This is a genomic window from Ottowia sp. (assembly GCF_035444425.1).
Classification (GTDB): domain Bacteria; phylum Pseudomonadota; class Gammaproteobacteria; order Burkholderiales; family Burkholderiaceae_C; genus Ottowia.
The window spans coordinates 1-46,988 of the sequence record NZ_DAOMOQ010000026.1; the positions used below are offsets into that span (position 1 = coordinate 1).

At 67.9% G+C, this 46,988-nt stretch carries 41 protein-coding genes and 1 pseudogene; 26 read left to right on the forward strand and 16 right to left on the reverse strand.

The annotated features are described in order from the left end of the window. The 4 genes from PK606_RS10895 to PK606_RS10910 all read right to left on the reverse strand — a co-directional run. The coding region (locus PK606_RS10895) for an FAD-dependent oxidoreductase (protein WP_324563782.1) at positions 1-344 on the reverse strand (344 nt) is incomplete at its 3' end. 42 nt (positions 345-386) lie between these two features. Further along, positions 387-752 (reverse strand): succinate dehydrogenase, hydrophobic membrane anchor protein, encoded by a 366-nt coding sequence (gene sdhD, locus PK606_RS10900; protein ID WP_324563784.1) that lies wholly within the window; start codon positions 750-752, stop codon positions 387-389. Between the two features lie 27 nt (positions 753-779). Continuing rightward, a complete protein-coding gene (gene sdhC / locus PK606_RS10905) occupies positions 780-1,211 on the reverse strand; it encodes a succinate dehydrogenase, cytochrome b556 subunit (RefSeq protein ID WP_324563786.1) in 432 nt (143 codons plus the stop codon). 183 nt (positions 1,212-1,394) lie between these two features. Further along, positions 1,395-2,201, reverse strand: a complete 807-nt coding sequence (locus tag PK606_RS10910; protein ID WP_324563787.1) for a GntR family transcriptional regulator — start codon at positions 2,199-2,201, stop codon at positions 1,395-1,397. A gap of 201 nt (positions 2,202-2,402) precedes the next feature. Between PK606_RS10910 and PK606_RS10915 the strand changes: the two genes are divergently transcribed. From PK606_RS10915 to acnB, 4 genes are all read left to right on the forward strand, one after another. After that, the gene (locus tag PK606_RS10915) at positions 2,403-3,389 is read left to right on the forward strand and encodes a malate dehydrogenase (protein ID WP_324563790.1); all 987 of its coding nucleotides are present in this window, start codon (positions 2,403-2,405) and stop codon (positions 3,387-3,389) included. A gap of 139 nt (positions 3,390-3,528) precedes the next feature. Then, the gene (locus PK606_RS10920; protein ID WP_324563792.1) at positions 3,529-4,503 is read left to right on the forward strand and encodes an HpcH/HpaI aldolase/citrate lyase family protein; all 975 of its coding nucleotides are present in this window, start codon (positions 3,529-3,531) and stop codon (positions 4,501-4,503) included. Positions 4,504-4,560: 57 nt separating this feature from the next. Further along, complete coding sequence (locus PK606_RS10925) at positions 4,561-5,130, forward strand: hypothetical protein (protein ID WP_324563794.1); 570 nt, start codon at positions 4,561-4,563, stop codon at positions 5,128-5,130. Between the two features lie 103 nt (positions 5,131-5,233). Continuing rightward, the gene (acnB, locus tag PK606_RS10930) at positions 5,234-7,828 is read left to right on the forward strand and encodes a bifunctional aconitate hydratase 2/2-methylisocitrate dehydratase (RefSeq protein WP_324563797.1); all 2,595 of its coding nucleotides are present in this window, start codon (positions 5,234-5,236) and stop codon (positions 7,826-7,828) included. Positions 7,829-8,012: 184 nt separating this feature from the next. On the opposite strand, the gene PK606_RS10935 is transcribed toward acnB, so the two are convergent. From PK606_RS10935 to PK606_RS10945, 3 genes are all read right to left on the reverse strand, one after another. Further along, positions 8,013-9,701 (reverse strand): PhoH family protein, encoded by a 1,689-nt coding sequence (locus PK606_RS10935; protein WP_324563799.1) that lies wholly within the window; start codon positions 9,699-9,701, stop codon positions 8,013-8,015. A gap of 209 nt (positions 9,702-9,910) precedes the next feature. Further along, on the reverse strand, positions 9,911-10,387 hold the full coding sequence (locus PK606_RS10940) for a peroxiredoxin (RefSeq protein ID WP_324563801.1): 477 nt from the start codon (positions 10,385-10,387) through the stop codon (positions 9,911-9,913). Positions 10,388-10,516: 129 nt separating this feature from the next. Continuing rightward, a complete protein-coding gene (locus PK606_RS10945) occupies positions 10,517-10,912 on the reverse strand; it encodes an Mth938-like domain-containing protein (protein ID WP_324563804.1) in 396 nt (131 codons plus the stop codon). 92 nt (positions 10,913-11,004) lie between these two features. On the opposite strand from PK606_RS10945, the gene PK606_RS10950 reads away from it, so the two are divergent. The 6 genes from PK606_RS10950 (at position 11,005) to PK606_RS10975 (ending at position 17,354) form a co-directional block, all read left to right on the forward strand. Further along, positions 11,005-12,279, forward strand: a complete 1,275-nt coding sequence (locus PK606_RS10950; RefSeq protein ID WP_324563806.1) for a pyridoxal phosphate-dependent aminotransferase — start codon at positions 11,005-11,007, stop codon at positions 12,277-12,279. A 47-nt stretch (positions 12,280-12,326) separates the two neighbouring features. Further along, positions 12,327-13,700, forward strand: coding sequence for a homoserine dehydrogenase (locus tag PK606_RS10955; protein ID WP_324563810.1), 1,374 nt, complete (start codon positions 12,327-12,329; stop codon positions 13,698-13,700). A gap of 65 nt (positions 13,701-13,765) precedes the next feature. Next, positions 13,766-15,193 carry a threonine synthase gene (thrC, locus tag PK606_RS10960; protein ID WP_324563812.1) on the forward strand — a complete coding sequence of 476 codons (1,428 nt, stop codon included), beginning with the start codon at positions 13,766-13,768 and terminating at the stop codon, positions 15,191-15,193. A gap of 46 nt (positions 15,194-15,239) precedes the next feature. After that, positions 15,240-15,785, forward strand: a complete 546-nt coding sequence (gene mobB / locus PK606_RS10965; protein WP_324563865.1) for a molybdopterin-guanine dinucleotide biosynthesis protein B — start codon at positions 15,240-15,242, stop codon at positions 15,783-15,785. Further along, complete coding sequence (locus PK606_RS10970; RefSeq protein ID WP_324563813.1) at positions 15,778-17,103, forward strand: molybdopterin molybdotransferase MoeA; 1,326 nt, start codon at positions 15,778-15,780, stop codon at positions 17,101-17,103. Before mobB ends, PK606_RS10970 begins: the two co-directional genes overlap by 8 nt. Beyond that, positions 17,100-17,354: a MoaD/ThiS family protein gene (locus tag PK606_RS10975; protein ID WP_324563815.1), complete on the forward strand. Its 255-nt coding sequence runs from the start codon at positions 17,100-17,102 to the stop codon at positions 17,352-17,354. Before PK606_RS10970 ends, PK606_RS10975 begins: the two co-directional genes overlap by 4 nt. 16 nt (positions 17,355-17,370) lie before the next feature. On the opposite strand, the pseudogene PK606_RS10980 reads toward PK606_RS10975, so the two are convergent. Both PK606_RS10980 and PK606_RS10985 read right to left on the reverse strand, forming a co-directional pair. Next, positions 17,371-18,141 (reverse strand): annotated as a pseudogene (locus PK606_RS10980) (transporter substrate-binding domain-containing protein). Between the two features lie 294 nt (positions 18,142-18,435). Continuing rightward, positions 18,436-19,224 (reverse strand): SDR family oxidoreductase, encoded by a 789-nt coding sequence (locus tag PK606_RS10985; protein WP_324563817.1) that lies wholly within the window; start codon positions 19,222-19,224, stop codon positions 18,436-18,438. A 111-nt stretch (positions 19,225-19,335) separates the two neighbouring features. Here PK606_RS10985 and PK606_RS10990 point away from each other — a divergent pair, with 111 nt between their 5' ends. The 6 genes from PK606_RS10990 (at position 19,336) to PK606_RS11015 (ending at position 28,194) form a co-directional block, all read left to right on the forward strand. Then, positions 19,336-19,842: a molybdenum cofactor biosynthesis protein MoaE gene (locus PK606_RS10990; protein WP_324563819.1), complete on the forward strand. Its 507-nt coding sequence runs from the start codon at positions 19,336-19,338 to the stop codon at positions 19,840-19,842. Next, positions 19,839-20,381, forward strand: a complete 543-nt coding sequence (locus tag PK606_RS10995) for a thermonuclease family protein (protein ID WP_324563821.1) — start codon at positions 19,839-19,841, stop codon at positions 20,379-20,381. The genes PK606_RS10990 and PK606_RS10995 overlap by 4 nt, the downstream gene beginning before the upstream one ends. A gap of 195 nt (positions 20,382-20,576) precedes the next feature. Next, positions 20,577-23,192, forward strand: coding sequence for an ATP-dependent chaperone ClpB (gene clpB, locus PK606_RS11000; protein WP_324563823.1), 2,616 nt, complete (start codon positions 20,577-20,579; stop codon positions 23,190-23,192). Between the two features lie 106 nt (positions 23,193-23,298). Next, positions 23,299-24,711 (forward strand): coniferyl aldehyde dehydrogenase, encoded by a 1,413-nt coding sequence (locus PK606_RS11005; protein WP_324563825.1) that lies wholly within the window; start codon positions 23,299-23,301, stop codon positions 24,709-24,711. A gap of 39 nt (positions 24,712-24,750) precedes the next feature. Then, on the forward strand, positions 24,751-26,403 hold the full coding sequence (locus PK606_RS11010) for an FAD-binding dehydrogenase (RefSeq protein ID WP_324563828.1): 1,653 nt from the start codon (positions 24,751-24,753) through the stop codon (positions 26,401-26,403). A gap of 15 nt (positions 26,404-26,418) precedes the next feature. Then, the gene (locus PK606_RS11015; protein WP_324563829.1) at positions 26,419-28,194 is read left to right on the forward strand and encodes a thiamine pyrophosphate-binding protein; all 1,776 of its coding nucleotides are present in this window, start codon (positions 26,419-26,421) and stop codon (positions 28,192-28,194) included. A gap of 25 nt (positions 28,195-28,219) precedes the next feature. On the opposite strand, the gene PK606_RS11020 is transcribed toward PK606_RS11015, so the two are convergent. Then, positions 28,220-29,215, reverse strand: coding sequence for a cation diffusion facilitator family transporter (locus PK606_RS11020; RefSeq protein WP_324563831.1), 996 nt, complete (start codon positions 29,213-29,215; stop codon positions 28,220-28,222). A gap of 158 nt (positions 29,216-29,373) precedes the next feature. On the opposite strand from PK606_RS11020, the gene PK606_RS11025 reads away from it, so the two are divergent. Together PK606_RS11025 and PK606_RS11030 are read left to right on the forward strand one after the other, a co-directional pair. Further along, positions 29,374-30,612 (forward strand): MFS transporter, encoded by a 1,239-nt coding sequence (locus tag PK606_RS11025; protein WP_324563834.1) that lies wholly within the window; start codon positions 29,374-29,376, stop codon positions 30,610-30,612. Positions 30,613-30,632: 20 nt separating this feature from the next. Further along, positions 30,633-32,333 (forward strand): thiamine pyrophosphate-binding protein, encoded by a 1,701-nt coding sequence (locus tag PK606_RS11030; protein ID WP_324563836.1) that lies wholly within the window; start codon positions 30,633-30,635, stop codon positions 32,331-32,333. 76 nt (positions 32,334-32,409) lie between these two features. Here the strand turns inward: PK606_RS11030 and PK606_RS11035 are convergent, their stop codons facing one another. Next, positions 32,410-32,781, reverse strand: a complete 372-nt coding sequence (locus PK606_RS11035; RefSeq protein ID WP_324563838.1) for an SWIB/MDM2 domain-containing protein — start codon at positions 32,779-32,781, stop codon at positions 32,410-32,412. A gap of 354 nt (positions 32,782-33,135) precedes the next feature. Further along, positions 33,136-34,041: a DMT family transporter gene (locus tag PK606_RS11040; protein ID WP_324563867.1), complete on the reverse strand. Its 906-nt coding sequence runs from the start codon at positions 34,039-34,041 to the stop codon at positions 33,136-33,138. A gap of 104 nt (positions 34,042-34,145) precedes the next feature. Between PK606_RS11040 and PK606_RS11045 the strand changes: the two genes are divergently transcribed. Then, positions 34,146-34,481, forward strand: a complete 336-nt coding sequence (locus PK606_RS11045; RefSeq protein WP_324563840.1) for a hypothetical protein — start codon at positions 34,146-34,148, stop codon at positions 34,479-34,481. 160 nt (positions 34,482-34,641) lie between these two features. Further along, positions 34,642-35,970: an isocitrate lyase gene (gene aceA / locus PK606_RS11050; protein WP_324563842.1), complete on the forward strand. Its 1,329-nt coding sequence runs from the start codon at positions 34,642-34,644 to the stop codon at positions 35,968-35,970. Between the two features lie 395 nt (positions 35,971-36,365). Here aceA and PK606_RS11055 read toward each other — a convergent pair whose 3' ends face one another. From PK606_RS11055 to PK606_RS11070, 4 genes are all read right to left on the reverse strand, one after another. Then, positions 36,366-37,442 (reverse strand): formylglycine-generating enzyme family protein, encoded by a 1,077-nt coding sequence (locus PK606_RS11055; protein ID WP_324563844.1) that lies wholly within the window; start codon positions 37,440-37,442, stop codon positions 36,366-36,368. A 133-nt stretch (positions 37,443-37,575) separates the two neighbouring features. Beyond that, positions 37,576-38,646, reverse strand: coding sequence for a YkvI family membrane protein (locus tag PK606_RS11060; protein WP_324563846.1), 1,071 nt, complete (start codon positions 38,644-38,646; stop codon positions 37,576-37,578). A 216-nt stretch (positions 38,647-38,862) separates the two neighbouring features. After that, the gene (locus PK606_RS11065) at positions 38,863-39,738 is read right to left on the reverse strand and encodes a peptidoglycan DD-metalloendopeptidase family protein (RefSeq protein WP_324563848.1); all 876 of its coding nucleotides are present in this window, start codon (positions 39,736-39,738) and stop codon (positions 38,863-38,865) included. 92 nt (positions 39,739-39,830) lie between these two features. Then, positions 39,831-40,472, reverse strand: coding sequence for a GntR family transcriptional regulator (locus PK606_RS11070; RefSeq protein ID WP_324563850.1), 642 nt, complete (start codon positions 40,470-40,472; stop codon positions 39,831-39,833). Between the two features lie 263 nt (positions 40,473-40,735). Between PK606_RS11070 and scpA the strand changes: the two genes are divergently transcribed. The 6 genes from scpA to PK606_RS11100 all read left to right on the forward strand — a co-directional run. Further along, positions 40,736-42,892: a methylmalonyl-CoA mutase gene (gene scpA, locus PK606_RS11075; RefSeq protein ID WP_324563852.1), complete on the forward strand. Its 2,157-nt coding sequence runs from the start codon at positions 40,736-40,738 to the stop codon at positions 42,890-42,892. A gap of 41 nt (positions 42,893-42,933) precedes the next feature. Continuing rightward, complete coding sequence (locus PK606_RS11080) at positions 42,934-43,206, forward strand: YlcI/YnfO family protein (RefSeq protein WP_324563854.1); 273 nt, start codon at positions 42,934-42,936, stop codon at positions 43,204-43,206. Beyond that, positions 43,187-43,606 carry a type II toxin-antitoxin system VapC family toxin gene (locus tag PK606_RS11085; RefSeq protein WP_324563856.1) on the forward strand — a complete coding sequence of 140 codons (420 nt, stop codon included), beginning with the start codon at positions 43,187-43,189 and terminating at the stop codon, positions 43,604-43,606. The genes PK606_RS11080 and PK606_RS11085 overlap by 20 nt, the downstream gene beginning before the upstream one ends. Before the next feature lie 8 nt (positions 43,607-43,614). Next, complete coding sequence (gene meaB / locus PK606_RS11090; protein ID WP_324563858.1) at positions 43,615-44,628, forward strand: methylmalonyl Co-A mutase-associated GTPase MeaB; 1,014 nt, start codon at positions 43,615-43,617, stop codon at positions 44,626-44,628. Beyond that, positions 44,625-45,479 carry a BUD32 family EKC/KEOPS complex subunit gene (locus PK606_RS11095; RefSeq protein WP_324563861.1) on the forward strand — a complete coding sequence of 285 codons (855 nt, stop codon included), beginning with the start codon at positions 44,625-44,627 and terminating at the stop codon, positions 45,477-45,479. Before meaB ends, PK606_RS11095 begins: the two co-directional genes overlap by 4 nt. 10 nt (positions 45,480-45,489) lie before the next feature. Continuing rightward, positions 45,490-46,988 (forward strand): acyl-CoA carboxylase subunit beta (locus PK606_RS11100; RefSeq protein ID WP_324563863.1); only part of this gene is annotated, 1,499 nt, incomplete at its 3' end.

The window sequence follows — 46,988 nt, forward strand, 5'->3', positions numbered from 1 at the left end:
GGGTTGCGGTCGAACGGCATGCCCATGTGCTCGAGCTCGTACACCACCTTGGGTGCTTCCTGGCACATGAACTCGATCGCGTCCTGGTCGCCCAGCCAGTCGCTGCCCTTGATGGTGTCGTAGAAGTGGTAGTGCCAGTTGTCCTCGCTCATGTTGCCGAGCGAGGCGCCGACGCCGCCCTGCGCCGCCACCGTGTGCGAGCGGGTCGGGAAGACCTTTGACAGCACGGCGACGTTGAGGCCGGCGTGCGCCAGCTGCAGCGAGGCACGCATGCCGGAGCCGCCGGCGCCGACGATCACGACATCAAACTTGCGGACGGCGACTTTGTCTTTGGTATAGCTCATGGTTCTAAAAATCCAAGTCAGAAGGTTTGACGCCGTCGCCGCTCACAGGCGCCAGAGCACTTCGATCGCCCAGCCGGCGCAGCCGATCAGCCACACCACGGTGACCGCCTGCAGCGCCAGGCGCAGCCCGGCCGGCTTGCCGTAGTCGTACCAGATGCTGCACGCGCCGATCCAGGCGTGCCAGATCAGCGCCACGATGACGGAGAAGGTGAGAACCTTCATCCAGCGCGGCGCGAAGATGCCGGCCCAGGTGTCGTAGCCGATCGGCCCCTTGGTGAACAGCAGCGCGGCCAGCACCACCAGGGTGAACACCGCCATCAGCACCGCGCTGATGCGCTGCACCAGGAAATCCTTCCAGCCGTAGTGCGCGCCCACCACCAGACGCTTGTTGCCATAGGTTGTCGCCATGTCCTCGCTCCTCGCTTCTCTTCAATCTCAGTACAGGCCGAACAGCTTCGCGCCCAGGATCACCGTCAACAGCGCGCTCAGCACGATGACCGAAGCCGCCGACTGGCGGCCAAACGCCTTGGTGGTGCGGTGCGAGACGTCGAGAAACAGGTGACGCACGCCGGCGAACAGGTGCAGCAGATAGGCCCAGATCAGCGCCAGCACCACCAGCTTGATGAACCAGGCGGGGAAGATCCAGGCGCCGGTTGTGAATGCGGCGCTGAACTCGCCGAAGGAGATCTCCGACGACACCGACTTGTCGAACAGCCAGATGATGAAGGGCAGCAGCAGCACCATCAGCAGGCCGCTGATGCGGTGCATGCCGGACACCAGTGCCGCCAGCGGCCATCGAAAGCTCGGCAGATCACTGAACGCGTTGATGTTGCGGAATTCGGGCTTGGGCTTGGCTGCATCGCTCATGAGGGCACTCTCAGTGAAGGTGTGACGGTCTTGTGGTCTTGTAATTGTGTCGGCGGGTCACCGAAGGATTCTATTGCAACGCATCTTGCTGACTCGCGCATTGCGCCATGTCATGACTGCCAGCAGCACTTAGTGCTGCTGCGGGTGTTGCTGCAACTGCTGCTGCGGGACTCTGCATGGACTTCAGTTGAGCTGGTTGCTGTAGTGGTGCGTGTCGGTGCGGTACAGGCCGCGCCGCAGTTCCATCGGCACGTCGTTGTAGGTATAGGCCACGCGTTCGACGCTGAGCAGCGGTGTGGCTTCGGTGACCTCGAGCAGGGCGGCCTGCCCCGCGTCGGGCAGCACCGCGCGGATCTTCTCGTCGGCGCGCACCATGCGCACACCGAACTCGGCCTCGAACAGCGCATACATCGGTCCGTGGTACTGCGACAGGCGCTCCACGGTCAGGCCCCTGAACGGGCCGCCGGGTAGCCAGATATCCTCCAGGATGGTCGGCACGCCGGCGTAGCGCAGCAGGCGGCGCGCCTGCAGCACCGGATCGCCTGCGCGCAGTCCGAGCGCGCGCGCCACCTCGGCGTTGGCGCGCTGGCGCCGGCAGTCGACGAAGTCGCGCTGCGCCGGCCCTTCGCTGTCGACCGTGCCGCTGTCCGGCTGCAGCCGCAGGAAGCGGTACTGCACCTGCTGCTCGGCATGGGTGGCGACGAAGGTGCCGCGGCCCTGGCGGCGCACCAGCAGGTTCTCGGCCGCCAGTTCGTCCACCGCCTTGCGCACCGTGCCCTGGCTGACCTTGTAGCGCGCGGCGAGGTCGAATTCGCTCGGGATCACTTCGCCCGGCTTCCATTCACCTTGCTGCAGTCCCTGCAGGATCAGGGTCTTGATCTGCTGGTACAGCGGACTGAACGCCGGTGCCTGGCCGGGCGCGAAGGCGGTCAGGGCGGCGCCTGGCTGCTCGATGTCAGGTGAGGTGGAAGAGGGTGCGGCGGTGGCCATGGCAAGGGTTCTTTGTCACGCGCTGGAATGGGCTAATCATATCTTATATAAGACACAAGACAAATTGACGCTCAGGGTTTTCGCGGATACACTTGACACGGGCGCCGGGTGGCGTGCGCAGTGGCGGTAGTCGCACGTGCACGCGCTCGGTCGAGCCGCTGTTCCACCTGCCTGATAACACAACCATCCGGAGTTAATTCCATGAGCAAGAAGCCCGTTCGCGTCGCCGTCACCGGTGCCGCTGGCCAGATCGGCTACGCCCTGCTGTTTCGTATCGCCTCGGGCGAGATGCTGGGCAAGGACCAGCCGGTGATCCTGCAATTGCTGGAGATCCCCGACGAGAAGGCGCAGAAGGCGCTCAAGGGCGTGATGATGGAGCTCGAAGACTGCGCCTTCCCGCTGCTGGCCGGCATGGAGGCGCATGCCGATCCGAAGACCGCCTTCAAGGACACCGACTACGCGCTGCTGGTCGGCGCCCGTCCGCGCGGCCCCGGCATGGAGCGCGCCGACCTGCTGGCCGCCAACGCGCAGATCTTCACTGCGCAGGGCAAGGCGCTGAACGCGGTTGCCAGCCGCAACGTCAAGGTGCTGGTGGTCGGCAACCCGGCCAACACCAATGCCTACATCGCCATGAAGTCGGCCCCCGACCTGCCGGCCAGGAACTTTACCGCCATGCTGCGCCTGGACCACAACCGCGCGCTGAGCCAGCTGGCCGCCAAGACTGGCAAGGCTGTCAAGGACATCAAGAACCTCGCCGTGTGGGGCAACCACTCGCCCACCATGTACGCCGACTACCGCTTCGCCACCATCGATGGCGTTTGCGTCAAGGACATGATCAACGACGAGGACTGGAACGCCAACGTGTTCCTGCCCACGGTCGGCAAGCGCGGCGCCGCCATCATCGAGGCGCGTGGCCTGTCCTCGGCCGCATCGGCCGCCAATGCCGCCATCGACCACATGCACGATTGGGCGCTGGGCACCGGCGGCGAATGGGTCACCATGGGCATCCCGTCGCAGGGCTGGTACGGCATTCCGAAGGAAGTCATGTTCGGCTTTCCGGTCACCTGCGAGAACGGCGAGTACAAGGTGGTCGAGGGCCTGCCGATCGACGAGTTCAGCCAGCAGTGCATCAACAAGACGCTTGCCGAGCTGGAGGGCGAGAAGGAAGGCGTGCAGCACCTGCTGTGATGCACTCACCCGAGTCGCTTCGTGCCTGGCTGCCTGAGGGGGTACTCCGCCGGCAGCCGGGCAAAGCCCGCGCCACGGCGGTCGCTGGGCCGGCCTGCGCGGCGACCGTTCATGTTGGCGTCGACCGGATCTGCAGATCATGACCCACCCCCGCGACATCCTCCTCGGTGCCCAGGCCGCCGCCGGCATGCTGCCGGTGTGCGACCACTACAGCGGCGTCGAGGCGCGCATGCGCAAGAGCCTGCAGCTGCAGGCCGAGATGAGCGAGGAGTTCGGCACTTGCGTGTTCGATGTCACGCTCGACTGCGAGGACGGCGCGCCGGTGGGCGGCGAGGCCGAGCACGCGCTGCTGGTGACCGAACTGGTCATGTCGGCGCCGGATGGCGCGCGGGTCGGCGCACGGGTGCACCCGGTCGACCACCCGGCGTTCGAGGCCGACATGGACGTCATCGCGCGCGATGCCGGCCAGCGCCTCACGCACATCATGATTCCCAAGGTGGAATCGGTGGCGGACGTGGACCGGGCCGAGAAGGCGCTGCTGGCGGCCTACCCGCCCGGCCTGCCGCTGCAGGTGCTGATCGAGTCGCCCGGTGCCGTGCACCGTGCCTTCGACATCGCCGCGCATCCGCGCGTGCAGTCGCTCAGCTTCGGGCTGATGGATTTCGTCTCGGCCCACGCCGGCGCGATCCCGGCCGATGGGATGGGCATCGAGGGCCAGTTCACGCACCCGCTGGTGCTGCGCGCCAAGCTGGAGATCGCCTCGGCCGCGCACGCCTTCGGCAAGGTGCCCTCGCACTGCGTGGTGACCGAGTTCAAGGACGAGGCCGCCATGCGCACCGCAGCCCGGCGGGCGGCGCGCGAGTTCGGCTACACCCGCATGTGGAGCATCCATCCGGGCCAGATCCGCCCGATCCTGGAAGCGTTCTCGCCCAATGAGCAGCAGATCGAGACCGCCAGCGCCATCCTGCTGGCGGCGGCCGCAGCCGACTGGGCGCCGATCAGCTTCGAGGGCAGCCTGCACGACCGCGCCAGCTACCGCCATTTCTGGCAACTGCTCGAGCGCGCGCATGCGACCGGGCGGAACTTGCCGGCCGAAGTGGCCTCATGGTTCTGACATGCGCGGCGTGTCATCATCGCCATCCCTTAAATTCTTCACGGAAGTGAACGCAGCATGAAGTTTCTTGCCCTTCTCCCGATCGCCACGGCGCTGGTTCTCGCGGGTGGCCCGCTGCAGGCGCAGACGACGGCAACGAAGAAGCCGGCCGCAGCCAAGAAGGCACCGGCCAAGAAGCCGGTGGCCAAGGCCAAGACCACCAGGAAGCGCGTGGCGCCCAAGACCGCCCGTGCGGTCGAGGCGGTCACGCCGGTGCAGACGCCGACGCAGCGCCTGAGCGATGCCGAGGTGGCGATTTCCAAGCACATCCAGACCGGCAAGATCCAGTGCGAGCTGGGCGCCGATGTGACCGTCACCGCGGACGAACAGAACCTCGGGTTTTTCCACGTTGCCACCGGCAAGCAGCGCTACTACATGCATCCAGTGGAAAGCCGCACCGGGGCGATCCGTATGGAAGACAACCGTGCCGGCGCCATGTGGCTGCAGTTGGGCAACAAGTCGATGCTGCTGAACCAGAAGCTGGGCCAGCGCGTGGCCGACGAATGCGTCACGCCGACGCAGCGCGAATTTGCCGCGCAGATGCAGTCCAAGCCGCAGCCCAACCTGCTGGACGGCCCGAGCCGCTGAACGTCAGCCGGTCTCGGTGGCAACTTCGGCGCGTGCGAGCGCGCCGGGCGGGCAGTCTGCGGGTCGAGGAATTTGAATCATCAGTTACCAGGAGAGAAAAAAGATGTTGAACGCCTATAGAACCCATGCAGCCGAACGCGCCGCGCTGGGCATCCCGCCGCTGGCGCTGGACGCCAAGCAGACCGGCGAACTGATCGAGCTGATCAAGAACCCGCCCGCGGGCGAGGACACCGCCTTCCTGCTCGATCTGCTGACCCACCGCGTGCCGCCGGGTGTCGATGACGCCGCCAAGGTCAAGGCCTCGTTCCTCGCCGCCGTCGCGCACGGCGACATCAAGGTCGGGCTGATCAGCAAGGCCAAGGCGACCGAGCTGCTGGGCACCATGGTCGGCGGCTACAACGTGCATCCGCTGATCGAACTGCTGGACGACGCCGAAGTCGCCGGTGTCGCGGCCGAGGCGCTGAAGAAGACGTTGCTGATGTTCGACTTCTTCAACGACGTTGCTGCCAAGGCCAAGGCCGGCAATGCCCACGCCAAGGCGGTGATGCAGAGCTGGGCCGACGCCGAGTGGTTCACCAGCCGACCCGAGGTCGACAAGAAGATCACCGTCACCGTGTTCAAGGTGCCGGGCGAGACCAACACCGACGACCTGTCGCCGGCGCCCGATGCCTGGAGCCGCCCCGACATCCCGCTGCACTACCTGGCGATGCTGAAGAACACGCGGCCCGACGCCGCCTTCAAGCCCGAGGAGGACGGCAAGCGCGGCCCGATCCAGTTCATCGAGGACCTGAAGAAGAAAGGCCACCTGGTCGCCTACGTGGGCGACGTGGTGGGCACCGGCTCGAGCCGCAAATCGGCCACCAACAGCGTCATCTGGGCCACCGGCGAGGACATTCCCTTCGTGCCCAACAAGCGCTTCGGCGGCGTCACGCTGGGCGGCAAGATCGCGCCGATCTTCTTCAACACGCAGGAAGATTCGGGCGCACTGCCGATCGAGGTCGACGTGTCGAACTTCGAGATGGGCGACGTGCTCGACATCTATCCCTATGAGGGCAGGATCGAGAAAGGCGGCCAGAAGGTCGCCGACTTCGAGCTCAAGAGCGAGGTGCTGCTGGACGAGGTGCGCGCCGGCGGCCGCATCAACCTCATCATCGGCCGTGGCCTGACGGCCAAGGCACGCGAGGCGCTGGGCCTGCCGGTCTCCACCGCGTTCCGCCTGCCGCAGGCGCCCGTGGAGTCGAAGGCCGGCTTCACCCTGGCGCAGAAGATGGTCGGCCGTGCCTGCGGCCTGCCGGAAGGCCAGGGCATCCGTCCAGGCACCTATTGCGAGCCCAAGATGACCACCGTCGGCAGCCAGGACACCACCGGCCCGATGACGCGCGACGAGTTGAAGGACCTGGCCTGCCTGGGCTTCTCGGCCGACATGGTGATGCAGAGCTTCTGCCACACCGCCGCCTACCCGAAGCCCATCGATGCCAAGATGCACCGCGAGCTGCCGGCCTTCATCAGCGACCGCGGTGGCGTCGCGCTGCGCCCGGGCGACGGCGTGATCCACAGCTGGCTCAACCGCCTGCTGCTGCCCGACACCGTCGGCACGGGTGGCGACTCGCACACGCGCTTCCCGATCGGCATCAGCTTCCCGGCCGGCTCCGGCCTGGTCGCGTTTGCCGCCGCCACCGGCGTGATGCCGCTCGACATGCCTGAGTCGGTGCTGGTGCGCTTCAAGGGCGAGATGCAGCCCGGCGTGACGCTGCGCGACCTGGTGCATGCGATTCCGCTCTACGCCATCAAGCAGGGCCTGCTCACGGTGGCCAAGGCCGGCAAGAAGAACATCTTCTCGGGCCGCGTGCTGGAGATCGAAGGGCTGCCGCAGCTGAAGGTCGAGCAGGCATTCGAGCTGTCGGATGCGTCGGCCGAGCGCAGCGCCGCAGGCTGCACGATCAAGCTCGACAAGGAGCCGATCATCGAGTACCTGCAGTCCAACGTGGTGCTGATGAAGAACATGATCGCCAATGGCTATGCCGACGCCAAGACGCTGGCGCGCCGCATCGAGAAGGTCGAGCAGTGGCTGGCCAACCCGCAACTGCTGGAAGCCGATGCGGATGCCGAGTACGCCGCCGTGATCGAGATCGACATGAACGACATCAAGGAGCCGATCGTCTGCTGCCCGAACGACCCGGACGACGCCAAGTTCATGAGCGAGGTGTCGGGCACCAAGATCGACGAGGCCTTCATCGGCTCGTGCATGACCAACATCGGTCACTTCCGCGCCGCCGCCAAGCTGCTGGGCGGCCAGCGCGACATCCCGGTCAAGCTGTGGGTGGCGCCGCCGACCAAGATGGACCAGGACGAGCTGATGAAGGAAGGCCACTACGCCGCCTTCGGTACCGCCGGCGCGCGCACCGAGATGCCCGGCTGCAGCCTGTGCATGGGCAACCAGGCGCAGGTGCGCGAGGGCGCCACGGTGATGTCCACCAGCACGCGCAACTTCCCCAACCGCCTGGGCAAGAACACCAACGTGTTCCTGGGCTCAGCCGAACTGGCGGCCATCTGTGCCAAACTGGGTCGCATCCCGACGCTGGCCGAGTACCGCGCCGAGATGGGCATCATCGACGCCGACAAGGCCAGCGTGTACCGCTACATGAACTTCGACCAGATCGAGGAGTACGCGGACGTCGCCAAGGAAGTGACGCTCTGATCGGCTGGGCCGTCGTCCAATGAAAAACCGCCCTCGGGCGGTTTTTTTTGAGGTGTTGCAACGGAGAGCAGCCGGACGCCGAGGACGCAGAAACTACGCAAAGGACGCCAAAAAATTCAAGGAAAACCTTTGATGGTTTCCTCTTGCGACTTCTGCGAAACCTTTGCGTCCGACGGTTCTGTCTTTACAGCACCTCGCTGGCGAAATCGGCCAGCCGCGAGCGCTCGCCGCGCGCCAGCGTCACGTGGCCGCCGTGCGGCCAGCCCTTGAAGCGGTCCACGGCGTAGGTCATGCCGCTCGAGCCCTCGGTCAGGTAGGGCGTGTCGATCTGCGCCAGGTTGCCCATGCAGATGATCTTGGTACCCGGGCCGGCGCGGGTGATCAGCGTCTTCATCTGCTTGGGCGTCAGGTTCTGCGCCTCGTCGATGATGATCCACTTGTTCATGAAGGTGCGGCCGCGCATGAAGTTCATGCTCTTGATCTTGATGCGGCTGCGCATCAGCTCGTTGGTGGCGGCGCGGCCCCATTCGCCCGCGCCCGAGGCATCGCCCTTGGCCAGGAACTCCAGGTTGTCGTCCAGCGCGCCCATCCAGGGGCCCATCTTCTCCTCCTCGGTGCCGGGCAGGAAGCCGATGTCCTCGCCCACGCTGACGGTGGCGCGGGTCATGATGATCTCGGTGTAGCGGCGGTCGTCCAGCACCTGCGTCAGGCCCGAGGCCAGCGCCAGCAGCGTCTTGCCGGTGCCGGCCGTGCCGGCCAGGGTGACGAAGTCGACCTCGGGGTCCATCAGCAGGTTGAGGGCGAAGTTCTGCTCGCGGTTGCGCGCCGTCACGCCCCAGACGCCGTTCTTCAGGTGCGTGTAGTCCTTCAGCGTCTTCAGCACCGCCGTCTTGTCGCGGATCTCGGTCACGCGCGCGTACAGGCTGGGCTCGCCCGGGGCCTCGAAATAGACGAACTGGTTGATGTACAGGCTGGCCACCGCCGGGCCGCTGACGCGGTAGAAGGTGGAGCTGCCCGATTGCCAGCTCTCGATGGTCTTGCTCTGGCGGGTCCAGAAATCGGACGGCAGCTGCAGCACGCCGGAGTACAGCAGGTCGCCGTCCTCCAGCGTCTTGTCGTTCTGGTAGTCCTCGGCCGTCAGGCCCAGCGCGCGCGCCTTGACGCGCATGTTGATGTCCTTCGACACCAGCACCACCTCGCGCGGCGCATGCTGCTTCTCCAGCGCGGCGACCACGCCGAGGATCTGGTTGTCGGCCTTGCCGGGTGGCAGCGCCGCCGGCATGCTGACGTCGAGCGGCGTGGTCTGGAAATACAGCTTGCCGCCGGCGTGGACATGGCCGGTCGAGACCAACTCCAGCCCCTGGGTCATGTCGGCGCCCTTGACGCCGGCCAGCGCGTCCAGCATGCGGCTGGTCTGGCGGCCGTTGCGCGCCACCTCGGTCATGCCCTTCTTGTGCGCGTCCAGTTCCTCCAGCACGATCATCGGCAGGAAGATGTCGTGCTCCTCGAAGCGGAACAGCGCCATCGGATCATGCAGCAGCACGTTGGTGTCCAGCACGAACAGCCGGGTCGGACCGCCGGTCCGGGGCTTGCGCCGCGGCGCCGCCTGGGCGGCCGCCTGCACTTTGCCGTTGGTGGGCCGAGGCTCGCGTGCGCTGCGTGCTTCGCTCTCCTGCGGCGCGCGCCCGATGGGGGTCGGCCGTGCGTTCACCACGGCGGCCTCGGGTTCGATCGAGCGCGGCAGCACCGGCGGCTGGGTCAGGGCCGGCGTCTTGCTGGTCTGGGGACGGGCCTTGGCGCGGCGGGTGGACAAGTCGATGACCTCAGGCGAGAGCTGGGCGCCGCGCTTGGCGGGCGGGGGAGGCAGGGGCATGCGTGTGTCGGTGTGGTGAGAGTCAGTTACCCATCGCAGCCGTCAACGCCGAAGTTGACCATTTGCCCAACGAAAAAGCCGCCTTGTCGGCCAAGGCGGCTTTGTCAACTGGATCCAGGGCGAAACGGTTGCGACAACATCGCAGACTATTATGCATGAGCGGCGTGATGCCGGGCGAGGGCCGGCCCCGGCCGCCGGGGCCGCCCGGATCAGGCGGCTTTCTTCAGTACCTTGACGGCCTTGAGCACTTCCTCGACGTGGCCGGGCACCTTCAGGCCGCGCCATTCCTGCACCAGGACGCCTTCGGCATTGATCAGGAAGGTGCTGCGCTCGATGCCCTTGACCTTCTTGCCGTACATGATCTTGTTCTTGACCACACCGAACATGTGGCACATCTTTTCCTCGGTGTCGGCGATCAGTTCGAACGGCAGCTCGAGCTTGGCCTTGAAGTCGTCGTGCGACTTCATGTTGTCGCGACTGACGCCGAACACTTCGGCGCCGGCTTTGATGAAATCCTTGTACTTGTCGCGGAACTGCATCGCTTCGGTGGTGCAGCCGGGCGTGTTGTCCTTCGGGTAGAAGTACAGTACCAGGGCTTGGCCGAGGTGGCTGGTGTTGGTGACCTTGACGTCGCCGGTGGCCATTGCTTCGAATTCAGGGAGGGGTTTGTTGACGACAATGGCCATAGGAACTTCAATCTCCAGTCGGTTTCTTCAAGGGGCGGGGTGACACGGCAAGCATGTTACGCCTTGAACATGGGTGCTGGACTGCTGGAACCAGCGTCTTCGCCCATGTTGGCAACAGTTACCACCTCCTTATTTTAACCGATCCGGTGTCGACGCGCCGGTCTCGAGCAGCAAGGCCGCCACCACGCGGCGACCTTCTCCAGCCAGGATGTTGTAGGTGCGGCAGGCTGCCGGCGTGTCCATGGTCTCGATGCCGATGCCGGCTTCGACCAGCGCGCGGATCCAGGCCGGCTTCGGAAAACGCAGCCGCTCGCCGCTGCCGAACACCACCAGTTCCGGCGTTCCCTCGATCAGCGGCGCGAAGTGCGCCGGCGACAGCTCGTCGAACCCGCTGCACGCCCACGCGCTGCGCTCACCATCGCTGCGCAGCACCAGGCTGTGGCTCACGCGCTCGCCCAGCACCTCGATCCAGCCGGGGCCGTGGGCCGTGATTGCGGTGCCGAACTGGTCTGCCTGGAACTTCATGCGCTAATGCTGGAACTGGGTGCCGAGAGGGAAGATGTGTTCCAATTCTATGTTTGTCATGCGGCGGCTGCCGCGCCCGAGGTTTCTTTGCCATGAAGACGATCCACAAATCCGCCAAGCTGGCCAACGTGCTGTACGACGTGCGCGGGCCGATCGTGGATGCGGCCAAGCAGATGGAGGACGAAGGCCAGAAGATCATCAAGCTGAACATCGGCAACCTGGCGCCGTTCGGCTTCCAGCCGCCCGAGGAGATCGTGCAGGACATGATCCGCAACCTGCCCGATTCGGCCGGCTACTCCGACAGCAAGGGCATTTTCTCGGCGCGCAAGGCGGTGATGCACTACACCCAGGAGCAGGGCATCGCCGGCGTGACGATGGATGACATCTACTTGGGCAACGGCGCCAGCGACCTGATCGGCATGGCCACCAACGCACTGCTGTCCAACGGCGACGAGATGCTGGTGCCGGCGCCCGACTATCCGCTGTGGACCGCGGTCGCCAGCCTGTCCGGCGGCCGGCCGGTGCACTACCTGTGCGACGAGGACAACGGCTGGATGCCGAGCTTGGCCGACATCCGCGCCAAGATCACGCCGCGTACCAAGGCCATCGTCGTCATCAACCCCAACAACCCGACCGGTGCGCTGTATTCCGACGAACTGCTGCGCGGCATCGTCGAGATCGCGCGCGAGCACGGCCTGGTCATCATGGCCGACGAGGTCTACGACAAGGTGCTGTACGACGGTGTGCGGCACACGGCGCTGGCCAGCCTGTCGACCGACGTGCTGACGCTGACCTTCAACTCGCTGTCCAAGGCCTACCGCTCGTGCGGCTTCCGCGCCGGCTGGATGGTGATCTCGGGTGACAAGTCGGCGGCCAGGGACTACATCGAGGGCATCAACATGCTCGCGAACATCAAGCTGGGCAGCAACGTGCCGGGCCAGTACGCGATCCAGACCGCGCTGGGCGGCTACCAGAGCATCAACGACCTGGTCAGGAAGGGCGGCCGCCTGTGCCGCCAGCGCGACCTGGCCTACGAGCTGATCACCGCCATTCCGGGCGTGAGCTGCGTCAAGCCGCAGGCTGCGCTGTACATGTTCCCGCGCCTGGATCCGAAGCTGTACCCGATCGAGGACGACCGCCAGTTCTTCATGGAGGTGCTGCGCGCCACGCGCGTGATGCTGGTACAGGGCTCGGGCTTCAACTACCCGGACAACCAGCATTTCCGCATCGTGTTCCTGCCGCACGAGGACGATTTGCGCGAGGCCATCGGCCGGCTGGCGAAGTTCCTCGAGCAGTACCGCGCGCGCCATGCCCGGTCGGCCTCGGTGGTGCCGATCACGGCGGTCAAGGAAGCCGCGCGCGCCTGAGGTGGCGCGATACCCCGTTCACGTTCATTGATACAAGAACCGCAGACATGAAAGCGATCCAGGTCGGCCTGTTGGGCATTGGTACGGTCGGCGGCGGCACCTTCAACGTGCTGCGCCGCAACCAGGAGGAAATCAAGCGCCGCGCCGGGCGCGGGATCGAGATCAGCATGGTGGCCGACCTGAACGTCGAGCGCGCCCGCGAGATCGTCGGGCCGGACGTCAAGGTCGTCAGCGACGCGCGCGAGGTCATCGCCAACCCCGAGATCGAGATCGTGATCGAGCTGATCGGCGGCTACGGCATCGCCAAGACGCTGATGATGGAGGCGATCGCCGCCGGCAAACATGTGGTCACTGCCAACAAGGCGCTGCTGGCCGTGCACGGCACCGAGATCTTCGAGGCGGCGCACCAGCACGGCGTGATGGTTGCGTTCGAGGCCGCGGTGGCCGGCGGCATCCCGATCATCAAGGCGCTGCGCGAAGGCCTGACCGCCAACCGCATCCAGTGGATCGCCGGCATCATCAACGGCACTACCAATTTCATCCTGAGCGAGATGCGCGACAAGGGCCTGGATTTCGACGTGGTGCTGAGGCAGGCGCAGGCGCTGGGCTACGCCGAGGCCGACCCGACCTTCGACATCGAGGGTATCGATGCGGCGCACAAGGCGACCATCATGAGCGCCATCGCCTTCGGCATCCCGGTGCAGTTCGACAAGGCCTATGTCGAAGGCATCACGCGGCTGTCGGCGACCGACATCCGCTACGCCGAGCAGCTCGGCTACCGCATCAAGCTGCTGGGCTTCACCAAGCGGCGTGAAGGAACGGAGACGGCGGGTGGCCTGGCCGCCAGGGGCGTGGAGCTGCGCGTGCACCCGGCGCTGGTGCCGGCCAAGCGCCTGATCGCCAACGTCGAGGGCGCGATGAACGCGGTGGTGGTCAACGGCGATGCCGTTGGCACCACGCTGTACTACGGCAAGGGCGCCGGCAGCGAGCCGACGGCCAGTGCGGTGATCGCCGACCTGGTGGACGTCACGCGCCTGGCCACCAGCGACCCGCAGCACCGGGTGCCGCACCTGGCCTTCCAGCCGGGCGCCATGCGCGACGTCGGCGTGCTGCCGATGGAGCAGGTCATCACCAGCTACTACCTGCGTCTGAGCGTGCGCGACGAGGCCGGCGTGCTGTCGCAGGTGACGCGCATCCTGGCGGACGCCGACATCAGCATCAATGCCGTGCTGCAGCGCGAGGCCGACGACGTGGCCGGCACCGACGCCGGCGCCGGCGAACCGACGCCCGACCACACCGACCTGATCATCCTCACGCACGACACCAGCGAGGGCGCCATGAACAGTGCGCTGACCCAACTGCAGGCGCTGCCCAGCGTGCTGGCGCCGATCGTGCGCATCCGCAAGGAAGAGCTGGCCTAGGCGGGAGTGCGTGGCGAGCGCATCGCTGCGGTGCGCGGCCCGCGCCATGCTGCAGTGAATCGACCATGAACTACCTTTCCACCCGCGGCGGCGACACACCGCGCAAGTTCTGCGACATCCTGCTGGAAGGCCTGGCGCCGGACGGCGGCCTGTACCTGCCGGCGTCCTACCCGCAGCTCGGCGCCGATGAGCTGGCGCGGCTGCGCCGCGTCCATGCGGAACAGGGCTACGCCGCGCTGGCGTTCGAGATCCTGAGCTTGTTCATCGACGACATCCCGGCCGCCGACCTGCGGGCGCTGTGCGAGAAGACGTACACGGCCGAGACGTTCGGCACCCCGGAGATCGTGCCGCTCAAGAAGCTGAGCGATGGCTTCTATCTGGAAGCCTTGTCCAATGGCCCCACGCTGGCCTTCAAGGACATGGCGATGCAGTTGCTGGGCAACTTGTTCGAGTACGAACTGGCGCGCCGCGGCGAGCAGCTCAACATCCTGGGCGCCACCAGCGGCGACACCGGCAGCGCGGCCGAATACGCCATGCGCGGCAAGCAGGGCATCCGCGTCTTCATGCTCAGCCCGCACGGGCGCATGAGCGCGTTCCAGCAGGCGCAGATGTTCAGCCTGCAGGACGAGAACATCCACAACATCGCCATCGAGGGCGTGTTCGACGACTGCCAGGACATCGTCAAGGCGGTCAGCAACGATCTGGAATTCAAGCGCCGCTACAAGATCGGCACGGTCAACTCGATCAACTGGGCGCGGCTGCTGGCGCAGGTGGTGTACTACTTCGCCGGCTATTTCCAAGCTGCGCGCGGCAATGCGGAGAAGGTCAGCTTCACCGTGCCCAGCGGCAACTTCGGCAACGTTTGCGCCGGCCATGTGGCGCGCCAGATGGGGCTGCCGATCGAGCAACTGGTGGTGGCCACCAACGAGAACGACGTGCTCGACGAGTTCTTCCGCACCGGCGTCTACCGCGTGCGCGGCGCGGCGGACACGCACGAGACCAGCAGCCCGAGCATGGACATCAGCAAGGCCAGCAACTTCGAGCGCTTCGTGTTCGACCTGCTCGGCCGCGACGGAATGCGGACCAGGGCCTTGTTCCACAACGCACTGCAGCAACGCGGCCAGTTCGACCTCGGTGACGACCCGGCTTTCGAGCAGGCGCGCCAGCGTTTCGGCTTCGTCAGCGGCACCAGCACCCATGCCGACCGGCTGGCGACCATCCGCGAGGTGTACGAGAAGCACGGCGTGATGATCGACACCCACACCGCCGACGGCGTCAAGGTGGCGCGCGAGCACGTGCAGCCCGGCGTGCCGATGATCGTGCTCGAGACCGCGCTGCCGATCAAGTTCGCCGTCACCATTCGCGAGGCGCTGGGGCGCGACCCCGAGCGTCCGGCGAAATTCGAGGGCATCGAGGATCTGCCGCGCCGCGTGCGCGTGCTGCCGGCCGATGTCGCCCAGGTGAAGCAGCTGATCGTGCAGGAGTGCCCATGAGAACGGGTGGCTGCGAACCTGCCGGATGCGACGCGGAGGCATGGCGATGAAGGTGGTCGGCTTCGCCGGCTATTCCGGATCCGGCAAGACGCACCTGATCGAGCGCCTGATCCCCTTGCTCAAACAGCAGGGGCTGCGCGTTTCGGTGGTCAAGCATGCGCACCACCGCTTCGATATCGACCGGCCTGGCAAGGACACCTTCCGCCACCGCGAGGCCGGTGCGTTCGAGGTCGTGGTGGCTTCGGGCCGGCGGCTGGCGCTGATGCGCGAGTTCGAGCGTGAAACCCAGCTGTCGGTGCACCACCTGATCGCCGAGCTGTACGACGGCATCGACTGGGTGCTGGTCGAGGGCTTCAAGGACAGCGACCTGCTGAAGATCGAGGTCTGGCGCGCTGCGTCCAACAAGCCGGCGCGCTATCCTGATGACGAGTTCATCGTCGCCATCGCCACCGATTCGCCCGCTGCCATGCCGGAGCCGACCTTGCGTCCGGTACTGGATCTGAACGACGCCGACGCCGTGGCGCGCTGGCTGATCGACAATGGCGAGCGATTCCAATACCACGCCGAGAGATACCTGCAACACGATGTCTGACACCCCGCGCCGCCCGCCGCTAATGCCGCTCGACGAGGCGCTGGCCCGCCTGCTGGATCGGGCCGCCGCGCTGGGCCGCACCGAAGTCGTCAGCACTTTCGACGCCGATGGCCGCGTGCTGGCGCAGGACGCCGTGTCGGCGCTGCAGGTGCCGCCCAACGACAACTCGTCCATGGACGGTTATGCCGTGCGCGCGGCCGACGTGCCGGCGGCCGGCACCGTGCTGCCGGTCACGCAGCGCATTGCCGCCGGGCATGCCGGGGTTCCCTTGGTGCCGGGCAGCGCCGCGCGCATCTTCACCGGCGCGCCCATGCCCGCTGGTGCCGACGCGGTGGTGATGCAGGAAGACACCGAAGCGCTGGACGGCGGCGCGCAGGTGCGCATCACGGCGGTGCCGACGGCCGGGCAGTGGGTGCGCGCCGCGGGCGAGGACGTGACGCGCGGCGCCGTGATCCTGCGCTGCGGCGAGCGCCTGTCGCCGGCTTCGCTGGGCCTGGCGGCGGGCATCGGCCTGGCCGAGCTGCAGGTGGCGGCACGCCCGCGCGTGGCGCTGTTTTCCACCGGTGACGAACTCGTCATGCCGGGCGCCGTGCCGCCGGAGCAGATGAAGCCCAGCGCCATCTACAACAGCAACCGCTTCTTCCTGCGCGCGCTGCTGCTGCGCCTGGGCTGCGAGGTGAATGACCTCGGCATCGTGCCCGACGACCGCGCCGCCACGGTGGCGGCGCTGAGCGCGGCGGCGCAGGACAACGACCTGATCCTGACCAGCGGTGGCGTATCGGTCGGGGAAGAGGACCACATCAAGCCGGCCGTCGAGCAGCTGGGCACGCTGGACCTGTGGCAGATCGCCATGAAGCCCGGCAAGCCGTTCGCTTACGGCTCGATCGCTTCGCCATCGAGCCGACGCGATGCGCCGAACGTGGGCACCCCCCCTTTGCCCCCCCGCCAAGCGGGGGGGGAGCCTGGCCGCTCGACCGTCTGTCATTTCATGGGGCTGCCGGGCAATCCGGTGTCGAGCTTCGTCACCTTCCTGCTGCTGGTGCGGCCGTTCCTGCTGAAGCTGCAGGGTGCAACCCAGACCGAGGTGCCGGCGCTCCGCCTGCGCGCCGACTTCGACCTGTCACGGCCCGACCGGCGGCGCGAGTTTCTGCGCGCGCGCCGCAATGACCGGGGTGGTCTGGACCTGTTCACCAACCAGAGCAGCGGGGTGCTGACCTCGACGCACTGGGCCGACGGCCTGATCGATCACCCGGCAGGCAGCACCATCGTGGCCGGCGACCTGGTGCGCTTCATCCCGCTGTCGGAGCTGCTGGCGTGAAGCAGGTCACCGTGCGCTACTTCGCCTCGATCCGCGAGGCGCTGGACTGCGCCAGTGAGCGCGTGGTCACCAGCGCACCGACGCTGGCGGCCCTGCGTGACGAACTGATTGCGCGTGGTGGCGCGCATGGCGATGCGCTGGCGCGCGGCAAGGCGGTCCGCCTGGCGCTGAACCAGGACATGGCCGAGGAAGGCGCGTCCCTGCCCGACGGTGCCGAAGTGGCGTTCTTCCCGCCGGTGACGGGCGGTTGAGGCTGCTCAACCGCCGTCAGCGCAGCCACTTGTCGTCGATGGCCTTCAGCGTGCCGCGCTGGCCGAGCAGCTCCCATACGAAGTTCATCACGCGTTGATAGTCGGCATCATCGGCCGGCAGCATGAAGCCGAGCCAGTTGGTGGGCGTGAGCGGCGCATCGATGAAAGCCGCTGCCAGGCGCGGCTCCGTCCCGGCGTAGTGCAGCGCCTCATAGGTTTCGGTGATCATGACGTCGCCCTTGCCCTCGGCGATCAGGCCGGGAATCTCGGCGTTCTTGTCGTGCGTGCTGACCTGGGCGTTCTTCAGGTTCTGCAGCACGAAGGCCTCGTTGGTGCCGCCAGGGTTCTTGATGACGCGCACGCCGGGCTGGTTCAGGTCCTGCACGCTGTTGAACTTGGCCTTGTCGGCTGCACGCACCAGCGCCACCTTGCCGAAGGGCGCGTAGCCCGGCAGCATGGCCACCGTGCGGATGCGGGTCACGTTGCGCGTGATCCCGCCCACTGCCATGTCGAACTTGTTGGCCTGCAGGTCCTTGAGCAGGTTTTTACTGGGTCAATACAGGTTCGGCCAGCTGGTGGGCACGTATTCCACCTTGACGCCCAGTTCCCTGGCCATGGCGTCCACGGTGTCGATGTCGTGTCCCACGTAGCCGTCGCCCTCCTTCATGGCGAACGGTCGATAGTCGCCCGGCGTCCCAACGCGAAGCAGCTTGGTTTCCATGATCTTGTCGAGCCGATCGCCGGCCGAGGCAGTCGACGGCAGTACCAGCATGGCGGCCATCGTCATGATGGAGAGCACGGCGCTCAGCGAGCGCAAGCCGAAGGGGTTGGCCATGATCCTTTTCCTTGTGAAAGTTGGTATGTCGGACTGCCTCCGCGGCGAGACCGGGCCTCTGCTGCGGCACAGGCGTCGCCGATGACGAGCCAGCGTGGCGAACGCAGATCGATTCTACGAACGGCGGGCTTGGGGCCTGGCGAGTTCCTCCATTGGCGGCTTCCGCCGCTCGTGCGCTGCCACGCGGCCCGCAGAACCGATGGTGGAATCGGGAGCGGCGCGGCGAGCCTGTTTTATTCGCCCGGTTCACACCACCATCGGGGTCGTCGCCCCGTCCATCGCCACGATGGCGCCGTTGACGTAGCTTGCGCGCGCCGAGGCCAGGAACACCACCACGTCGGCAATCTCCTCGGGTGTGGCGATGCGGCCCATGGGCGCGCGTTGCGTGGCACGCTCGCGCGCCTGCTCGGGCGTGATGCCGGCCAGCTCGGCCTCGGCCTCCAATCCTTGCTGCAGCCGTTCAGTCAGCACCGGACCGGGATTCACGGCGTTGATGCGCAGACCGGCTGCGGCGTGCGCGTGCGCCAGGCCGGCAGTGGCCAGCATCAGCGCCGCATTGGCCGCGCCACCCGCCAGGTGCGTGGGCGAGGCTACCTTGCCGCCGGCGCCGATCACGTTGACGACCACGCCGCTGCCACGCGCCCGCATGGCTGGCAGCACGGCCTGCATGGCGTGTATGTAGGTGAAGAACTTGGCGTCCATCGCCGCGTGCCAGTTGACCGCTGTCAGCTCCGGCGCCGGAGTGCGGCGCGCGGCGCCGGCCGAGTTGACCAGCACATCGATCGGACCGAACTGGTCTGTCACTTCGCGCACCAGCCGCTCGGCCTGGGTCGGATCGGTCAGGTCCGCCGGCACCGCCAGCACGTGGGCGCCTGCCGCGCGCAGCGCGGCCGCGGCCGCATGCAGCACATCGGCGGTGCGCGCCGCCAGCGCCACGCGCGCACCCTCGGCCACGAAGGCCCGCGCGCAGGCCAGGCCGATGCCCTTGCTGGCGCCGGTGATCAGCACCAGCTTGTCCTCGAGTTGCAAATCCATCCGTCGTCTCCTTGGCTTGTCAGCCTGTCGGCTTCGCTGCGAGTATGGCGCGGCCGCACGCTGCCTGCCGTGGCGCAGACGGCGCTCATGCGCGCAGGGCAGAATGCCGCCATGAGCCAGCCGCGTGTTTCGATTCAGCCACAGGATTTCGACCTGAGCGCCGAGGTGGCCGCGCTGCGCGCCGGCGATGCGCGCGTGGGCGCCGTCTGCGCTTTCGTGGGCACCGTGCGGGATCGCCATCCGGCTGAGTTGGCCGCCGCCGGTGCGCCCGATGTGGCCAGCGTGGCATCGATGGAGCTGGAGCATTACCCTGGCATGACCGAGAAGGCCATCGAGGCCATGATCGATGAGGCCTGCCGTCGTTTCGATGTGTACCGGGTGCGCGTGATTCACCGGATCGGCCTGCTGCAACCCGAGGACCAGATCGTGCTGGTGGCCGTGACTTCGGCGCACCGCGGCGAGAGCTTCCAGGCCTGCGAGTTCCTGATGGACTACCTGAAGACCCAGGCGCCATTCTGGAAGAAGGAGGAAACCCCGGAGGGCGCGCGCTGGGTCGATGCGCGCGTGAGCGACGATGCCGCGCTGGCACGCTGGGGCATCGCGGCGACCAACGCGTGAGGCGGGCAGGCTGGCATCTGGTCGCGGCGGCGCTGGCGGCCCTGCTGCTGGCGCCCGGCACGGCGCAGGCGCAGGACGGGCAGCGGCCTGAACTCGGGCTGGCCTGGGCGGCACGCGTGACCCACGTGGTGGACGGCGACTCGATCTGGGTTCGGCCCGACGCGGGTGGCCGACGCGTGCGCCTGCGCCTGGACGGCATCGACGCACCCGAGATCTGCCAGAGCCTTGGCCCCGAGTCGCGCGCGGCGATGCAGGCGCTGGCGCTGGATCAGCGCGTGCAGGTCACCGTGTGGGCCTACGACCGCTACGGCCGCGCGGTGGCGACGGTGCTGCGCCAGAGCGACCAGGCCGACGTGGCGGCGCAACTGGTCAGCCAGGGCTGGGCCTGGAGCGAGGGCTACCGAGGCAGCCTGGGCCGCTACTGGCGCGAGGAGGCGACGGCCCGCCATGCCGATCGCGGCGTGTTCGCCGAGCGCTGGCCCGAGACGCCGTCGGAATTCCGGCGCCGCCACGGCCCCTGCCTGACGCCGGCACGCTGATCGGATCTGCGCCTCGGTGCCCGTGAACGGCGTAGCCGCGAATACCGCGTCACCCTGGTCGATTCGTCGCTAACAGCGCGCTCACCGCTGCGCGGGTGCCAGCCGACTGACGCCGCCGGCCGCTTGAAAACACCCACCGTGCCGGCATATGCTTTGACATCGGGCCATTGCGGCTCCTGACACCATCAACAAAGCATGAGACTCGACAAACTCACCACCAAGTTCCAGGAAGCCCTGGCCGACGCGCAGTCGCTGGCACTCGGCAATGACCACGCCTACATCCAGCCGGAACACCTGCTGGCCGCCATGCTGCGCCAGGAGGAAGGGCCGAAAGCGCTGCTGGCGCGCGCCGGCGTCAACACCGGCCGGCTGGCGCAGGAGATCGAGGCAGCCGTCAAGCGCCTGCCGCAGGTGCAGGGCCAGGAACAGGTGCAGCCGGGGCCCGACCTGATCCGCCTGCTGCAGGCGACCGAGAAGGAAAGCATCAAGCGCGGCGACCAGTTCGTGCCGAGCGAGATGTTCCTGCTGGCGCTCGCCGACGCCAAGGGCGAGGCCGCGCGCATCGCCAAGGAAGCCGGCCTGGCGCGCAAGAGCCTGGAAGCGGCGATCGACGCCGTGCGCGGCGGCCAGACCATGGATTCGGCCGAGGGCGAGAGCCAGCGCGAGGCGCTGAAGAAATACACGCTCGATTTGACCGAGCGCGCACGCCTGGGCAAGCTGGATCCGGTGATCGGCCGCGACGACGAGATTCGCCGCGCGATCCAGGTGCTGCAGCGGCGCAGCAAGAACAACCCGGTGCTGATCGGCGAGCCGGGCGTCGGCAAGACCGCCATCGTTGAAGGCCTGGCGCAGCGCATCGTCGCCGGCGAGGTGCCCGACACGCTGAAGAACAAGCAGGTGCTGGTGCTCGACATGGCGGGCCTGCTGGCCGGCGCCAAGTACCGCGGCGAGTTCGAGGAACGCCTGAAGGCGGTGCTGAAGGAAGTCGCGCACGAAGAGGGCCGCATCATCCTGTTCATCGACGAGCTGCACACCATGGTCGGCGCCGGCAAGGCCGAAGGGGCCATCGACGCCGGCAACATGCTGAAGCCCGCGCTGGCGCGCGGCGAGCTGCACTGCATCGGCGCCACCACGCTGGACGAATACCGCAAGTACATCGAGAAGGATGCGGCGCTGGAGCGGCGTTTCCAGAAGGTGCTGGTGGGCGAGCCGAGCGTGGAGGACACCATCGCCATCCTGCGCGGCCTGCAGGAGCGCTACGAGGCGCACCACGGTGTCGACATCACCGACCCGGCCATCGTGGCCGCGGCCGAGTTGAGCCAGCGCTACATCACCGACCGCTTCCTGCCCGACAAGGCGATCGACCTGATCGACGAGGCGGCGGCCAAAATCAAGATCGAGATCGACTCCAAGCCGGAGGTGATGGACCGGCTCGACCGCCGCATGATCCAGCTCAAGATCGAGCGCGAGGCGGTGAAGAAGGAGACCGACGAGGCCTCGCGCAAGCGCCTGCAGCTGATCGAGGAAGACCTGGCGGCGCTGGAGAAGGAATACGCCGACCTGGACGAAATCTGGAAGGCTGAGAAGGCCAGTGCCCAGGGCAGCGAGCAGATCCGCAAGGAGATCGAGCAGATCAAGTTTCAGATGCAGGAAGCCACCCGCAAGGGCGACTTCAACCAGGTGGCCGAGCTGCAGTACGGCAAGCTGCCGGCGCTGGAAAAGCAGCTGCACGAGGCGCAGACCAGCGAGCAGGATGCCGAAGCCCAGGGCAAGGGGCACAAGCTGCTGCGCACCGAGGTCGGCGCCGAGGAGATCGCCGAGGTGGTCTCGCGCGCGACCGGCATCCCGGTCAGCAAGATGATGACCGGCGAACGCGAGAAGCTGTTGCGCATGGAAGAGCGCCTGCATGAGCGTGTGGTGGGCCAGGACGAGGCGATTTCGGCCGTGGCCAACGCCATCCGCCGCTCGCGCTCGGGGCTTTCGGACCCGAACCGGCCGCTCGGCTCGTTCCTGTTCCTCGGCCCCACGGGCGTCGGCAAGACCGAGCTGACCAAGGCGCTGGCGGGCTTTTTGTTCGACAGCGAGGAGCACATGGTGCGCATCGACATGAGCGAGTTCATGGAAAAACACTCCGTGGCCCGCCTGATCGGCGCGCCACCCGGCTACGTCGGCTACGACGAAGGTGGCTACCTGACCGAAGCCGTGCGCCGCAAGCCCTACAGCGTGATCCTGTTCGACGAGGTCGAGAAGGCGCACCCCGACGTGTTCAACGTGCTGCTGCAGGTGCTCGACGACGGGCGGCTCACCGACGGCCAGGGCCGCACGGTGGACTTCAAGAACACGGTCATCATCATGACCAGCAACATCGGCTCGCCCATGATCCAGAGCATGGCCGGGCAGCCTTACGACGACATCAAGGACGCGGTGTTCGGCGAGTTGAAGAACCACTTCCGGCCCGAGTTCCTGAATCGGATCGACGAGATCGTGGTGTTCCATGGCCTGGATGCGGCGCAGATCGGCGCCATCGCGAGGATCCAGCTGAAGGTGCTGAGCGAGCGGCTGGCCAAGATGGATCTGCAGCTGAACGTGTCCGAGCAGGCGCTGGAGGAACTGGCCAAGGTCGGCTTTGACCCGGTGTTCGGCGCGCGGCCGCTGAAGCGTGCGATCCAGCAGCGCATCGAGAACCCGCTGTCGAAGGCGCTGCTGGAAGGGCAGTTCCCGCCCAAGTCGGTGATCGAGGTCAGTGTCGATCCGATCAAGGAGCCGGGGGTGTTCCAGTTCAGCGCCGGCACCGAAGCAGCCCTGGCCTGATCGGCTGCCTGGTCCTGTCACCCACATGAGACGCGCCCGCGACAAGTTGGGCGCGTTTTCTTTTGGCACACTGGGTTGCATGCATCCCGCCATCGGAGGCGTTGCCATGACTGTCCAAGATCTGTTCCAGGCGCAGCGCGCGCGCTCGCGCAGCGCCGAGCCGCCCAGCCTGGCCGAGCGACACGACCGGCTGGCGCGCCTGGCGCGTCTGCTGGACGAGCGGCAGGCCGAACTCAGTGGTGCCGTCCAGGCCGATTTCGGCATCCGCGGCCGGCGCCTGACCGAGATCTCCGACCTGTTCCTGCTGCGTGCCATGCTGGGCGACCTGCGGCGCAACCTGGCGCGCTGGTCGCGGCCGCGCCGGGTGCGCACGCCGCTGTACCTGATGCCCGGGCGTGGGCACATCAAGCGCCAGCCGCTCGGCGTGGTCGGCATCATCGGGCCCTGGAACTACCCGCTGCAGCTCACCCTGGGGCCGGCCGCCGCTGCGCTGGCGGCCGGCAACCGGGTGATGCTCAAACCCAGCGAGATCACGCCGCACACCTCGGCGCTGCTGGCCCAACTGGTGGCGGCGTATTTCGCACCCGATGAGTTCACGGTGGTGCAGGGCGGTGCGGAAGTGGCGGCCGAGTTTGCTGCGCTGCCGTTCGACCACCTGTTCTTCACCGGCTCCACCGCCGTCGGCCGCAAGGTGGCCGAGGCGGCGGCGCGCAACCTGACGCCAACCACGCTGGAGCTGGGCGGCAAGTCGCCCTGCATCGTCGATGCCTCGTGCACCGACCTGGAAGGCGCCGCGCTGAAGATCGCCCATGGCAAGCTGCTCAACGGCGGCCAGACCTGCATCGCACCCGACTACCTGCTGCTGCCGCGCGGGCGCGAGCAGGCCTTCGCGCAAGCCTACCGGGCGGCGGTGGCGCAGCTGTTTCCCCGTATCGACGGCAATCCGGACTACGCCGCCATCGTCACTGAACGGCATCATGCGCGTCTGCAGGCGCTGCTGGACGAAGCGCGCGCGGCCGGTGCGACGGTGGAGGACGTGGCGGCGCCGGTCACCTCGGGCACGGACGGCGACGCGCTACGACAGATGCCCCCCACACTGGTCTTCGGCGCCACGCCGCAGCTGCGGCTGATGCAGGAGGAGATCTTCGGCCCCATCCTGCCCGTGCTGCCCTGCGACTGCGCGCAGGACGCCGTGGCCCACATCAACGCCGGCGAGCGCCCGCTGGCGCTGTACTGGTTCGGCGACGACCACGCGGCGCGCGAGGCGGTGCTGCGCGGCAGCGTCAGCGGCGGCGTGACGGTGAACGACACCCTGCTGCACATCGCGCACGACGGCCTGCCGTTCGGCGGCGTCGGCGAAAGCGGGCTGGGCGCCTACCACGGTGAAACCGGTTTCCTGCGCTTCACGCACCAGAAGAGCGTGTTCGTGCAATCGCGCTGGGCGGCGGGGCGGCTGCTCTACCCACCCTATGGCACGCGCTTCGACCGGGTGATGGCATTCATCCGCCGCTTGCTGTAGTTCCATCAACCGGCCAGCGCCTGCGACGAGGATGCCCGTATGCAACACCACGAGGCTGACGTGCTCATCATCGGCGGCGGCCTGGCCGGCATCGTCTGCGCGCTGCAGCTGCTGGATACTGGCCGGCGCGTGCTGCTGCTGGACCGCGACACGCCAGGCAACTTCGGCGGCCTGGCGAGGGAGAGCTTCGGCGGCCTGCTGATGGTTGATACGCCGCTGCAAAGGCGGCAGAAGCTGCGCGATTCGCCCGAACTGGCGCTGCAGGACTGGCTTGCCTTCGGCGACTTCGATCCCGCCAGCAGCGAGCCGGGACACCCGTCTTACTGGCCGTGCCGCTGGGCCGAGCACTACGTCAACGATTCGCTCGAGCACCTGTATCACTGGCTCACCGGCCAGGGCGTGCGCTTCCTGCCGCTGCCGCTGTGGGTCGAACGCGGCATGGGGCCGGGCGCGAGCGGCGCTGCGCGCGGCAACTCGGTGCCGCGCTGGCATGTCGTCTGGGGCACGGGGCAGGGTCTGGTGGCGACGCTGCTGAGCGTGCTGGAGCGACATCCGAAGCGCGGTCGCCTCGCGCTGCACTTCGGCCACAAGGTCGAGGAGCTGCTGACGGCGGGCGGTGCCGTCATCGGCTGCCGCGGCGTGATCGAAGGTCGGGGCGAGGGTGGCAAGCAGGACTTCGAGGCCCATGCGCCGCAGGTCGTGATCGCCGCCGGCGGCATCAACGGTGGCGACCTGAGCGTGGCGCGCCAGCATTGGCATGCGGACTGGGGCGGCGAGGCGCCCGCCAGCCTGCTGAACGGCTCGCACCAGCACGCCGACGGCACGCTGCACCGCGCCACCCAGGCCGTCGGCGGGCAGCTGACGCACCTGCAGAACCAGTGGAACTACGCCGCAGGCATCGCGCACTGGCGGCCGCGCAAGCCGCTTCATGGCCTGTCGCTGGTGCCGCCGAAGTCGGCGCTGTGGCTGAACGCGCGCGGCGAGCGCATCGTGCCGCCGCTGGTGAGCGGCTTCGACACGCGCGATCTGGTGACGCGGATCTGCGCGCAGCCGGGCGGCACGTCGTGGCAGCTCATGAACCGCCGCATCGCGCTGAAGGAACTGGCGATCTCGGGCGCCGAGTTCAACCCCAGCATCCGCGACCGCAGCAAGCTGGGCTTCGTGCGCGACCTGCTGCTGGGCAACCGCTGGCTGCTGGACGAGGTGCTGGCGCACAGCACCGACGTGGTGACGGCGCGTACGCTAGATGAGCTGGCCGAGCGGATGAACACGCTGCAAGGCACGCCGGAGGTGCGTGCCGACACGCTGCGCGCCGTGGTGGCGCATTACGACGCCGAAGTGGCCAAGGGCGCCGCCAGTCAGGACGAGCAGCGCCGGCGCATCGCCGAGCTGCGCCAGTGGAAGGGCGACCGCCTGCGCACTTGCAAGGCGGCGCGCATCCTCGACGCCGGCGCCATGCCCCTGATCGCGATCCGTCTGTCCCTGATCAGCCGCAAGAGCCTGGGCGGCATCCGGACCGATCTTCGCAGCCGGGTGCTGGATGCCGGCGACCAGCCCATCGCCGGCCTCTACGCCATCGGCGAAGCAGCCGGCTTTGGCGGCGGCGGCATGAACGGGCTGCGCGGGCTCGAAGGGACTTTCCTCGGCGGCTGCATCTACTCGGCCCAGCGCGCGGCGCGGGCCATCGCCTGACCGGATACTCGAGCCATGAAGAAAACCGCCGCCCAACTCGCCGTGCACGCGCTCGAGCAACTCGGCATCACGCACACCTTCGGCATTCCCGGGGTGCACAACACTGAGCTGTACGACGAGGTCGCCAATTCGTCGCAGATCACGCCGCTGCTGGTCACGCACGAGGGCGGCGGCGCCTTCATGGCCGATGCCTTCAGCCGCATCAACTGGGGCGGCCTGGGCGCGCAAGGGGCGGGGCGGGCGATCGGTACGCTGCTGATCGTGCCCGCCGCCGGGCTGACGCACGCGGCCAGCGGCATCGGCGAGGCGTTTCTGGGTGGCATCCCGATGCTGGTGATCACCGGCGGCATCCGCACCGACACGCCGCAGCGCTTCAAGCTGCACGGCGTCGACCAGCTGGAGGTCGCCCGCGGTTTCACCAAGGCGGCGTTCCGCGTCATGAGCCTGGACCAGGTGGTGCCGACCATCTTCGAGGCCTATCGGCTGGCGACGAGCGGTTTCCCGGGGCCGGTGCTGGTCGAGATTCCGGTCAACCTGCAGCTGTTCTCCGGCAGCGTGAACGAGCCGCCCGCGTGGCAGGCGCCCGCGCTGTCGGCGGCGCCCGAGGCGACGGTGATCAGCCAGGCGGCCGAACTGCTGGCGCGCGCCAGGCAGGTCGGCATCTTCGCCGGCTGGGGCGCGCGCCACGCGCAGGCGCAGCTGATCGAGCTGGCCGAGTTGCTGAATGCGCCGGTCAGCACCACGCTGCAGGGGCTGGCGGTGTTTCCGGGCGACCATGGGCTGCACGCCGGCTTCGGCTTCAGCCGCTCGGCGGTGCCGGCGGCGCGCAACGCCTTCAGGCGCTGCGACGCGCTGCTGGCGGTGGGCACGCGCTTCTCGGAAATTCCGACCGGCAGCTTCGGCGCCCAGGTGCCGGCCGAGCTGGTGCACGTGGACATCGACCCCGAGGTGTTCAACGCCAACTACCCGGCGCGGGTGGCGATCGAAGGGGATGCGCAGGTGGTGCTGTCAGCCCTGCTGTCGGCGTTGCAGCAGCGGGCGCCTGAGCCTCCTGCCGCTGAGGCCAGGCAGGCGCTGCGGCAGCAGATCGCGCAGGACAAGGCCGCCTACCTGAAGGCGTGGCTCGACCACGACAGCGGCGATCGGGTCAACCCGGCGCGCTTCTTCGCCGCGCTGCGCGAGCAGATGCCAGCCGGCAGCATCACGGTGCTGGACGACGGCAACCACACCTTCCTGGCGGCCGAGCTTTATCCGCAGCCGCAGGGCAGCCAGCTGATCACGCCGACCGATTTCAACGCCATGGGCTACGCGGTGCCGGCCGGCATCGGGGCCAAGCTGGCGGCGCCCGATCGCGAGGTCGCGGTGATCGTCGGCGACGGCTGCTTTGCCATGACCTGCATGGAGATCATGACCGCCGCCGCCAACCGGCTCGGCGTGGTGTTCCACGTCTTCAAGGACGGTGCGCTGTCGCAGATCGCGCAGGCGCAGCAGCGCCCGTACCAGCGCCTGACCTGCACCGAACTCGGCCAGTCGATCGACCTGGCCGGCGTGGCCCAGGCCACCGGCGCCGCCTACGTGGCGCTGCCGGACAACGCCGGCGCGGCAGCGGCGATCGCGCAGGCACGCGAACTGGCGGCGCAGGGCCGGCCGGTGATCGTGGACGTGGCGATCGACTACGGCAAGCCCACGGCCTTCACGCTCGGCACCACGCAGACCAACTTCAGCGGCTTTCCGCTGGGCCAGAAGCTGCGCTTCGTCCGGCGGCTGGTGGCGCGCAAGTACTTCTCCTGAGCGGGCGCAGCCGGCGTTTCCGGGTTCAATCCGGCGCCGCGTCGCACATCGGCTGAATGGCTTCGGTCGACAGCTGCAGCGTCACGTGATCGATGTGATAGTGCGCCGTCAGATCCTGGCTCGCTTCGTGCAGCAGCGCGTCGCCGGCCTGGCCGGCGGGCACGATCAGGTGCGCCGACAGTGCCACCTGGGTCGTGCTCATGGCCCAGATGTGCGGGTCGTGCACGCGGGCCACGCCGGGCAGGGCCGCCAGGTAGGCGCGCACGGCGGCCGCGTCGACCTGCGCCGGCACACCGTCGAACAGCAGGTGCGTCGATTCGCGCAGCAGGCCCCAGGTGCCCCACACGATGACCAGCGCGATCACCAGGCTCATCACCGGGTCCAGCCAGCCCCAGCCCTGCCACAGGTAGAGCGCGCCGCCGACCACCACGCCGACCGACACCAGCGCGTCGGCCGCCATGTGCAGGAAGGCGCCCTGGATGTTGATGTCCGACTCGCGCCCGCGCATGAACAGCAGCGCCGTCGCGGTGTTGATGACGATGCCGATCGCCGCCACGGTGATGATGGTCCAGCCCTGCGTGGGCCGCGGATCGCCGAGGCGCTGGACCGCTTCCCAGCCGAGCGAACCCATCGCCACCAGCAGCAGCACGGCGTTGGCGAATGCCGCCAGGATCGAGGCGCGCTGCCAGCCATAGGTGTGGCGCGCGTCGGGCCGGATGCGCGCGGCCCAGGCGCCGCCCCAGGCCAGCACCAGGCCGGCGACGTCGCTCAGGTTGTGCGCGGCGTCGGCCAGCAGCGCCAGCGAGTTGACGCGCCAGCCGTAGAAGGCCTCGACGCCCACGAAGGCCAGGTTGAGCACGATGCCGACGGCGAATGCGCGGCTGAAGTCGCGCGGGGCGTGGGGGTGGCCATGCCCGTGGCCGTGTTCGTGGCCATGCTCGTGCGCCGACTCGCGCGGGTGCGAAGACGCCCCGGCGTGCGCACGGTGGGCGTCGGAATGAGAAGAGTGGAACGGCGTCATCGAGCACTCCAGATGCGAAGTATCTCCGCGCCGCGCGGCGGCGGCCACGCGGTGCTGCGTCTGCAACGTTCCGCGGCCGGAACCAGGGCCGGTTGCGCAGCCGCCGTGCCCGGCAAGGCGCCGACCGGGGACACTGCTTTCGTCTAGCATCGCGGCCTATGAACAGCACTGCCTCGTCCGCTTCCCTGGGCCCTCTCGAACCGCCGGCGCCGGTTCCGCTGCGCGACGACGCCCGCGTGATCGGGCTGGTGGGACTGGCGCACGCCAGCTCGCATTTCGCCCACCTGCTGCTGCCGGCGCTGTTCCCGATCTTCATGACCGAGTTCGATCTCAGCTTCGCGCAGCTGGGCTTCCTGAGCACGGTGTTCTTCGCCATCTCCGGCGCCGGGCAGGCGATGTCGGGTTTCCTGGTCGACAGGGTGGGCGCGCGGCCGGTGCTGTTCGCCTCCTTCGGGTGCTTCATCCTGGCCTGCCTGGCCGGCTATTTCGCCCAGGGCTACGGCGGGCTGATGCTGGTGGCGGTGTTTGCCGGGCTGGGCAATGCGCCGTTCCACCCGGTGGACTTCAGCATCCTCAACCAGCGCGTGTCGACCGCGCGGCTCGGCTACGCCTTCAGTGCGCACGGGCTCAGCGGCAACCTGGGCTGGGCGCTGACGCCGGTGTTCCTGCTGTTCTTCACCGCCTGGTCGGGCTGGCGCAGCGGCTACCTGGCAGCCGCCGTGATGTACCTGTGCATCCTGGCGGTGCTGGTGCGGCATCGCCAGCACCTGGTCACCGAGATCGTGCGCCGCCCGGAAGGCGTGTCGCGGCGCAGCGACGTGGCCTTCCTCAGGCTGCCGGTGGTGTGGTGGTGCTTCGCCTTCTTCCTGCTGTCGACCATGACGCTGGCGGTGGTGCAGAACTTCGCGCCATCGATCATGCAGGCCATGCACCAGGTCAGTTTCGAGGCGGCGACCACCATGCTGACGGCCTACATGCTGTGCGGCGCGGTCGGTGTCTTCGTCGGCGGCTTCGTGGCGGCACGCCTGCCGGACCAGAGCGACCGGGTGGTGGCCTGGGCGATGGGCATCGGCGCGCTGCTGCTGGCGCTGGCGGGCATCGGCTGGCTGGGCGGCTTCGGCTCGATGGCGGTGCTGTCGCTGACCGGCTTCGCCGTCGGCGTCGGCGGCCCGAGCCGCGACATGATGATCAAGCGCGCCACGCCCAAGGGCGCGACCGGCCGCGTGTACGGCACCGTCTATTCGGGGCTGGACATCGGCTTTGCCATCGCGCCGACGCTGTACGGCGTATTCATGGACCGCGGCATGTACGTCACTACGCTGATGGTCGCCGCGCTGCTGCTGCTGCTGTCGGTCGGCGCCGCGCTGGCCGTGGGCCAGCGCGCCGATCTTCGTTGAACCTGTTTTCTTGCTGATCCATGAGCCAACTTGCCGGACACCTGATCGTCGAATGCCTGATCGAGCAAGGCGTGCAACGCGCCTACGGCGTGCCGGGCGAGAGCTACCTGGCGGTGCTGGACGGCTTTCACGCCTACGCGGACCGGCTGCGCTTCATCAGTTGCCGGCAGGAGGGCGGTGCCGCCTTCATGGCCGAGGCCGAGGGCAAGCTGACGGGCCGGCCCGGCGTGCTGTTCGTCACGCGCGGGCCGGGCGCGACCAACGCCACCGTCGGCATCCACACGGCATTCCAGGACTCGACGCCGATGGTGGTGTTCATCGGCGATGTCGCCAGTGACATGCGCGATCGCGAGGCGTTCCAGGAGATCGATTTCCGCGTCTTCCTCGGCGCCAGCACGCAAGGGCTGGCCAAGCGCGTGGAGCGCATCGACGATGCGCGCCGCATCCCCGAATACATCGCCCGGGCGTTTGCCACCGCGATGAACGGCCGCCCCGGACCGGTGGTGCTGGTGCTGCCCGAGGACATGCTGATGCAGGCCGTCGACGCGCGCCCGCTGCCGCGCGTGGCGCCGGTGCAGTACCAGGGCGATGCACAGGCGGCGGCGGAGCTGCAGCGCCTGCTCACCGGCGCCGAGCGCCCGCTGGTGATCGCCGGCGGTCCCGGCTGGACCCCGGCCGCCGCGCAGGCCCTGCAGGACTTCGCCGAACGCTGGCGCCTGCCGGTCGGCAACGCGTTCCGGTTCCAGGACACCTTCGACAACCGCCATCCGCAGTACGCCGGCGACGTCGGCATCGCCATCAACCCGAGGCTGGCCGAGCGGGTGCGCGCGGCCGACCTGCTGCTGGTGGTGGGTCCGCGGCTGGGCGAGATGACCACCGGCGGGTACGCGCTGATTGAGGCGCCACGGCCGGCGCAGCGGCTGGTCCACATCCATCCCGACCCGGCCGAACTCGGCCGGGTCTACCAGGCCGACCTGGCGGTGTGCGCCAGCATGCCGGGTGCCGCCGCCATGCTGGCCGCGCTGCCGGCGTCGGCCGCCGTGCACTGGCAGGACTGGACCGCGGCCGCCCATGCCGACTACCTGGCCAACCTGCAGCCGCAGGCCTTGCCGGGACCGATCGACATGCCCGCCATCGTCGCCACGCTGGCGCGGCTGCTGCCGGAGGACGCCGTGGTGACCAACGGCGCCGGCAACTTCGCCAGCTGGGTGCACCGCTTCTGGCGCTACCGCGGCATCGCCCGGGGCCACAAGACGCAGCTGGCGCCGACCAATGGCGCCATGGGCTACGGCGTGCCGGCCGGCATCGCGGCGGCGATCGCCACCGGGCGCACGGTGTTCACCATCGCCGGTGACGGCGACTTCCTGATGAACGGGCAGGAACTGGCCACCGCCGTGCAGCACGGCGCCAGGACCATCATCGTGCTGCTCAACAACGGCAGCTACGGCACCATCCGCATGCACCAGGAGCGCGAGTTCCCGGCCCGCGTCAGCGGTTCGGAACTGCGCAATCCCGACTTCGCCGCACTGGCGCGGGCCTATGGCTATGCCGGCGAGTGCATCACGCGCACCGACGAGTTCGAGCCGGCGCTGCGCGCGGCGCTGGCGCGCCGGGAAGGAACCCTGATCGAGGTGATGCTGGACGCCGAGGTCATCACCACGCGCGGCACGCTCAGCGGCATCCGCGAGCAGGCGCTGCGGGCGCGGGCCGCACGCGACTGAAAGCCGAAAGAAAAAGCCGGCCCGTGGGAGCCGGCTTCGTCGCGCCTCCGGGCCAGCCGGCCCGGACGGGAGCGGATCAGGACAGGTGCGCGTTGATCAGCTTGGTCATCTCGAACATCGTGACCTGCGGCTTCTTGAAGACTTCCTTCAGCTTGGCGTCGGCGTTGATGTTGCGCTTGTTGGCACTGTCCTGCAGGTTGTGGGCCTTGATGTATTCCCACACCTTCTTGGTCACCTCGGTACGCGGCATCGGCTTGGCACCGATCACGGCCGCCAGCGCCGGGCTCGGCGTCATCGCCTTCATGAAGGCGGCGCTGGGCGTGCGCTTCTTGGCCGGGGTGGCGGTTTTCGCGGACGCGGCTTTCTTGGCCGGTGCGGCGGCCGCCTTCGCCGGCGCCGCCTTCTTGGCCGGCGCTTTCTTCGCGGGTGCTTTGGTTGCAGTTGCCATGGTTGCTGTTCCTCGTTGTTGGGATCGGATACGGGGCCAGTTCGATGCAGACATCCCGCTGGCTGACCGCGATGCTAGTGGATAAATAGCACGGCTCCAAGGGGGAGGTACTGCTTTTCACTCGGGAATGTTGCTTTTTTTACAGCGCACGGCGCGGCTTTTGCCCCTGCGGTGTCCGGTCCGAGCCACGGACTCGTCCTTGGATCGCGTTGGCCCACGGATGCCATGAGCTGAAAGGGCCGGGTGCGCGCTGGCGCCGATCGAGTTCCATGGCTTCTCTTTCTTGCGGCGCCGCCACGTGGCGGCCATGCCTGGGAGATGTCCCGACCCTGTCGCGCCAATGGTTTGCGAGCATCAACCCGGACGCCCCCGGCTGCCGACGCGCCAGGCCGCGCGCGAGGGCAGGGTCGCCAGCAGCACGCCGGCCAGCGCCACGGCGAAGGCCAACAACTGCAGGCCGCTCAGGCGTTCACCCAGCGCGATGACGCCGACCAGCGCCGCGCTGATCGGCAGCAGCACGGTGAACACGCCCGCCTGCGCGGCGGGCACGCTCTTGAGCCCGGTCATCCACAACCAGACGGTCCACATGCAGGCGGCCAGCGCATAGAACACCAGCAGCAGCCAACTGCCGGCGCCGACGCCGCCGAAGTCGAAGCGCCAGGCCAGCCACAGGCCCGCCGGCGTGCTGAGTGCGAAGCCCCACAGGTTGATCAGCGCCGAGATGCGCCGCGGGCTCAGACTGCCGGTGAGCTTCTTGCCGATGACGGCGTAGCTGGCCTCGCACAGCACGGCGCAGACCAGCAGCAGGTTGCCCAGCCAGACCAGCGATGGCGCGGCCGCTGCTTGCACGCCCGCGCCGGGCGAGCCGATCTCGTGTTTCGACAGCGCCAGCAGCCCGATGCCGGCGACCGCGCAGACCACGCCGGCCCAGACGCGCGGCGGCACGCGCTCGCGCAGGAACAGCCAGGACAGCACCGCGACGGCGGCCGGGATGGCGGCCATGATGACGCCGGCCGAGACCGCCGAGGTCAGCTTGACGCCGTAGATCATGCACAGCGTGAACAGGAAGTTGCCGAGGAAGGATTCGAGAAACAGCAGCCGCTTGGTCGCCGCCGTCAGGGCCGGCTCGGTGGCCGGCTTGCGCAACCAGTGCAGCATCGCCAGCGCGCCGATGCCGAAGCGCAGCCAGGCCAGCAGCAGCACCGGAAACACCGCCGCCAGCGGCTTCGACAAAGCCACGTAGCTGCCGACCAGGATCATCGACAAGGCCAGGCAGCCATAGGCGACGGAGCGGCGGGGGACGAAGGGCGAGGTCACGGCGGCGTGCTGGGCTGGCCGGCTCAGAAGGTGTGAATGAATCCGCCGTGTTCGAGCGGATCGTCAAAACGGCGCCAATCGAGGCGCAAAGCGCAGACGTAGCGAGTGCTACGGCGAGCATTTGTAACGATGAGTGGTGCCGTTTTGGCGCAACGAGCGGGCATGGCGGGTTCGTTCACACCTTCTCGGGCATCGCCCCAGGCGCGCATCATGCACGAAGCCCGACGGATGCTCGTGACTGTCCTGTGCAGCATGACCACATCATTCCGTATTGCAAAACTTGTTCTTTAAGATGTGAAAAGTACGATTGCTGCAGCGCCGCAATATTTCTCGATATGGAAAATGTTTTCCCATATGAAGAAATTGATCATCCAAGTTATTGATATTCAACGACAAAATTTTACTCTTGTATAAGACATAGGAGTGTGCGCAGGTCTTATACAAGAGTATGATCGAGGCCAACGGTGGAGCCACGCATCGCGTGTTCGCAGCGCGTGATCGCCGCAGCCAAGTTTGTTCAACTTCCTCTCACTGGAGCTTTTCATGCCGAACACCAACGAGCAACTCAGCCGCGAACAGCAGATCGCCGCCCTGGAGAAAGACTGGGCCAGCAACCCGCGCTGGAAGGGCGTCAAGCGCGGCTATTCGGCCGCCGACGTGGTGCGCCTGCGCGGCAGCCTGCCGATCGAGTACACGCTGGCCAAGCGCGGCGCCGAGAAGCTGTGGGGCCTGGTCAACGGCGAGGCCAAGAAGGGTTACGTCAACGCCTTCGGCGCCATCACCGCCGGCCAGGCCATGCAGCAGGCCAAGGCGGGCCTGGAAGCGGTGTACCTGTCGGGCTGGCAGGTCGCCGCCGATGGCAACACCAGCGAGACCATGTACCCCGACCAGTCGCTGTACGCGTATGACTCGGTGCCGACCATGGTGCGCCGCATCAACAACACCTTCAAGCGCGCCGACGAGATCCAGTGGGGCCGCGGCGTCGGCCCTGGCGACAAGGACTTCATCGACTACTTCCTGCCCATCGTGGCCGATGCCGAGGCTGGTTTCGGCGGCGTGCTGAACGCCTTCGAGCTGATGAAGAACATGATCACCGCCGGCGCCGCCGGCGTGCACTTCGAGGACCAGCTGGCGGCGGTGAAGAAGTGCGGCCACATGGGCGGCAAGGTGCTGGTGCCGACGCAGGAAGCCTGCGAGAAGCTGATCGCCGCGCGCTTCGCCGCCGACGTGATGGGCGTGCCGACCATCATCCTGGCGCGCACCGACGCCGAGGCCGCCAACCTGATCACCAGCGACCACGACGCCAACGACAAGCCGTTCCTGACCGGCGAGCGCACGCAGGAAGGCTTCTACCGCGTCAAGAACGGCCTCGAGCAGGCCATCAGCCGTGGCGTCGCCTACGCGCCCTACGCCGACCTGGTGTGGTGCGAGACCGGCACGCCCGACCTCGGCTTCGCGCGCGAGTTCGCGCAGGCGGTGCTGGCCAAGCATCCGGGCAAGCTGCTCTCCTACAACTGCTCGCCGTCCTTCAACTGGAAGCGCAACCTGGACGACGCGACCATCGCCAAGTTCCAGGACGAGCTGTCGGCGCTGGGCTACAAGTACCAGTTCATCACGCTGGCCGGCATCCACAGCAACTGGTACAACACCTTCAAGTTCGCCCATGCCTACGCACGCGGCGAGGGCATGAAGCACTACGTCGAGATGATCCAGGAGCCGGAATTCGCCGCACGCGAGCAGGGCTACACCTTCGTGTCGCACCAGCAGGAAGTCGGCGCCGGCTACTTCGACGACGTCACCACCGTGATCCAGGGCGGCTCGTCCAGCGTCAAGGCGCTGTCGGGCTCGACCGAGGAAGAGCAGTTCCACTGATCCGCACCTGAAGAAGGCTGGCCGGCGGTGACGTCGTTTGGCGAGGAGACGGGAAAGCCACCGCAGGGTGGCTTTCTTTTTTTCTGGCGCGTGGGCTGGATTTTTCTGGCTTGGATGCATGCAGATGCAAGCCCTGCAAGCTAAATCTCGGCCCGTCACCTGTGTGGGAGCGGCGGCAGCCGCGAATGGTTTTGCCTGCTGCCGGCAAGCATAGTTCGCGGCTGCCGCCGCTCCCACAGCCGCTTCCACAACACTGCGGTTCCGGTGCTCGGCGGTGAGCGCAGCTAACCCCAACCAAGGCGACGGCCCGCCACACCTCGGATCCGCGTCGCCATGGCGCAAGCACTCGAGCCCAGCTTACTTCAAGCTGCTGCCGGTGCGGCAGCAGGCAGCAGTCAACGCGGGCCGGCTGCTCCGGCTTCGCGCAGCAGCCGGAAGCCGACGAGCACGTAGCGCGTTTCCGGCGTGTTCCAGTTGCGGAACGCCACGCGCGAATACAGCGGCCAGCTGTGCCACGAGCCGCCGCGGCGCACCCGGACCTCGCCGCTGGCCGGGCCTGGCGGGTCATCGACCGGCGAGCGTGCGTAATAGTCCTCGCCGTACCAGTCGGCGCACCACTCCCAGACGTTGCCGATCATGTCGTAAAGGCCGAAGGCGTTGGGTGCGAAGCTGCCGGCCGGTGCGGTGAAGGGGTGGCCGTCGCTGCCGCTGCCGGCCTGTTCGCGCCAGCGCGGCCAGCGCAGCGCGGTCTCGCGGTCGAAGATGTTGGCGCTTCCTTGCAGCACGGCGGGATCGTCGCCGGCCGGGTAGCGCGTGCGGGTGCCGGCGCGCGCCGCGTATTCCCACTCGGCTTCGGTCGGCAGGCGGTAGCTCACGCCTTCACGCTGGCTCAGCCAGCGCGCCATGGCGACAGCGTCGTTCCAGGTGACGTTGACCACCGGATGGTTATCGGTCTGCGCGAAACCGGTGTGGCGCCAGGAATAGCGCGGATCGCGTCCCTCGAACAAATCGCCCCGCTCGGTCAGCGCCGGGTCGTAGTTGGGGTTGAAGCCGTAGCCGCCGGTGCCGTCACGGATCGATTCGGGCACGTAGCCGGAGGCCTCGACAAAACGACGGAACTGGCCCACCGTGACCGCGTGCTCGCCGAGCCAGAAGTCGCGCGTGATGCGCACCCGGTGCACCGGTGCCTCGTCCGTCTGGTCGCCCAGGCGCCTCGGGTCGGCGTGCGGGAACGCGCGCGCCAGCGTCTGCGGCGATTCGTCGCTGCCCATCAGGAATTCGCCCGCCGGTACGCGCACGAAACGGATCCCCAGGCTGTCGGTGACCGGGCCGGTCGGAGCCACCACGATGGGGGCCGGCGCGAACACCGGTGGAGGCGGTGCGCTGCAGCCCGCCAGCAGCAGCGCGGCGGCGCCCAGTGCCGACAGGCCGAGCGTGCGGCGGCGCAGGAATGCGGATGCGGGTGGTGGCATGGGCGTGGATGCTGGCAGCAGCGTCTGCGCCTGTCAACGCAGACAAACCTCGATCACCGTGACGATGTTGACGTCCAGCGGCGTTTCATCGATTGTGGCGCAGCCAGGCATGCCGCCGGCACGCCACCGGCGGTCAGTGCGCAGCGGGACTGGCATCGCGCCGACGCCACCAACCGATGATGGTGAACACCATCAGCACGAAGCCCAGGTAGCCGAACATGGGGTAGACGGTGCCGACCAGCTTGATGAAGCCGACGAAGCTGCCGGCGAAGGCAAGCACGGCGGTGACGACCGTGCCCCAGACGAAGCCGGCCGTCCCGGGCGTGAACAGGCGCACCGAGAAGGAATAGAAGACGCCGACCGAGGTGTTCAGGATCATGCCGAAGATCGTGATTCCCATGATGGCGCCCAGTGCCGGCGACAGCTTGCTGGCCAGCAGCAGCATCGGCATCGCCACCTCGGCCAGCTCGGTGACCTGCGCCAGCATGCCACCGGCGATCAGCAGGATCAGGCTGCTCAGCAGGGCGCCGCCGGCGATGCCGCCCCAGGTGGCGATGCGCCGGCTCGAGGTCTGGCTGCCCATGATGACCAGGAACGGCGTGCTGACGACGATGTTGTAGGACACGTAGAGCAGGGCGGCCAGCAGCCAGTTCGAGGCGCCACGCGGCAGGGCGACGGCGGCCTGCGCCAGCGTATCGAAGTCGAGCGTGCGCTGGAAGATCGCGGCGCCTGCGACGACGACCGTCATCAGCACCAGCAGGGGCGTGATGGCGCCGATGATGTTGACGACCTTGCGCGCGTCGAGACAGACGATCAGCACGGTGAGCACGGTCATCGCGATGCTGCCGTAGTGCTTGGGAATGCCGGTCAGCTGCTCGACCAGGGCGCCGCCGCCGGCCAGCATCACCACCCCGACCCCGAACATGAAGGCGGTGATCAGCCAGTCGAGCAGTGCGCCCAGGTACGGGCCGCAAATGGCCATGATGACGTCCTTGTGCGACTTGGCCGCCCGTTCCTGCCCCAGCGTGACCAGCGCCATCGCCAGGAAGATGAACAGCGCGCTGCTGACGATCGCACCGACCAGTCCGAGCATGCCGAAACTGGTGAAGAACTGCATGATCTCCTGCCCGGAAGCGAAGCCCGCGCCCACCACGACGCCGACGAAGGCGCCGGCAATGCGCAGGATGTCCTTCAACGCGCCCATGCCATCTCCCTTGGTAATCGCGGCTCGGATGGTCGCAGTGTGGCGAAGTCGGCGACCACCCGTCCAATCGCTGCGATGACCACGGTCGCCCAGGGGGCTTGCAGGATCATTTCGGGGGTTGCCACACACGCGCGATCACGCTGCCCGCGTTGACCAGCGCCCGGCGCGGCGCGCCGCGCCGGGATGGTCGGCGTGTGCTCGAGCCGGCGAGCTGCTTCAGGCATCCAGGAACAGCGCCGGATCGACCGAGGCGCGGTTCAGGCTCACGGTCCAGTGCAGGTGTGGCCCGGTCACGCGGCCGGTGGCGCCGACGGCGCCGAGCCGCTCGCCGGTGGCCAGCCGGTCGCCGTTGCCGACGTCGATGCGGCTCAGGTGGCACATCATCGACAGCAGGCCGCCGCCGTGGTCCAGCCACACCGTCTGGCCGTTGAAGAAGTAGTCGCCGGTGTCGATCACCGTGGCGGGCAGCGGGCTGACGACAGGCGTGCCGGTGGGCGCCGCGATGTCCATGCCGCTGTGCGGATTGCGCGGCTGGCCGTTGAAGAAGCGCCGCAGTCCGAACGAGCTGGAACGCCGGCCGCTGGTCGGCTCGCGCATGCGCAACTCGCCGGCCGGCGGCGTGCTGACCGTGGCGATGACGCGCTGCTGGTGCGCGCGCTCGCGCTCGTGGCGAGCCAGATCATCGGGCGCCAGGTCGACGGTGCGGGGCGACACCTTCAGGTGCTGTTCGGTGTAACGCTTGGGCTGGATGGTGTAGGGCAGCTTGCTCTCGTTTCCGCCGCTGCGCACGCGGATGCTCGCCGCGCCCGGCTCGGCCGACAGCGGGATGCCGACCAGCGCGGTCCAGCTGATGACGTCGCCCAGCACCAGCAGCGGGACGTCGCCCGAGAACGCGGCCGGCTGCTGCGCAGCCGGGCCGAGATCGATCCGGGCGACACCGCCGGGCACCGATGCGTGGCGCGGCCACAGCGCGGGTGCGGCGGGCTGCGCCAGCGTCCAGTGCGGGATCGTGGTGCCGGCGAGCGCGGCGAGCAGCGTTCGGCGGTCGATGCGGGCAGCGTCGCGCGGCCTCAGGTCTTGTATAGCATGCATGGTGTCGGAGCGTGGCAACGATCGCAGTAAGCTACGAATAGTATAGCAAGAGCCAGCGACTCTGCGACCTTGCGGCCGGCGCGGCCGCGGGATCAGATCGCCGCCTCGAGTCCGCCGCGGAAGTGCGCCCGCATGCAGCGCGCGGCGCCGGCGATGTCGTGCGCGGCCAGCGCCGCCATCAGCGCGCGGTGCTCGGCCAGCGATTCCTGCAGCCGGCCGGCCTTCTGCAGCGAATGCTGGCGATGCAGCTTCATCACCTTGCGCAGGTCCTGCACCATCTGCAGCCGCCAGCGGTTGTCGGCCAGTTCCAGCAGGCGCAGGTGAAACGACTCGTTGAGGGCGAAGAAGCGCGCGGCGTCGGCGCTGGCCTGCTCCAGCTCGGCGTGCAGCGCGGCCAGCTCGGCCAGCTCGGCGTCGCTGGCCCGGCCGGCCACCACCTCGGCGGCGTCGGTTTCCAGCAGCGCCAGCAGGTGATAGACATCGGCCAGGTCCTTGGCCGAGGACTCGGTGACGTAGGCGCCGCGGCGCACCTTCATGGTCACCAGGCCCTCGGCGGCCAGCACCTTGAGTGCTTCGCGTAGCGGCGTGCGGCTGATGCCCAGTTCTTCGGCGATCCTCAGCTCGTCGATCCAGCTGCCCGGTGTCAGCTCGCGGTTGAAGATGCGCTGGCGCAGGCGCTCGGCCACTTCCTCGTAGAGGGCGCGCGGGGCGAGACGGACGGCGCTGCTGGTCATGGCTTGGAAAAAATTTCGAGGCATTGTAAGCTGCCGATCGGATTCTGAATTAATAATTACGAATCTTGGTGTGGGGCGGTCGAGGCACATGTCGGGGCGAAGAGGGCGGGGCATTCATCGCCGGTGGGGCGACAATGAGGCGCCCGCCCTGTCCCGTGTGCGCCGCGCCGCGGCAGACGCGAATCGGCGCGCTGCACCAAGCACGAACCGGCAAGCCGTCACGTCGGCGCCATTGCCGGCTTTTTCGCCAGAAAGACTTCGCCATGAGCAAACCGCATCCCTCGTTCAAGCCCGCCTCGATGGCCGACTGGGACAAAGCCGCGCAGAAATCCGCCCCGGGCGGCGACGTGAGCGCGCTGAACTGGCTCACGCCCGACGGCATCACGGTCAAGCCGCTGTACACGGCGGCGGACACGCAGGACCTGCCCTATGCCGACACGCTGCCCGGCTTCGAGCCCTTCCTGCGTGGCCCGCAGGCGACCATGTACGCGGTGCGGCCGTGGACGATCCGCCAGTACGCCGGCTTCTCGACCGCCGAGGAATCCAACGCCTTCTACCGCAAGGCGCTGGCCGCCGGCGGGCAGGGCGTCAGCGTGGCCTTCGATCTGGCGACGCACCGCGGCTACGACTCGGACCACCCGCGCGTGACGGGCGACGTCGGCAAGGCCGGCGTGGCGATCGACAGCGTGGAGGACATGAAGATCCTGTTCGACGGCATCCCGCTCGACCGGGTGAGTGTCAGCATGACCATGAACGGCGCCGTGCTGCCGATCCTGGCCGGCTACATCGTGGCGGCCGAAGAGCAGGGCGTGGCGCAGGACCAGCTGGCGGGGACGATCCAGAACGACATCCTCAAGGAGTTCATGGTCCGCAACACCTACATCTACCCGCCCGAGCCGAGCATGCGCATCATCGGCGACATCATCGAGTACACGGCCAGCCACATGCCGAAGTTCAACTCGATCTCCATCAGCGGCTACCACATGCAGGAAGCCGGTGCCAACCAGGCGCTGGAGATGGCCTTCACCCTGGCCGACGGCAAGGAGTACGTGAAGACCGCCCTGGCCAAGGGCATGGACGTCGATGCCTTCGCCGGCCGCCTGTCCTTCTTCTGGGCGGTGGGCATGAACTTCTACCTGGAGATCGCCAAGATGCGCGCCGCGCGCCTGCTGTGGTGCCGCATCATGAAGGCGTTCGAGCCGAAGAACCCGAAGTCGCTGATGCTGCGCACGCATTCGCAGACCAGCGGCTGGTCGCTGACCGAGCAGGACCCCTACAACAACGTGGTGCGCACCACCATCGAGGCCATGGCGGCGGTGTTCGGCGGCACGCAGAGCCTGCACACCAATTCGTTCGACGAGGCGATCGCGCTGCCGACCGAGTTCAGCGCCCGCATCGCGCGCAACACGCAGCTCATCATCCAGGAGGAGACGCACATCACCAACGTGGTCGATCCCTGGGCCGGCAGCTACATGATGGAGAAGCTGACGCAGGACATGGCCGATGCGGCCTGGGCCATCATCGAGGAGGTCGACGCCATGGGCGGCATGACCAGGGCGGTGGATTCTGGCTGGGCCAAGCTGAAGATCGAGGCCGCGGCGGCCGAGAAGCAGGCGCGCATCGACTCGGGCAAGGACGTCATCGTCGGCGTCAACAAGTACCGGCTGGCGAAAGAGGACGCGATCGAGATCCTGGAGGTCGACAACGTCAAGGTGCGCGAATCGCAGATCGCGCGCCTGGGCGATATCAGGAAAAGGCGCGACGCCGCGCAGGTGCGGCAGGCGCTGGCGGCGATCACGCAGGTGGCCGAAAGCGGGCAGGGCAACCTGCTCGCCGCCGCCGTCGAGGCCATCCGCGCCCGCGCCACCGTCGGCGAGGTCAGCGATGCCATGGAGCAGGTCTTTGGGCGCCACCGCGCCGATACGCAAAAGGTGACCGGGGTGTACGCAGCCGCTTATGACTCGGCCGAAGGCTGGGAAAAACTGAAGAACGAGATCAGCGACTTCGCCGAGCAGGAGGGCCGACGCCCGCGCGTGATGATCGCCAAGCTGGGCCAGGACGGCCACGACCGTGGTGCCAAGGTGGTCGCCACCGCGTTTGCCGACCTCGGTTTCGACGTCGACATCGGCAGCCTGTTCCAGACGCCCGAGGAATGCGCGCGCCAGGCGGTCGAGAACGACGTGCACGCGGTCGGTGTCAGCACGCTCGCCGCCGGCCACAAGACGCTGGTGCCGGCGATCCTGGCGGAACTGAAGAAACAGGGTGCCGACGACATCATCGTGTTCGTCGGCGGCGTGGTGCCGCGCCAGGACTACGACTTCCTGTACGAGGCGGGCGTGAAGGGCATCTACGGCCCGGGCACGCCGATCCCGGCCAGTGCCAAGGATGTGCTGGAGCAGATCAGGAAGGCCAAAAGCTGAGGTTGTAATACAATAATACTGTATTACAACAGGAGGTTCCCATGTCCCTGTCCGTCCGTCTTGATGCCGATCTTCAGCAGGCCTTCGAGCTCGAGGTCAAGCGCCTGAAGACCACCAAGTCGCAATACGTCAACCAGTTGCTGCGGCAGGCGCTGCAGCCGCGCGACCCGATGCGCTTGCTGGAGGAAATCCGCCAGCAGTACGGCATTGCCGAGCCGGGACCCGAAAAGCCCCGCACCGACAAGGCCCGCAGCTCGCGCGAGCAGCTGCGCCAGATCGCCCAGGACAAGCACCGTGCGCGTCGCGCTGATTGATACCGGACCCCTGGTGGCGCTGTTCGACGATGCCGACCGCGACTACGAGCGCTGCAAGGGCCTGCTCGCCAGGCTGCTGGGCGAGCGGGTGCGCCTGGTGACGACCTGGCCGTGCGTGACCGAAGCCAGCTACCTGCTCGCGCCGGCCAACCACATGGCGCTGCTGCAATGGCTGCACGCCGGCGCGGTGGCGGTGCAGGGCTTCGACGCCGACGTGCTGGAGGACATGCTGGGCTGGATGAAGCGCTACACCGAACCCGGCCGGTCGATCATGGATTTCGCCGATGCCTCGCTCTACTGGCTGGCGCAGCAGCTCGACAGCCCGTTCATCCTGACCCTGGATGTGCGCGATTTCTCCCGCTACCGCCTGCCCGACGGCCGGGCGTTCGAGATCCTGTGAGCGCGCTCATGAGCCCCGGCGTCGAAGCCATCACCATGGCTGGTGGCCCGATGCAGCGCCGCGCCATCGCCAAGGCCATCACCCTGCTCGAATCGACCCGCACCGATCACCGCGCGCAGGGCGACGAGTTGCTGACCCGCCTGCTGCCGCACACCGGCCAGTCCCTGCGCATCGGCATCAGCGGCGTGCCTGGCGTCGGCAAGAGCACCTTCATCGAATCGCTCGGCGTGTACCTGATCGAGCGCGGCCACCGCGTCGCGGTGCTGGCGATCGACCCGTCTTCCACCGTGTCGGGCGGCTCGATCCTGGGCGACAAGACGCGCATGGAACGCCTGTCGACGCTGGAAGGCGCCTACATCCGCCCCAGCCCCAGCAGCGGCACGCTGGGCGGCGTGGCGGAGAAGACGCGCGAGTCGATGCTGGTGTGCGAGGCCGCTGGCTACGACGTGGTGCTGGTCGAGACCGTCGGCGTGGGCCAGAGTGAGACGGCGGTGAGCGGCATGGTCGACATGTACGTGCTGCTGCAGTTGCCCAACGCCGGCGACGACCTGCAGGCGATCAAGAAGGGCGTGATGGAACTGGCCGACCTGGTGGTCATCAACAAGGCCGATATCGACCCCGCCGCCGCGACGCGCGCGCGGGCACAGATCCAGTCGGCGCTGCGCCTGTTCGGCCTGCACGGCAATCCCGAGCATGCGCAGCACGACGCGCAGCTCTGGCATCCGCGCGTGATCCAGATCAGCGGCCTGAAAGGCGAGGGCCTGGACGAATTCTGGCAGGCCGTGACCGAGTTCAGGCGCCTGCAGACCGCCAATGGCCGCCTGGCCGCGCGCCGCCGGCAGCAGTCGCTGGCCTGGATGTGGGAGCGCATCGACGCCAGCCTGAAGAGCGCGTTCCGCCAGCACGCCGGCGTGCGCGAGGCCTTGCCGGCGACCACGCAGGCGGTCGCCGATGGCCGCCTGCCGCCCTCGACCGCGGCGCGCCGGCTGCTGGCGCTGGCCGGCATGGAGCAGGGCGGGTGAACGCCGTGACGCTGTCGCCGTCCGACATCGAACGCGTCACGCGTTCGTCCGGCTGGCGCGCGCAGCGCATGGAAGTGCTCGACACCGCCAGCGGCAAGGTGGTCGTCAAGGGCCAGCGCCCGGCGCGGCACCCGGTGCGCTACCAGCTGCTGAACCTGCTGGCGCGTCTGGTCGGCGTGCCCTACCTGAAGGCGGCGCCGATGCTTGGCGGCGCCGCGGCTCAGCAGACCGAGCTCGCTCGCCTGCGCGCCCTGCACGCGGCGGGTGCGCCGGTGCCGCGCGTGCTGCACGAGGCGCCGGATCATTTCGTCATGCAGTGGCTGGGTGAGCAGCACCTGGGCGATCTGCTGCAGGGCGGTGATCGGCAGGCCGCGCTGCTGTGGCGCGAGGGCGGCGATGCGCTGGTGCGCATCCATGCGCAAGGCCAGTACCTCAGCCAGGGCTTCGCACGCAACATCATCGTCGACACGCGCAGTCAGCCGCCGCGGCTGGCCGGCATGATCGACTTCGAGGACGATCCGCTGCAGGTGATGGGCCTGGCCGAGGCGCAGGTGCGCGACTGGCTCAGCTACCTGCACAGCACGCTGTGGGCGCTGGCGCCGCTGCTGCCGCAGGACCAGGTCGATGCGCAACTGGATGCCTGGATGGCGCGCGAGCCGGCGGAAGTGCGGCGACTGTTCCTGCATGCCTGCCCCAAGCTGGGCTGGCTGCGCCGCCTGCCGCGCCATCGGCGCTTCGGCCGCGACACGGTGGCGTTGCAGGCCGCAGCCGCCGCCGCGCACCGTTATGCCGAGCGTCATGATGGACCGATGGCGCCAACCGAATCCTCCCGAGAGCGAATCCGAAAGTGAACAAGGACCTATGAAACCCATCCTCGAACAACTGGAACAAAAGCGCGCCGCGGCGCGCCTGGGCGGCGGCCAGAAGCGCATCGATGCGCAGCACGCCAAGGGCAAGCTGACCGCGCGCGAGCGCATCGAGGCGCTGCTCGACGTCGGCAGCTTTGAGGAATGGGACATGTTCGTCGAGCACCGCTGTGCCGACTTCGGCATGGACCAGACCCACATCCCGGGCGACGGCGTGGTGACCGGCTACGGCACCATCAACGGCCGGCTGGTGTTCGTCTTCAGCCAGGACTTCACCGTGTTCGGCGGCGCCCTGAGCGAGGCGCACGCGGAGAAGATCTGCAAGATCATGGACCAGGCGATGAAGGTCGGCGCCCCGGTGATCGGCCTCAATGACTCCGGCGGCGCGCGCATCCAGGAGGGCGTGGCCTCGCTCGGCGGCTACGCCGAGGTGTTCCAGCGCAACGTGATGGCCTCGGGCGTGATCCCGCAGATCAGCATGATCATGGGCCCGTGCGCCGGCGGCGCCGTCTACTCGCCGGCCATGACCGACTTCATCTTCATGGTCAAGGACACCAGCTACATGTTCGTCACCGGCCCCGAGGTGGTGAAGACCGTGACGCACGAGAGCGTGACCTCGGAAGAACTGGGTGGCGCCCTGACCCACACCACGCGCAGCGGCGTCGCCGACCTGGCGTTCGAGAACGACGTCGAGGCGCTGCTGATGCTGCGGCGCTTCTTCAACTACATCCCGGCCAGCAACCGCGAGAAGGCGCCTTATCGGCCCACGCAGGACCTGGCCGACCGCGCCGACAAGAGCCTGGACACCCTGGTTCCCGACAACCCCAACCTGCCCTACGACATCAAGGAGGCGATCGTCAAGACGGTGGACGACGCCGAGTTCTTCGAACTGCAGCCCGACTACGCGGCCAACATCGTCATCGGCATGGGCCGGATGGACGGGCAGGTGGTCGGCATCGTCGCCAATCAGCCGCTGGTGCTGGCCGGCTGCCTGGACATCAGGAGTTCGATCAAGGCGGCGCGCTTCGTGCGCTTCTGCGACGCCTTCAACATCCCCGTCATCACCTTCGTCGACGTGCCCGGCTTCATGCCCGGCACCAGCCAGGAATACGGCGGCATCATCAAGCACGGCGCCAAGCTGCTGTATGCGTACGCCGAGTGCACCGTGCCCAAGATCACCGTCATCACGCGCAAGGCCTACGGCGGCGCCTACGACGTGATGAGCTCCAAGCACCTGCGCGGCGACGTCAACCTGGCCTGGCCCAACGCCGAGATCGCCGTGATGGGTGCCAAGGGCGCGGTGGAGATCATCTTCCGCGAGGAAAAGAAGGATCCCGAAAAGCTGGCCGCGCGCGAGGCCGAATACAAGGCCCGCTTCGCCAACCCCTTCGTCGCCGGCAGCCGGGGCTTCATCGACGACGTGATCCAGCCGCACGAGACGCGCAAGCGCATCTGCCGCAGTCTGGCGATGCTGAAGGACAAGAAGCTGGACAA

Bases quoted from the DNA above. Each gene is read 5' to 3' on its own strand.
- scpA (WP_324563852.1), top strand. From the start codon at position 40,736: ATGAGCAAACCGCATCCCTCGTTCAAGCCCGCCTCGATGGCCGACTGG.
- clpB (WP_324563823.1), top strand. From the start codon at position 20,577: ATGAGACTCGACAAACTCACCACCAAGTTCCAGGAAGCCCTGGCCGAC.
- aceA (WP_324563842.1), top strand. From the start codon at position 34,642: ATGCCGAACACCAACGAGCAACTCAGCCGCGAACAGCAGATCGCCGCC.
- PK606_RS11065 (WP_324563848.1), bottom strand. From the start codon at position 39,738: ATGCATGCTATACAAGACCTGAGGCCGCGCGACGCTGCCCGCATCGAC.
- PK606_RS11055 (WP_324563844.1), bottom strand. From the start codon at position 37,442: ATGCCACCACCCGCATCCGCATTCCTGCGCCGCCGCACGCTCGGCCTG.
- PK606_RS11040 (WP_324563867.1), bottom strand. From the start codon at position 34,041: ATGATCCTGGTCGGCAGCTACGTGGCTTTGTCGAAGCCGCTGGCGGCG.
- PK606_RS11025 (WP_324563834.1), top strand. From the start codon at position 29,374: ATGAACAGCACTGCCTCGTCCGCTTCCCTGGGCCCTCTCGAACCGCCG.
- PK606_RS10925 (WP_324563794.1), top strand. From the start codon at position 4,561: ATGAAGTTTCTTGCCCTTCTCCCGATCGCCACGGCGCTGGTTCTCGCG.
- PK606_RS11080 (WP_324563854.1), top strand. From the start codon at position 42,934: ATGTCCCTGTCCGTCCGTCTTGATGCCGATCTTCAGCAGGCCTTCGAG.
- PK606_RS11015 (WP_324563829.1), top strand. From the start codon at position 26,419: ATGAAGAAAACCGCCGCCCAACTCGCCGTGCACGCGCTCGAGCAACTC.
- PK606_RS11070 (WP_324563850.1), bottom strand. From the start codon at position 40,472: ATGACCAGCAGCGCCGTCCGTCTCGCCCCGCGCGCCCTCTACGAGGAA.
- PK606_RS11020 (WP_324563831.1), bottom strand. From the start codon at position 29,215: ATGACGCCGTTCCACTCTTCTCATTCCGACGCCCACCGTGCGCACGCC.
- PK606_RS10935 (WP_324563799.1), bottom strand. From the start codon at position 9,701: ATGCCCCTGCCTCCCCCGCCCGCCAAGCGCGGCGCCCAGCTCTCGCCT.
- sdhC (WP_324563786.1), bottom strand. From the start codon at position 1,211: ATGAGCGATGCAGCCAAGCCCAAGCCCGAATTCCGCAACATCAACGCG.
- acnB (WP_324563797.1), top strand. From the start codon at position 5,234: ATGTTGAACGCCTATAGAACCCATGCAGCCGAACGCGCCGCGCTGGGC.
- PK606_RS10945 (WP_324563804.1), bottom strand. From the start codon at position 10,912: ATGAAGTTCCAGGCAGACCAGTTCGGCACCGCAATCACGGCCCACGGC.
- PK606_RS10955 (WP_324563810.1), top strand. From the start codon at position 12,327: ATGAAAGCGATCCAGGTCGGCCTGTTGGGCATTGGTACGGTCGGCGGC.
- PK606_RS11030 (WP_324563836.1), top strand. From the start codon at position 30,633: ATGAGCCAACTTGCCGGACACCTGATCGTCGAATGCCTGATCGAGCAA.
- PK606_RS10985 (WP_324563817.1), bottom strand. From the start codon at position 19,224: ATGGATTTGCAACTCGAGGACAAGCTGGTGCTGATCACCGGCGCCAGC.
- sdhD (WP_324563784.1), bottom strand. From the start codon at position 752: ATGGCGACAACCTATGGCAACAAGCGTCTGGTGGTGGGCGCGCACTAC.
- meaB (WP_324563858.1), top strand. From the start codon at position 43,615: ATGAGCCCCGGCGTCGAAGCCATCACCATGGCTGGTGGCCCGATGCAG.
- PK606_RS10920 (WP_324563792.1), top strand. From the start codon at position 3,529: ATGACCCACCCCCGCGACATCCTCCTCGGTGCCCAGGCCGCCGCCGGC.
- mobB (WP_324563865.1), top strand. From the start codon at position 15,240: ATGAAGGTGGTCGGCTTCGCCGGCTATTCCGGATCCGGCAAGACGCAC.
- PK606_RS11010 (WP_324563828.1), top strand. From the start codon at position 24,751: ATGCAACACCACGAGGCTGACGTGCTCATCATCGGCGGCGGCCTGGCC.
- PK606_RS10915 (WP_324563790.1), top strand. From the start codon at position 2,403: ATGAGCAAGAAGCCCGTTCGCGTCGCCGTCACCGGTGCCGCTGGCCAG.
- PK606_RS11060 (WP_324563846.1), bottom strand. From the start codon at position 38,646: ATGGGCGCGTTGAAGGACATCCTGCGCATTGCCGGCGCCTTCGTCGGC.
- PK606_RS11005 (WP_324563825.1), top strand. From the start codon at position 23,299: ATGACTGTCCAAGATCTGTTCCAGGCGCAGCGCGCGCGCTCGCGCAGC.
- PK606_RS10940 (WP_324563801.1), bottom strand. From the start codon at position 10,387: ATGGCCATTGTCGTCAACAAACCCCTCCCTGAATTCGAAGCAATGGCC.
- thrC (WP_324563812.1), top strand. From the start codon at position 13,766: ATGAACTACCTTTCCACCCGCGGCGGCGACACACCGCGCAAGTTCTGC.
- PK606_RS10990 (WP_324563819.1), top strand. From the start codon at position 19,336: ATGAGCCAGCCGCGTGTTTCGATTCAGCCACAGGATTTCGACCTGAGC.
- PK606_RS10970 (WP_324563813.1), top strand. From the start codon at position 15,778: ATGTCTGACACCCCGCGCCGCCCGCCGCTAATGCCGCTCGACGAGGCG.
- PK606_RS11035 (WP_324563838.1), bottom strand. From the start codon at position 32,781: ATGGCAACTGCAACCAAAGCACCCGCGAAGAAAGCGCCGGCCAAGAAG.
- PK606_RS10910 (WP_324563787.1), bottom strand. From the start codon at position 2,201: ATGGCCACCGCCGCACCCTCTTCCACCTCACCTGACATCGAGCAGCCA.
- PK606_RS10950 (WP_324563806.1), top strand. From the start codon at position 11,005: ATGAAGACGATCCACAAATCCGCCAAGCTGGCCAACGTGCTGTACGAC.